This is a genomic window from Legionella londiniensis (genome assembly GCF_001467825.1).
GTDB classification, from domain to species: Bacteria; Pseudomonadota; Gammaproteobacteria; order Legionellales; family Legionellaceae; genus Legionella_A; species Legionella_A londiniensis.
Genome location: NZ_LNYK01000019.1, coordinates 1 through 53010 on the forward strand (window position 1 = coordinate 1; position 53010 = coordinate 53010).

Below are 53010 nucleotides of genomic sequence, written 5' to 3' on the forward strand. Positions count from 1 at the left end.
CGGCGGGATTCATGCCGCTCCGAGCCGATAATCCGCAATCCTCCCGCCGCAACAACAGCATCATGACGTTTTTGCCAGTCTTCTCTTATTGCCTGCCGCTCTTTTTCACCAGCCTCTTTGGGCAATTCGGCAAGTTCTGCGGCAAGATTTCCGCCAAGCACAATATCTGTGCCCCGACCCGCCATATTAGTGGCTATGGTCACAGCTCCCGGACGTCCCGCCTCGGCTATGATCTGGGCCTCTTTCTCGTGGAACTTGGCGTTTAGTACCTGATGTTTGATTCCGCTTTTTTTCAATAAGCGACTTAATAATTCCGAAGCTTCGATAGAAGCCGTACCGACCAGTACCGGCTGCTTGCGCTCCACGCAAGCACGCACGTCTTCAATAACCGCCTGGTACTTGTCGTCCTGGGATAAATAAACCAAATCCGGCTCATCAATCCTTTGCATGGGTTTATTGGTGGGAATAACCACCACCTCAAGATTATAGATTTGCTGAAATTCATATGCTTCCGTATCTGCAGTCCCCGTCATGCCGGAAAGCTTGGAATATAAACGGAAAAAATTCTGAAAGGTGATGGATGCAAGAGTCTGGTTTTCATGATGAATCGCCACACCCTCCTTTGCTTCTACCGCCTGATGCAGCCCCTCGGACCAACGTCTGCCGGGCATGGTTCGCCCGGTATGCTCGTCCACAATCACAACCTGGTTATTTTGAACAATATAATCCACATCCCGGTGAAACATGGCATGGGCTTTTAATGCGGCATTGACATGATGCATGAGGATGATATTGCTGGCATGATACAGGCTCTCGCCGGATTTTAATAATCCAGCCTCGTTCAACAATTCTTCAATGTGTTGATGGCCTGCCTCTGTCAAATGGGCCTGTTTTTGCTTTTCATCAATAGTATAGTCGCCCCCATCTCCTTCACTTTCCTGCTTTCGCAAATGAGGGATTAACTGGTTAACTTTAATATACAGCTCCGAGCTGTCCTCTGCGGCTCCTGAAATAATTAATGGCGTACGCGCTTCATCGATTAGAATTGAATCCACCTCGTCAACAATGGCAAAGTTCAATTCGCGCTGAACCTTGTCTTCCAGGCTGAAAGCCATGTTATCGCGAAGATAGTCGAATCCGAATTCATTATTGGTGCCATACAGAATGTCACAGCGATATGCCTTTTGTTTTTCCTCATGGGGCATATCCGGGTAGATAACGCCAACACTCAGATTCAAAAACTCAAAAATGGGTTTCATCCACTGGCTGTCGCGCTTGGCCAGATAATCATTGACCGTTACCACATGCACGCCACGGCCGCTTAACGCATTTAAATAAGCAGGCAAAGTAGCTACCAGGGTTTTACCTTCGCCGGTGCGCATTTCTGCGATATTGCCTTCGTGTAATACCATGCCCCCTATCAATTGCACATCAAAGTGACGCAGTCCCAAAGTTCTAACCGATACCTCACGCACCACCGCGAAAGCCTCGGCAAGCAACTCATCCAGGGTTTCGCCATTTTCGATACGAGATTTGAATTCAGAGGTCTTGGCGGCCAGTTGCTCATCAGTTAGCGCATGCATTTCTGCTTCCAGTGTGTTAATCGCCAGCACAGTTTTTTCCATGCGCCGCAAGGTACGCTCATTGCGGCTACCAAACATTTTTTTAATCAACGTATTCAGCATGGCCTGGATAATCCTCTCATCAAAACAATCAATATAAAAGCGGTTAATTTACTAGAATTTGCGGGCAAATACCATTATATGCAGGGCAAAAACATATTTTGATTAATTATGGCATTATTTTAGGCATAGACAAAAAGCTATTTCAGGATGGCTTCGCGATGATGAGGATATTTTGCAGGGTGTGATTCCTTCATGAAAAACAACACTAAAATTAAACTTAAACAATAGCAACTCGGCATCACCAGCAATGCTTTTTGATAACTGGCAATCGAATATACCGGAATGTCTCCTGCCATATGCCATTCCGTACTGCGGTGTAGAATAACACCAACCAGCGGCTGGAAAATTGCCCCGCCTATTAGCACTGACAAGTTATTAAATCCAGAAGCTGTTCCCACAAGATGCGGGGGATTATTATCCTTGACCACCGCAAAACTCACTGTCTGGCCGCCAGCCCCAAGCCCAAGTACAAACAAAACAAAATACATTGAGGAAATGGAAACGCCAGGAACGTAAAGCAATATCAAAGTCGCACTTAATCCCAAAAACGAACTGATGCCCAAGGCAAGGCGCCTGCTTTCAAACCGATCGCTCACCCAGCCGAGCAGCGGGCTACCAATGCCAATACCCAACCAAATCATTGAGCACAGCCCGGATGCAACGACAACACTGACTTGATATTTTTCTTCGAGATAAGGCACCCCCCATAATGCGGCAAATACCGCAATAGGCGTCCATATTGAAAATGCGTAAAGGCCTGTTATCCAGGTATATTGCTTGCTGCAAACCATCAGCAAACGCTGCCATTCATCCCGTAATCGCCGCGAAGGCAAGGCCTGTGTCTGTCGGTTGGGAAAATCGCGGATAAACGACCAAAGTAACAATGCCAGCAATACGCCAATGACAGCAAGAATAAAACTGGCCTGCCTCCAGCCAACTAGCCCTATCAGGGCGGCGAGCGGCATTTCCCCAAACATTGCCCCCACAGAACTCATGAGTTGAGCGACGCCTGCAAGAATTGCGAAGTGCTGCGGCGGAAACCATCGCGAAATAAGCACCAATACGCCGATAAAAGAAAATGCAGAACCAATTCCAATCAGAAAGCGGCCCACGGAAGCTGTAATCACACTGTCAGTAGATGCGAAAAAAAAGGAACCAAAAGCACAAAGCATTAAAGCCAGTGTCATCAACTTGCGCGGCCCATAGCGGTCAAAGAGCAGTCCAGCCGGAAGTTGCATTGGCGCGTAAGCGTAAAAATAAAAAGCTGAGATAACCCCAAACCCTTCAGCGCTGATTTGAAACGTTTTCATCATCGGATCGGCCATGACGCTTGGCGCGACCTGAAGTACAAACTCATAAAGGTAGAAGGAAGCAGCCAGAAAAAAAATGCAATAAGCCTGAAACTTGCTGTGTTTTTCTTCGTATAGATGATAAGTGCTCAAGTTAATATCATAGTTAGTTAAATAAAAACACATTACACCGCAAGCGAATTTATTTTGTCAATGCCCGGCGGATAGATAACGCCTAATATTGCAGATTTTGCAGCCCCTGTGATTTGCGACAGGTCAAGCGGCGTGCGGGTTATCGTTTTATGGGCAAGCCAGGCCATCATCATTGCTTCCACATGATCGGGATTGACTCCAATGACATCAGTCGTTGCAATTTGCCGTTTCGGCAATAAATTGCAAAGTTCCTCCCGCAATGCCTGGTTGTGCGCCCCGCCGCCACAAAGAATAACCGTTTGCGGATTAAGCGGATGCCTTCTTATTTCATCGCTGATGGTTTTTGCGGTCAAGGCAAGCAGTGTTGCTTGCACATCCTCATGCTTATGCGGTTCTGTGAGATATGTTTCAAGCCACAGATCTGAAAAATATTCTTTACCCAAACTTTTGGGAGGTTTGCGCTCAAAATAAGGATCACCTAACATCGCTTCAAGCAACCTCGATATACTGCTGCCCGTTTTCGCCCATTCACCATTCTTATCGTAATCATTTCCCAAGTGTTTCTTGACCCATTTGTCCATCAGACAGTTCCCGGGGCCTGTGTCGTAGCCAGAGGTTGCAAAACCTTGATCATTGATAAAAGAAACGTTGGCAATGCCGCCAATATTGACCACAGCCAAAGGATGGTTGAACGTTTTAAACAGTTCCTGATGATAAATGGGGGCAAGGGGCGCACCTTGTCCGCCGTTAATTAAATCACGGGTTCTGAAATCAGCAACCACGGTTAAACCGGTTAATTCGGCAATGGTGTGCCCGCAACCAAGTTGAACAGTATAGGCAAAGTTTGATTTCGGCTCGTGCCGTACTGTCTGACCGTGGCTGCCAATGGCAATAATCTGATTTTTATCAACATCGGCTGATACTCTGAGCTGGTTGGCAGCCGCCGCAAATTCTCTGCCTATCATCGCATTCAATTCATACAATGCAGAAAGAGAGGGATTTTTTTGATCAGACAATTCATGGAGAAATTGCAACACATTTTCAGAGTAGGCATGCGTCATGCCCAAAATTAACTGGTTATTGTCAATATTGACCAAGGCGGCGTCTATACCGTCCATGCTGGTGCCGGACATGAGGCCGATATAAAGATTCATCATGGCATTCCCATTGAATAAGCTTGAAGGATCATTTCAAATTTCGCGCATAAATTCAATTTTTCAAAGCACTCACCCCAGAACCTACGCATGAAAAAACCCTTGACTTCTACGTTCTGCGGTTTATCCAGAATCCAGTGATTTTGAACTAATTTCAATCTATTCAAATCAATCTATTCATAATTAATTGACCATTTTGTTCTATACTAATACATAATACTTTTTTTTGGATCATCCTATGCCTTCCGCTGAAAAAGTAGTCACTTTCACATTATTCAGTAAAGAAACTCAAAGCGGCTACCATCCAGGCATGTTTGGCGAACGAGACAATATCATTGCCATTATGAAAGGATTAACCGAAGAAGCCAGGAAGCGTAATGAAACTCCGCCGAAGTTTGTGCTGTATGTTAATCTGATACCCAATTGGGAAAGAAAAGACAATAGTTATGATAATGAAGATTATTTAAAAGTTAAAACTCAGTTCATGGAAAGAGTGAATAAAGAATTTGCGATTGATAATCTTGAAGTCGTAGATTTTTATTCTTTAAAAGATGTAAGCGAAGATGAAAAAAAATACCTCGATAAATTAAAGTCTGGAGGAAGCAACCCGGATCTGATGAAGACCCACGCTATTGTTACAAACAAAAAAAACAAGCACTTACAGATTGATACGAATACCAAAATAGCGTCATTCAGGGATTTGTATGATCTCACATTTGGACAAGAGGATAACAAGCAATATGATCGCCTGAACGCCTGTGTATACAGCGATCAATTTATTTCAGCCCATAATAAAATAGTATATACCTATCCTGACAGCCCTCTGGCAACAGCCTTATCAAAAAACTATCCGGATTTTTGCAAAAAGCATGGTGAAAATCCAGAGCATAAGCAAGAAAAAGCCAATCGGATTTATGGTCAATTATTTAATACTTCTCTTCAGGAATGCGGCCTAACAATAACTGGAAGCCTGTCCAATCGAAGCAAAGTCTACTACCCGGCAAATTTGGAAAAAAAAGAAGAATACCGATTGACTAAAGCCATTGCTACCGCAGTCAACCGCTCATGGGATACTTCATACAAGGACGAAGAACTGAAAAAATTAAAACAAATTGAGCCTGTGAAAGTCGGTGATGCCAAAATCGACTTTATGACTTACGCCTATCTTATAAAAAAACACACAAACATTTTTTCTGAGCATGCTTCTTCTGCTTCAGAAGGCAATACATATAAATCAATTAATAATACCCTGCGGCTATTGACTGGATTTTCGCTTTCCAGCATGTTGTCAGGGTCGATTCCAGAAGATGGAGAGATTAGAAGTGCTTTTCATGCTCTTTCTAATTCTGAATATGAATATAAAGCAATGGCTGAATTTTACAATCATGTTTTGAATAAGCACCCTGAACTTATTGAGGATGTTGCCCGGGTAATCCCTCAAACCGCGCGGGGAAATGAGTTGTCTCAAGCCTTATTTGGATGTACTGTGAGAGCGTTGCTCCAAAACCCGAAACAACAAGCTAATGCTGAGGCTAAAAAAGTTTCCCCAATCGTTGACAAACAAAGCAAGGAGCAATCAAGCAAATTGCCGCTCAACCAAGACGAAGAACATCGTAAGGACAGTCATCGCGCAACTAAAGATCAATCTGATGAAAAGATTGACTATAAAAAAGAAATATACGCAATAAAAAGAGATTCAGAGGATAATTTGGACGATAAAAAATCTATGACCTTAAAAAAATAAAACCTGATCCTTTGACTTGTCGCTGCAAAGAACCTGTTTGTAATTGGCTTAAAATTTGTCATTTTGAAATTATTTTGATTATGTTATACTTTACAGATTATTCATAGAAAATTAAATGAGGTTAACAAAATGTTCAGTTGGCTAAAATCACTGGGTAGCAAAGACAATAACGAAAAGGGCAAACAAACCAGGGAAGCAATAGAGGAGACGGCTCAATCTCCGGCGATTACTGTTTATGCCGCACTGGGTCAAATTGAAGCCGTAAGAAAAGCAATCAAGAATGGCGCCGATGTGGATGCACGAAATGAAACAGGGGCGACTGCTTTAATCATCGCTGCGTCGCGCAATGATTTCGAAATGGTTAAGCTCCTTATTGAAGAAGGGGAATCCGATCCTGATGTTCAAGATCATTTTGGCAAAACTCCTGCTTATTGGTCCGAGTTTCACGGCAACCAGGAAATGCTAAACTACCTTAAGGCTCAAGTTCAAAGCAACCATCGCCCTTTTTGTTGAACCGCCTAAAGCCGCTGAATAAAGCGCAGGTTTTTGCAGGCCTTTATGAAAGGCTTGCTACAGTGACCCTTCTCTCCCAATTAGATGATTGTCTAATCGAGGCTCCGAAGCGCTTATTTCAGCCTAAAGCAACGGAAAAAATTTTCTGTAGTCATCTCAGCCAGCCTGTCATAAGATGTTGCGCGCAATTCACTCAACTTTTGGGCCACATACTTCACTAATGCAGGGTGATTTTGCTTGCCTCGGTAAGGGACGGGGGCTAAATAAGGCGCATCTGTTTCGACTAAAATACGATCAATTGGCACCTTTTTAGCAACTTCCTGCAATTTTTCAGCGTTTCTAAAAGTCACAATTCCTGAAAAAGAAATATAAAAACCCAAATCCAAAGCACGTTTGGCAAACTCCCAGTCCTCAGCAAAGCAATGCATGACCCCGCCAATTATCGATGCGTTTTCTTCTTTCATTAAGCGAAGTGTGTCATCACTTGCGGTACGGGTATGGATGATCAGAGGTTTTTTTGAAATAATGGATGCCCTGATGTGATTGCGAAACCGCAGCCGCTGTAGCTCCTTTGCTGATTCACCTTCTGTACGGTAATAGTCAAGCCCAGTCTCGCCGATGGCAATACAGGCTGGATGACTGGCAAGGGCGGCAAGTTTTTCAGCTGAAGGCTCCTCTTGTGATTCTATATTGGGATGGATGCCGGCTGAAATATAAAGATTGGAATAGCGGTTTGCCAATTGATGAAGCATTGGCAATTCATCCAATTCAATGCAAACACATAAAAATCCCTGCACCCCATTGTCGTGGGCTTTTTTGATCACCTCATCCATATCATGGTTAAAGTCAGCCAGCTCAAGGCTATGCAAGTGACAGTGGGAATCTATTAGAGCGGCGGTTTGATTGGCTTGCTGCATGTTAAAAACTCATATGACATAATCCAGGTTTTTTTATAATGTATCTGTAAACTTGGTGGACTTTAAAGAACCTGCAAGATATGATTCTATTTTATTGCCAAGATAGCGTCCATCATCGTCTACAAACTGCACGCCAACTCCTGACGGCTTATTACCCTGCGCGCCTTTAGGCGTAACCCAAACCACCTTTCCCGCAACCATATGAATGTCCGGCTCATTAAACAGCCTCACAGACAACTTAACTTGAGCGCCCAGGGGATAATCCTGTTTTGTACGTACAAAGAGCCCTCCATTGGCAACAAATGACATATATGCCCGATAGAGCGATTCTTCATCGGAATATGAGCACACCAATACAGGGAGTTGTTCATTCATGCAGCTTTCTCAAATAACCCAGCAATAACGTTTCTAATGCTAATGTTTGATTAATATTTACATTATGGTTTATTTTTCGAACAAGCGCATTAATGTGATCAATTTGAGCAAACAAGTCAATCGGCTTTATCAAAATTGATAAACGTTGTAATTGCCCAAGCCACGGCATGGCCTCAGAATCCTGAGCGCCGACCAATTGATGGTAGAGCAATTGTGCAGAAATTAAATATAACATCCATAGCACTGCCTCCATACTGTATTTTAACCAGGATTCAGCGAATTTGCAGGGAGAAATTCTTTCCTCCATTAAATCCTCAAGATCATTCAGGAAAGAAGAAAGTTCTTTAAAGATAACTGATTCTTTGCTGGCTTCTGGATAGAGTTTACCCAACTGAAGACAGTTATCAAAAATGGCACTGTTTAGGCAGGTTTCAATTGGAAACAGATATTTATGACAACGGCTGATGATGGTAGGTAAAAGCAGGTTTACTTGTTCAGCAATTAAAATAAAGCGCGCATGAGCGGGAGGCTCTTCCAGTATTTTTAATAAGGCATTAGCAGCAAAAACATTCATTTTATCAGCCGCTTCCATGACTATAAATGAGAACGTCCCCCACTTCGGCGTTTGATAAATTTCCTGTTGCAAAGCCCGAATCTGGTCGATTTTAATGTTTTTATCGTGCTCATCCAGCTTGATAACATGAACGTCTGGATGCGAACCCTCTATAATTGCCCGGCAGGAATTGCACGCACCACAAGCACGGAAATCATGGCAAAGCAATTTGGCAATAAGCCGGTAAGCAAACTGGGGAATATTCGCCAGTTTTGAGCCGGCAAACAAAACTGCCTCAGGAAATTGTTTTTTTTGCAGCAAAGGCTCTATCAGGCTCCAAAACTTTGCGTGCATGCCCAACGGCTCAATAGGATGCATTGGCTGCATGATGTTTCATATAGTCTTCCAGTGCGATTTGAATATCGCTTTGCACTTGCGCCAAAGGCTTGCTGGCGTCAATCACGACCACATGTTCCATCGTTCGGATATGATCATGGTAACTCTTATAAACGTCGTTAAAAAAAGCCAGGGATTCCCGCTCAATCCGGTCAATACGACCCCGCTTTTTCGCCCGCCGCAAGCCTTTTTCCGGTGAAATATCAAGAAACAAAGTCAAGTTTGGCCTGAAACCTTTGAGACAATGGGTTGACAAACACTCAATAAACTCATGATCAAGCTTCCTGCCTCCACCCTGATAAGCAAAAGTAGACAATTCAAACCGATCGGCTAACACCCAAGAACCGCAGGCAAGTGCGGGAAGAATGACTTGTTCAAGCAGCTGCACACGCGATGCATAAAGCAACAAAAGCTCGGCACGGGCATCCAGCATCTCTTCAGCATGAGCATTAGTAATGATATGCCGTAATAATTCGCCAGTAGGAGTGCCTCCGGGCTCGCGTACGGTGATACATTCAGCGGTACGGCTTGCTAAAAATCCCTTAATCGTATTCAAGGCTGTCGATTTCCCGGCTCCCTCGAGTCCTTCGACCACAATAAAATGTCCCTTAGAAGTTAATGTCATAATTTTTCCTGTATCGCGCTATTGCTTTTTTTTGCTCGTCATAGGTTGCGGAAAAATGGTGGCTGCCATCGCCTTTGGCCACAAAGTATAAATAATTGGTTGTATCTGGATGCGCTGCGGCAAAAATGGCTTCTTTACCCACCATGGCAATCGGTGCAGGAGGCAATCCTCGATTGCGGTAAGTATTATAGGGAGAATCCACCTGCAAATGCTCGCGCGTCAGTTTGCCATGAAAATTCGACCCCATTGCGTAGATGACAGTAGGGTCCATTTGCAGCGGCATATTTTTGCGCAGGCGATTCACAATCACTCCTGCAATTAATTTTTTTTCATGAGGCAAAGCGGTTTCCTTTTCCAAGATGGAAGCCGTAATCAGCAATTCATAGGGCGACTTGTATGGCAATCCTGGGCTTCGATTTTCCCAGGCGTCATTTAGAAATCGCTTAAGGTTTGCATGAGCCTGCAAAATCAAATCAATGCTTTGACTTCCTGCCTGATAGTGATAGGTATCCGCGAGCAACAATCCCTCAGAACTTGGATAATCTTTGGCAATAATGTCCCAGTCCTGTTCTGCATACGTCAGATATTCCGCGGCCTTAAGATTTTTTTCTACCTGGAATTGGGTTGTTCCTTCAATGATGGTAAAGCTTTCTATCAATACATCGCCGGCAGCTACCCGCGCCAAAAATTGCATGGCTGATTCTTTGGGCATAATTTGATAGATACCTGCCTTGAGGCTCTGGGAGAGGCCCTGGAGACGAATCAGCGACAGATACAGAAATTCAGATTGGATCAAGCCATGGTTTTTTAAGCGGTGAACAAAAGAGGCAGCGGAAGTGTTTTTATCAACCGAAAACACAATTGGGGCGGCTCTTTCAGCTAACATAGGCTGATAAAGCCAGGCGATTGCATGTATTCCCAACGCCATGAGAATGATAAGCAAGGTGACGCTGGAAATAATAAAATACTTCAGCCAGCAACGCTTCATGATTTCTCCATGCTGCAGATAAGGGCAAAAATCATAATTTGCAGCTGCCAGCAACTAACCTGCAATCAATCAGCTGATGCGTTTGAATAACAGACTGCCATTTGTGCCGCCAAAGCCCAGAGAGTTGCTCAGGGCATACTCGATGGTTCTTTCCTGAGGCTTATGAGCCACATAATTCAGATCGCATCCCTCATCAGGATTGTCAAGATTAATTGTTGGAGGCGCAATTTGGTCACGAATAGCCAATACACTGAAAATCGCCTCAACAGCCCCAGCAGCTCCCAGCAAGTGACCGGTCATAGATTTGGTAGAACTCACTGCAAGATCATAGGCATGCTCTTTAAACACGCGCTTGATAGCCAGTGTTTCATTCAAATCATTTAAATAGGTAGAAGTACCGTGCGCGTTAATATAGTCCACCACAACAGGTGAAACACCGGCATCTGCAACAGCAATTGCCATAGCGCGCGCCGCACCGTCTGCGTCTTCATCGGGAGCAGTGATGTGAAAAGCATCCGCAGACATACCAAATCCGCATAATTCCGCATAAATTTTGGCACCGCGAGCCTTGGCACGCTCATATTCCTCAAGAACAAGAATGCCTGCACCCTCTCCCATGACAAACCCGTCACGATCTTTGTCCCAGGGACGGGAAGCTTTTTCTGGTTCATCATTGCGCTTGGATAAAGAACGAACAGCAGAAAAACCAGCAAGACAAAGCGGCGTTGTGGTCATTTCCGCTCCGCCGCAAATCATGACATCTGCATCGCCATATGCAATCATCCGCCCGGCAAGCCCAATATTGTGAGTACCTGTTGTGCAGGCGGTAACGACTGAGATATTGGGCCCTTTTAAATGATGCTTAATGGAAATTTGGCCTGCGACCATATTAATGATGCCCGCTGGAATAAAAAAGGGAGAAACCTTTCTTGGTCCGCCCTGCATTAATTTTTCCTGGTTATTGGTGATGGTTTGAATACCGCCAATGCCTGCTCCGACAGCCACACCAGCACGATAGGATAACTCATCGTCAATCGTTAGATTGGCATCTTTAATTGCCTCATCAGCAGCCACCATTCCGTATTGCGTAAATAAATCCATTTTACGCGCTTCTCTAAGCGGCATATGCTCTTCAACGTTAAAGTTTTTGACTTTAGCCCATATTTTGGTTGTATAGTCGCTGGTATCAAACTCGTCTACCAGGCCAACGCCACTTACACCTGCCAAAATATTACGCCAGGTTTCCTCAACATTTAAACCCACGGGGGTCAACATACCTATACCGGTGACTACAACACGCCGCTTATTCAATGAATAACTCCTCAAAATCAGGATTAGGCTTCTTCTTTATTTAGATTGGCCTCAATATAATCAATGGCTTCTTGAATCGTTGTGATTTTTTCAGCTTTCTCATCAGGAATCTCGGTCTCAAACTCTTCCTCAAGAGCCATAACCAGTTCAACTGTGTCCAGGGAATCTGCACCCAAATCGTCTACAAAGGAAGCATCGTTTTTTAATTCTTCTTCTTTTACTCCCAATTGTTCAACGACAATTTTGCGAACTCTCTCTTCTACAGTACTCATAACTTGTATTTCCTCTTTCAATTATAAAAAAATAATGTTGGCTAGTTTATTCGATTCTTCAGATAACGCAAGTTTAAAATCCAATAATTTTATGGTTAAATTTTAGCCAACCCAGGGTAACAGGTCAATCCATCCGGTTTTTAAATCAATTCATATACATGCCGCCATTGACGTGGATGGTTTCCCCTGTGATATACCTTGCGCTGTCGGAAGCCAGAAATGCAACCGCTTCGGCAATATCTTCAACTGCACCAAAACGACGTAAGGGAATCCGCTTCAGCATTTCTTCCTTAACCATATCCGGCAAGGCTGCTGTCATATCCGTATCAATAAAACCAGGCGCTACCACATTCACGGTAATTCCCCTGCTTCCTATTTCCTGGGCAAGCGACTTGGAAAATCCAATTAGCCCGGCTTTGGCAGCCGTGTAGTTAGTTTGCCCCGAATTACCGCTGGCTCCTACTACCGAACCAATGCTGATGATCCTGCCCCAGCGGGCACGAAACATGGATTTAAGACAGGCTTTAGTCAGCCGGTATACAGCGTTTAAATTAGTTTCAATAACCCGATACCACTCTTCATCATCCATGCGCAGCAATAAATTATCACAGGTGATGCCTGCGTTATTTACGAGAATTTCAGGCTGTTTTTCTTCATCAGCCAATCTGGTCATTAGATTTTCAACACTTTCTTTTTGAGTCACATCAAGCACCATGCCTGCGCCTGATAAATTCTCCTGTTGCAGATACTCCTGAATGGCATCTGCACCCTTCTCGGATGTTGCAGTACCGACTACAAAAGCGCCGCCCTTTGCCAGAGTTAACGCAATCGCCTTGCCTATGCCGCGGCTGGCGCCAGTAACCAATACTTTCTTATCCTTTAAACTCATTCACTCATCCCCTAACTTACAGTTTCTAATTTGGTTAATGCTGTCTCCAGAGAAAGAGGATCATGGACACTAACAGGAGTCAAAGTTTTATCAATACGCCTGATAAGCCCGCTTAACACATTCCCGGGACCACACTCAAAGATGGTTTCAACGCCCTGCTGCTTCATCAGTTGAATGGTTTCAACCCAGCGCACCGGCCGATATAATTGTTCCTTCAGAAGTTTTTTTATCTGATCTGCCGCTTGATACAGGCTCACGTCAACATTGCTGATCACAGGAACCACAGGCGGTTTGAATTCTGCCTGTTCTAAAAATTCAGCAAAAAGCTCAGCCGCACGCGTGAGCAATGGACAGTGGCATGGAACGCTCACCGGAATAATTTTAGCCATACGCGCCCCTTGCTTTTCCGCAAGCGCTATGGCCTCGGTAACCGCAGGCGTGTGTCCTGCAATCACTACTTGCCCAATCGCATTATAGTTAGCCGGGATTACAATTTGATTGTGACTGCTTGCTTCCTGACATAGCATGTCAACCGTATCATCGGGCAAGCCGATGATCGCTGCCATTGCGCCCTCACCAAGAGGGATAGTTTCCTGCATTAACTGCCCCCGCTTGGATACCAGAAAAGCAGCGTCAGATAAGCTTATGGCTTCAGCACAAACCAAAGCCGCGTATTCGCCAAGGCTATGGCCGGCCATCATCGCAGGCCGGATGGCCTTTTGGCTCTGCAGCGTTTTATAAACCGCAACATCAGCGGCAAGCATCGCAACCTGGGTGTATTCTGTTTGGTTGAGCTTCCCGTCTGGATCTTCCTGTACCATCTTCCAGACGTCATATCCTATTCGTTCCGAGACCTCGCCAAACAGCTCAGTCACTATGGAATACTGGCTGGCAAGCGTTTTAAGCATTCCAACAGATTGCGAACCCTGTCCGGGAAAAACAAAAGCCATATTCAACATCAGTTAACGATCCTCTCAGTTATTGTTCATATTGCCATGCAGAATCTGTAACCCAAAGATTTCAATAGCGTATTACCATGGCGCCCCAAGTCATGCCGCCACCAAACGATTCCAGAAGCAATAAATCGCCGCGTTTGATGCGCTTTTCCCGGATTGAATAATCCAACGCCAGGGGAATCGATGCTGCAGAAGTGTTGCCCTGATGTTTGATCGTCACAATCACCTGCGACATCGGGAGCGACAATTTTTTGGCAATTGCCTGAATGATACGGATATTTGCCTGATGCGGAACCAGCCATTTAATATCAGACTTTTGCAGGTTACTTTGCTCTAACACTTCATCAACAATTTCACCCATGATATTAACTGCGATTTTAAAAACCTCATTGCCGCGCATCCCTATCAATGGTCTTGAACCATCTGAATTATGGGTAGCATAGGTAAGAAGGCTTCCCTCATCATAGGATGAATGCAAGACACTGCCGATTATCCCCTGCTCTTCTTTAGCGCTGAGTACCAAAGCGCCTGCCCCGTCACCGAACAAAACGCAGGTTGACCTGTCATTCCAATCTACGGCACGGGACATGCTTTCGCTGCCAACAACCAGAACATGCCTTGCATTGCCGGCGCTGATGTATTGCCTGGCCAGATCCATTGCGTATACAAAACCGCTACAGGCAGCACCGATATCAAATGCAGGGATTGGTCGGGTAATCTGCAATGCATGTTGCACGTGACAGGCCATGCTTGGAAAAAAATGGTCAGGAGTACAGGTTGCAACGACAATTAAATCAATTTCATCGGCAGCAAGTCCTGATGACTCAAGGGCTTGCTTAGCAGCCTTGCCTGCCATGAAAGAAGTGGTTTCATGCGCTGCTGCAATATGCCTGCTGCTGATTCCTGTACGCGTCAATATCCATTCATCGCTGGTATCCAACATGGTTTCCAATTCTTTGTTGGTGAGCTCTCGTTCCGGTAAATAACTTCCGGTACCGCTGATTACCGCATTCTTCATAACAACAAACCTTGATTGATGAAGTTCGTGATTTGGACGCGCACCAAATCAACCACATTATTCTTAACCTGCAACACCGCTTCTTCGATTGCATGCTGAAATGCCAACTCGTTAGCGCCGCCGTGACTTTTAACGACGATCCCATTTAAGCCAAGCATGCTCGCGCCATTATATCGGGCAGGATCCATGCGTTTTTTAAGGTGTGATAAAGCTGGAAATGCAACAAAACCGGCTAATTTAGCCATCCAGTTTCGTGTGAAGGATTCTTTAAGAAGAGAAAGCATTAATTTTGCAAGGCCCTCGCTGGCTTTCAAAGCGGCATTACCGACAAAACCATCACAAACGACCAAATCCACATCACCGGTATAAAATTGATCTCCTTCAACATAACCGATGTAATTCATCACGCTGCATTCAGCAAGCATATGAGCGGTGCGCTTGACCTGATCGTTTCCTTTGATTTCTTCAACCCCGATATTTAACAAACCAATTTTTGGCTTTGGTTTATTATCCAACGCCTGAATCAAGGCAGACCCCATAATGGCAAACTGGAAGAGATGCTCAGCGCATGAATCGACATTGGCGCCAAGATCGATAACCCGGGTCTTGCCTTTTACAGTGGGAAGTTCCGTAATAATTGCGGGCCTGTCAATTCCTGGCAGTGTTTTTAACACAAATCTGGCCGTAGCCATTAATGCCCCGGTATTTCCAGCACTGACGCAAGCTTGAGCTTTGCCGTCTTTGATCAGATTAAGAGCCACGCGCATGGAAGAATCTTTCTTGTTACGCAAGGCATGCGAAGGTAATTCGTCCATAGAGACAACTTCTGAAGCATGGACAATAGAAAATTGCCGGCTGGATGCCATGTTCTCTTTCTTTAAATATTTGTCAATCTTATCGTGATCGCCGACTAATATTAACTTGAGATCAGGGTTGTTTTTAATAGCGCGGATGCAAGCCGGGATCACGACATTCAAGCCATGATCCCCCCCCATCGCATCAACAGCAATGGTAATGGTGTTCAAAGGCATTACTCTTCATCTAGTTCGTAGGCATTTTCAGTATCAAGAACTTTACGGCCGCGGTAATAACCGTCCGGAGTGATATGGTGGCGAAGATGAGTCTCACCGGTTGTTGGGTCCACAGAAAGGGTAGGTTTTTTTAGTGCATCATGTGAACGGCGCATATCTCGGCGAGAGCGCGATTTTTTATTTTGTTGAACAGCCATTGTATTACTCCTAAACAATTTGTTTTCATAAGGTCGAAATATTACCCATTTTTTTTTTGCAATCCAAGTATTGCAGAATAAATTCTTCGTAAAGTATTTAAAATTGGTAGATTTTAAATCATAAATCAGGCAGAGTCCATGTTGCAGCTTAAAACCCCGGATATCAAGCCTTAAGATATTCCCTGATTTCTGTGTGGCAGTGCTGAATATCCTCGTGCTTTTCAGGTAAGAACAAATGCAGATCGTCTGTTAGAATATCCAGTAAATTAATCTGCGTATTTTCGATCACCATGCAATCGAATTGTTCCATCAGCCTTTCAGCCGTGGAATCAGAATCACAGACCGCAAGTTCAGTCTTATGATGATATTCATACTCAAATGGATGAGCGCAGCGTTGGCACGTGATGCTTAGCGTGCCTTTGGTATCCATGAACAACAAATAATAGCTGTCCTGTTTATGGACCTCAAAAGAGCAGCTTAAGCGACACGGGGCACATACGTGCACAGGCATCCGTTCCATGATATCAGCAGTAACATTCACTGTTTCCCGGCTTAAGGCCTGAGTTTTCAAACAAATTTTCATAATAAACAAAATAATAAAAAAGACCTGTTTTCAAGTTGCAAAAAACTCTCTGAATTGCGAAACAAAATTCGCAATAACAGCTTTAAAAAGTTGTCTTGCAAAAGAAAACCGTATTTGTATCCATGTTAAGTATAGCGTAAAATAACTAAATTTTATACATTTTAATATTATACTTAATTCATATGAGTCAAAAAGTCATAGTCGGCATGTCAGGAGGAGTTGACTCTTCCATTGCAGCCTGGTTGCTTCTCGAGCAAGGCTACCAGGTAGAAGGTTTATTCATGAAGAACTGGGAAATGGATGACAAGGATGGTTATTGTGCTGCCGCCCAGGATTTGAACGATGCGCGCGCGGTGTGCGAACAATTGCAGATCCCGCTCCATAGCGTGAATTTTTCAAACGAATACTATCAACGCGTCTTTAATCATTTTCTCAATGAATACGAAAAAGGCCGAACACCCAATCCTGATGTGCTTTGCAATAAAGAAATTAAATTTAATGCCTTTTTAAACCACGCCATGTCATTAGGCGCGGATCTGATTGCGACAGGACATTATGCGCGCGTACAGGTTAAAAACGGGCATGGCCAGTTGTTCAAGGCAAAAGATCGGGAAAAAGATCAAACCTATTTTCTCCATGCTGTTGATACTGAAGCATTGGGTAAAACCCTCTTTCCTGTCGGGGATTATCTAAAATCAGAAGTTCGTGATTTTGCAAAAAAATTAAATTTGATCAACCATGATAAAAAAGACTCCACAGGAATTTGTTTTATCGGCGAAAAACGATTCAAGTCTTTTTTAAATGAATACATGCTTGCCAAACCCGGGCCAATAAAAACTACCCTGGGAGAAACCATTGGCAAGCATGATGGTTTGATGTTTTTTACCTTAGGACAACGCCAGGGGTTAGGTATAGGCGGCCTCCGAGAAGGCAATGATGAACCCTGGTATGTGGTGGACAAGGATATCAGCAGCAATAGCTTGATAGTAGCCCAGGGCAGCCAGCACCCGATGTTGTATGCGCAAGGCCTCATCTGTGGGCCTGTGCATTGGCTAACTCAATCTGACTGCCAGATGCCTTTAACCTGTTATGCGAAAACGCGTTATCGCCAATCTGAACAGGCCTGCGTGGTGTCGCCTGCTGATGGCGATGAGCATTACGTCATGTTTTCAACGCCGCAGAGAGCCATTACTCCCGGACAATACATTGTTTTCTATGATAAAAACCAGTGTTTAGGCGGTGCTACAATTGAACAAATCATACGGTAATCATGTATAATATACTTATGTATCGCAAGTTTTGAACCATTCATCTTTTTTATATATGGAGTCGACATGACCCAGGTCAATTTTTCATCCAATTCAGAAACCGGTGTTTATTTTTCAGTCAGCGCCGCAGATAAGGTTGCCGCGCTTATTGCAGAGGAAGAAAATCCTAATTTGCATTTGCGCGTGTACATCACAGGTGGCGGATGCTCTGGTTTTCAATACGGATTCACCTTTGACGAAACGATTCAGGATGACGACACAGTTATTGAACAACACTGTTCTAACGGCCAAAACTCAGTAAAATTACTGATAGATTCGATGAGCTATCAATATCTGCAAAACGCTGAAATTGATTACATCCAAAATATTCAGGGTGAACAATTTGTCATCCGCAACCCCAATGCTAAAACCACCTGCGGGTGCGGCTCTTCTTTCAGCATAGGTGATGAGGATGATGAATCCCTCGCATAGAATCGCTGTTCGAAAGCAAATCAGCTTCTTCTCAATAGGGTTGGACCACTACTTTTGAACCGATGTGTAAAAAATTCTGATGAAGCCAGCGGGCATCATGGGGTTTGACCCGGATGCACCCGTGGCTTGCGTTGTAGTTTGGCACATCAGGAGAACCGTGGATGGCATAGTATTTGCTGAAAAACATGCAATAAGGCATGGGCGCGCCACCTCTTCCTACCGGATAGCGGCTGGAACGGCAGCTTGGCCCACGTTTGCTGATAATTCGGTAAGTGCCGGTAGGCGTTCTGCATGAGCGCTTGACATCCGGACAGTAACTTCTACCCCCTGAACCTCTTCCCGTTCTGATTACTCGCCCGTTTTTAACAGCTTTCCAGCGCAACGTTTTTGGATTATAAATAAAAGTATTGACTGCCAATAGACCAATTGGTTTAGCAAGGAAAATATCCTTGCCTTGGATTGTATTTGCCTGCAACAAATTTGAATGAAGAAATAAACCTGCGCCGATAATGAAAGGGACAATCAATGGATGGCTGGATAGACGCTTTTCTTCCATGACTTATCCTGTATCTTGTACTATTGTCTTAAAATAATAGTACAATAATTTTACATATTAAAGTTATTTAAACTTGTTTGTTTAATTATTAATATCAAATACTGTATTTAAGGGCGGAGAGTTTTTCAAACGTGAACAGCTTGGATAGAGGGTAAATCAAGCGACATGGAGATCAATTTCCTGCATTTTGGCGCCAAATTCGATGAAATAACCTGCTATGTCGATTTTTCTTCCCATAGGTTAATCCCTGAGTCTTGAATCATGAATTCAATGAATTCATGATGTCTTGCAAGCTCTTCTTCATTTGCAAAAATGACCGGGGTTGCGCTGTTTAAAGCAACAAAGTCTTGTTTTTGATTTTTTTCTACGATGATGGCTGTTGACTGTTCCTCTACAAATAAACTGGCCTGGCCGCCTGTCATGGCTAAATAAACCCAGGCTAAAATTTCAGCATCAAGCAAAGCGCCATGCAATTGGCGGTTGGAATTATCTATGTCGTACCGTTTGCATAAAGCGTCAAGACTATTTCTCTGACCAGGATGCTTTTTTCTTGCATATTCCAGCGTGTCGAAAATGCGGCAGTGTTTTTGTATGGGTTTAGGCCAATTTGCAAGACGCAGTTCGGCATTTAAAAAGCCAACATCAAAAGGTGCATTATGAATAATCAATTCCGCATCATCGACAAATTCAAGAAAATCAGACAGTATATCTTTGAAGAAGGGCTTATCTTGTAAAAATTCGGTACTGATTCCATGAACCCTGAACGCGCCCTCATCGACTGCCCTTTCAGGATTGAGGTAGACATGAAAATGACGGTTCGTTATTTTCCTGTCTATCATCTCTACGCAGCCAATTTCAATTACCCGATGGCCATTTTCAAAACCAATGCCGGTCGTTTCAGTATCTAATACAATTTGTCGCATCTTGGATATGTCCTCATTCTTAGGAAATAACTTAATCAAAAATGGATAAATCCCAGCATCATTCATTTGCCAGGGCTGCTATGGCCTGGTTTGCAAGCGCATCGACCAGTTCATTTTCCGGATGGCCACTGTGACCTTTTATCCAGTGCCAGTGAATTTGATGCTTTTGGGCCAATTCATCCAACTGGCGCCATAGATCAGCATTTTTTACCGGTTCTTTTCTTGAATTAAGCCAGCCTTTTTTTTTCCATTGCGCAAGCCAACTCGTCATCCCTTGACGCAAATATTGGGAATCAGTATATAAATTCACAAGACATGGGCGCTTTAATGCAGAGAGCGCTTGTATGGCTGCAGTTAATTCCATGCGATTGTTCGTGGTCAGCCGCTCCGCCCCATGCAAGAGTTTTTCATGTCCATTGTAGCGCAGCAATGCTCCCCATCCGCCTGGACCAGGATTGCCTTTGCATGCGCCGTCAGTAAATATATCTACAGTCATAAATCAATTATCATCAATTTGTTCATTCTTTCATGATTAAAGGCAAGAAAACGGCTAATCTGCAAGGTTATCAACAGCAAAACCCCCCATTAATATCTGCTGTTTAATCATGGCAATATCCGGGGCAAAATAACGATCCGTGATATAAGGCTCAACAAAAGTGCGCACTTTCTCATATACTTTTTGCAGTTTTGGGGATGTGGTGTCTGGTGCGCGAAATTCAAGCCCCTGGCAAGCAGCCAAAAGCTCAATGGCAAGAATGGTTGCCGTATTATCAATCATATCGTGCAAGCGCAAGGCAGCATTGGTGGCCATGGAAACAATATCCTCCTGATTGGCTGAAGTGGGCAAACTGTCTACTGAGTGAGGATGGGCCTTGGCCTTGTTATCGCTGGCACAGGATGCAGCAGTAACATGGGCAATCATAAAGCCTGAATTCAAACCACTGTCTTTGACAAGAAAAGGAGGTAATCCGCTATAGTGTTTATCAATCAGTAAAGCCGTACGCCGCTCTGAATTAGCTCCCATTTCAGCGATTGCTAAAGCTAAATTATCTGCAGCCATGGCAATGATTTCGCCATGGAAATTTCCGCCGGACAAAACATCATTTGTTTCAGCAAAAACCAAAGGATTATCAGAAACCGCATTTACCTCCACCTGCAAAGTTTGGCCAACAAATTCCATCTGATGGAGCACAGCGCCCATTATTTGCGGCTGACACCTCAGGGAATAAGGATCTTGGACGCGCGAGCAATCGCGATGCGACTCCCGAATAGCACTTCCTGCCAAAAGTTCCTTATACATAGCAGCCACCCGCCGCTGAGCCTCATGGCCGCGTACCTTATGTATGCGATCATCAAAAGGGACATCGCTTGCGCATGCCGCATCCACAGTAAGACTTCCTGCCAGCACCGCAGCTTCAAATAACCATTCGCAGAGGAAAAAGGCCTTAAGACAAAGGGCTGTTGAAACCTGCAACCCATTAAGCAAAGCCAATCCTTCTTTCGGCGCCAGATCAAAGGGTTTAATGCCTGCTATTTCCAATCCCTTCTTAGCAGACAGTATCTTTCCCTCATAACGAACCTCGCCTTCACCAAGCAAAGGCAGGGACAGATGGGCAAGCGGCGCCAGATCCCCGGAAGCGCCTACTGATCCTTTTTCGGGTATACAGGGATAGACAGACGCATTATAAAGCGCGATAAAGGCATCAATTAATTCGCGACGAACTCCGGAATAACCTTGGGCAAGATTATTGATCTTCAATAAGAGGATCATGGCCACAACATCATCATCAAGCAATTTCCCGCTGCCGCAAGCATGAGAAAGCACGATGTTACGCTGCAGTTTTTTTAAATTATCAGTGGAAATTCTTTCACTGGCCAGCGAGCCAAACCCCGTATTGATGCCATAAACTGTTATTTCTTTATCAATAATATGTTGAATAGTTGCAACTGAGGCAGAAATATTGGAAAAACAGGTCTCATTAAGACGGCAGGGCAAACCAGTCCATACGGCATCTTTTAACTCTTTAAGCGTTACACTGCCCGGAGTCAATACAAATTGCTTTGACATATCAAAATCCTTTCATAACTGCTGCGGCTTAAAAAAACTGTTATATAGTGCCCTATTCAGAGTTCCTTATGCAATTCACCCAGGAGGTGATTTACATGCCGGTTAACATTTTTTTGTCATATCTTGGGGGCAGCAGGAAAGCCGCTTTGAGACAGTACTTGGAGTATGTAAAAATAATCTTCGCTATGTTAAACTGCAGGCAGTGTTAACCAGCCTGATAACCAAGTGCAAAAACATGCCCCCCATCCCCCTTCATTAAAAATTTTTTTTGCAACGGAAATGTGGGAACGATATGGTTTTTACGTCGTTCAAACATTGCTCGCCCTATATCTTGTAATGCATTTCAAATGGGATGACAGCCGGGTATATCCTTTAGTCGGTTCATTTACCGCGCTTACATACCTCTCTCCTGTATTTGGCGGCTGGATTGCTGATCATCTTTTAGGGCAAAAGCGAACTATTCTACTTGGGGCTTTTTTTCTTTTTTTTAGTTATCTCTCACTCGGGCTTTTAGATTCTAAAACAGGACTGACTTTCTCCCTGGCCTGCATTGCCGTTGGAACAGGTTTGTTAAAGCCAAATATCTCCTCGCTTTTAGGGAATGAATACTTAGTGGAATCTCCCAATCGCGAGCGCGGCTTTACAATTTTCTACATGGGCATCACAACAGGCATCATTTTGGGAACAACTTTCCCAAGCTACATCCAGTCCACATTCGGATGGTCAGTTTCTTTTTTAAGCGCTGCCTTTGGGATGATACTGGCCGTTTTTGTTTTTTGCTATGGCGTTTATCGTTACCATATTAAAGACTATACACCGTTTCAATTTCAATTTAAGAATATAGTATTGGCTTTACTTTTGATTGTGCTTGTGTGTTACGGCTCATACTGGACGCTTAATCAGCCGGGTATTGCTGATGCCCTCTTTAGTGTAATTGGCTTACTCTCATTAGCCTATTTGATATTGACCGTAAAAGAAGAACGCGGGATGCAGTCCCGCCAGACGTTGGTTATTGGAATTTTATGCCTGATATCCATTATGTTTTGGGCATTTTATTTTCAAATGTTTTTATCGCTTACTCTTTTTTTAAAGCGGGTCGTGCAGCCAACTTTATTTGGGATGCCATTTCCCCCTCCCTATTATGTGGCCGTCCAGAGCTTTGGCATGATCCTCTTTGGCCTTTTTTTGGGGCGCAAAATCAAGAAAATATCCCTTGCCCAACATAGCATTCGGGTAGGCAATAAATTTTTAGCTTCTATGATATGCATGATAGCGGCTTATGCCGTTATTACTCTTGTTAGCCATCTTAATGACAACCTGTCTTTATTGTCTCCCCTATTTTTTATTCCCGCCTATCTCATGATTTCTTTAGCCGAATTACTCCTCTCCCCTGTTGGATTGTCTGCTATCACAATACTTTCAAGCAACAAAAAAGTGAGCACCATGATGGGTATTTTCTTTGTATCCCTTGGGCTTGGAGGGTTTTTATCCGGTAAATTGGCCGCAATAACCGCAATTTCAAAAAAAGAATTAAGCAGCATCAGCGTAATCGCTCTAAAAAGCCATTATGCCGAGACTTTTACCGTCCTGCTTTATATATTAATTGCCGCAACCGCATTGTGTGTTTTCTTGAATTTTACTATTCGCCGGCTCATGACAAATCAGTCTGATCCGACGAAAACAAAACCAGCCTCAGTCACAAAATTCAGGCTTGATAAATCCAACTCTCATGAATTTCTTGCGTAAAAAGCATTTGCGCTGAATTATCGCCTTTTCATTTAACCTATGATCAAGTCACTTCTCCATGAGAATTGGCAATATAATCTTGGCCTGGTTATTTTTCAGGGTAACGCATCTAAATGCACATTGTCGATTCAAGATGTCTACTTTCCGCGTTTTATGCGCGGAATCCAGTTTCGACAATTATTCAAGATCGTCTGGATGCCGTGCATAAAGCACGGCACGTGGGCAAAAGAAACCTTAATAATGTTCAAAAATTAGATGCGTTTACCCTGGGTTATTTTTCAATTTTTTTGTGCTAAAAAAAAAATACTGCTATCATCCACCGCTTTTAAACCATTGTTTCTGACTTATGACCGAAAATCACCCTATCCTTAATCAAGTTATTTCATGTTTAGAAGACATACAGGCTATTGACACCATCACCCTGGATGTCAGAAAACAAACAACTATCACCGACTATATGATTATCTGTTCCGGCCGTTCTTCAAGGCACGTTAAATCCATTGCCGAACACTTATTGGAAAATATGAAGGCTCAGGGAGTACCGGCGCTTAGTTCTACAGGATTGGATAGCGGCGATTGGGCGTTAATTGATTTTGGCGATATTGTTGTTCATGTGTTACAACCTGAAATCCGCGCTTTTTATAATTTGGAAGGATTGTGGCAGGACTAATGCTGCACTGCTTTAATAGACCTGGCTTGAGACAAAAAAAACTAACAATCAGCGGAATACAGCGAGTTGATGTCGGTAACATATATTTTTGTCCTGTGAGCCAGATAAATTTTCTGGGACTCATATTAACTTTACCTGAATTATGTTGAAAATCTCATTAATTGCGCTTGGCCATAAGATGCCTTCCTGGGTTGAGGATGCGGTTTTTGAATTTTCCAAAAGGCTGCGTGACAGCATAACTCTCTCCATCATCGAAATTCCACTTTTGCGCCGCAGCAAGTCAGCCGATCTTGCACGAATCATGGAAAAAGAAAGCGCATTAATTGAACAGGCTATCCCCGCTGGTTCATACCTGATTGCCCTTGATCTGAAGGGAGAAGCATTTACCAGCGAGGAGCTGGCAAAAAAGCTTGAACGCTTGCAACAGATCAACAGTCATTTATGTTTTCTGATTGGCGGGCCTGAGGGCTTATCAAGCAAGCTTCTAAAACATTGCCAAGAACGTTGGTCCTTATCCAGGCTTACTCTGCCTCACCCCTTAGTCAGAATAGTTTTTCTCGAAGCAATTTATCGGGCCTTATGCATCATAAATAACCATCCTTATCATAAATAATCATTTAACCTCGGTTCTGTCCAGACGGTCTCGCACCCTGTATAATGATTATTTTCAAATAAAAAACCTGAAATTCTCCATAAAAGCAGGTTATACGCGACAAGATTTGATAATTTAGTCTGTGATGTATTTAAATAATTCCTTCAAAAATAAGCAGCTACAAACCCGCTTGCAAAGCTTTAGACTCAGTTTGCTGGTTGCTCTGCTTATCATGCTGTCCATGATTTTAATTTTACGGCTGGGTTATTTACAATTTTCCCAATATAAAAGGTTTGCAACCTTATCCTTAAAAAATCAGATGAGTATCATCCCTATTGCTCCGCCAAGAGGAATTATACTCGACAGGAATGGCGTGATATTGGCTGATAATATACCGGTCTATGCATTGGAGATTGTTCCCGAGCATGTAAAAAATATGAAAAAGACCCTCCAGAGATTAAAAGAATTACTCCCGTCTATTACAAATGATGATATTGACAGTTTCAATCACGCACTTAAACAGAACCGCTCTTACCTCCCTATCCCCTTTAAATTAAGATTAACCCAGGAAGAAGTAGCGATTTTTGCGAGCAACCAGCATCTTTTCCCCGGAGTCAGCATTAAGGCAAGACTGATGCGGCATTACCCGTTGGGGGAAGCCACGGCACATTTTCTGGGTTATGTTGGCCGCATTAACGCACAGGAATTGAAAACTGTGAGCGGCATTAATTACCGGGCCACGAATTTTATAGGCAAGACAGGCATAGAAAAATTCTATGAACCGATTTTGCATGGTCAGGTAGGCTATCAACAGGTTGAAACTGACGTAAGCGGCCGGATTCTCCGTACAATCAGCAAGCAGGCTCCAATATCCGGCGCCAAATTGCACCTTACCATTGACTCCAGACTGCAGCAGGCCGCATTTCAGGCCATGCAAAATAAACGAGGCGCTGTTGTTGTCATGAGCGCGGAGCAGGGCGAGGTGTTAGCAATGGTAAGCACGCCCAGTTATGATCCAAATCATTTTGTGACTGGCATCAGCAGCAATGAGTATCAACAATTAACCAACGCGCAGGATAGGCCCTTATACAATCGCGCAGTCAGAGGCCTATATCCGCCCGCTTCCACGGTAAAACCATTTATTACTTTGGCGGGTTTAAATAAGGGAGTTATTACTCCCTTTACTAAAATATATGATCCAGGCTGGTTTCGCCTGCCGGGAGTGAGCCACAAGTATCGGGACTGGAAACGTATCGGGCATGGTGCGATAAACCTCAAAAAAGCGATTACGGTATCTTGCGATACTTATTTTTACCATCTTGGCAATCAGCTTGGCATATCTGCCATTGAAGACATGCTTGTTCAGTTTGGCTTTGGGCAGCTGACACACATAGATCTTCATGAAGAAGCCTCTGGAATTGTGCCAAGCCCTGCCTGGAAAAAGAGGAGTAAAGGCGTTTCCTGGTATCCCGGGGACACCTTGATTACAGCTATCGGGCAAGGTTTTATGCTGGCTTCCCCGCTTCAGCTTGCAAATGCGGCTGCTGGACTGAGCCTGCATGGCCGCAGGTTTCGACCTCATTTACTGGATCGAATCACTTTTGACGGTGGGAAAACTGACAAATACGCACCACTTGAAGAGTACCCGGTTCGTTTAAAGGATGAAAATTATTGGGATATAGTGATTGATGCCATGCAAAACGTGGTCTCCAGTAACGAAGGCACAGGTCATCGTTTTGGCCGAAATACCAATTACACCGTTGCCGCTAAAACAGGAACAGCGCAAGTATTCAGCGGCAGCCAATACGAAAAAAAGAAATATCATGAAATACCTGAAGCATTACGTGATCACTCTTTATTTATCGCGTTTGCGCCGGTAGAAAAACCTGAAATTGCCATTGCGGTCCTGGTAGAAAATGACTTTATCGCGCCTAATATTGCCAGAAAAGTAATGGATGCTTATTTTAACCTGACAAAAAAAACCAAAACTCATGAACATGCATAACTCCCGACCTATTTATCGTTTTACACCAAAATCACTCCATATTGATTTTGTTCTAGCCGGGTTGCTAATTCTTCTGATTATCGTCGGCCTTGTCATTCTTTATAGCGCCTCCAATCAGAATGCCGGTATGCTGGTTCGTCAAGGCATGCGCCTTGGTTTGGCTTTTGCGGTTATGTTCGTTTTTGCGATGATTCCTCCCCACAAATATAAGCTTTGGGCTCCATGGATATTTGGGATTGGGCTCACGCTACTCATTGCCGTCATGATCATAGGCAAAATCGGCAAGGGTGCCCAACGATGGCTAGAGCTTGGCTTTTTTCGTTTTCAGCCTTCAGAGATCATGAAACTTGCCGTGCCCATGATGGCAGCCTGGTATTTTGATCGCAAACCCTGGCCTGTGGACATAAAAACATTGCTGGTCAGTGCAGTCATTATTTTCTCACCCGCCCTGCTCATTGCCAAACAGCCAGATTTGGGTACGGCATTAATGGTTATAGCTGCAGGCATCAGCGTTATTTTTTTAGCAGGCATTCAAACACGAATTATTTTATTCCTTATACTTGCTCTCGGCTTTACTGCTCCATTGCTTTGGCATATGCTGCACGATTATCAAAAACAGCGAATCATCACTTTTTTAAATCCTGAAAGTGATCCTCTTGGTGCGGGTTATCATATTATTCAGTCAAAAATTGCAATCGGTTCAGGCGGCGCTTTTGGGAAAGGTTGGTTAGAAGGCAGCCAATCCCATCTTAACTTTTTACCCGAGCATGCGACCGATTTTATATTTGCTGTCAGCGGCGAAGAATTTGGATTTGTGGGCTCTGTGATTATTATTATATTAATTGCCTTAATTTCCCTGCAAGGATTACGCATTGCAAGACAGGCACAAACGGGATTTACGCGGTTGCTTGCTGCAAGCCTTTCCATGACTTTTTTTATTTCTGCATTTGTCAACATGGGGATGGTCATGGGAATATTGCCGGTAGTAGGCATACCCTTGCCTTTAATCAGCTATGGAGGTACTGCGATGGTTACCTTTCTTGCTTCTTTTGGAATACTGATGTCCATCAGCACACACAGAATACTCTTTGATAACCTGCGCGAGCCTTGAATTTTTCACAAAGCAGCCTTTCAGAACAAAGCTTCATACAGGAAATTGACTATCACGCCAGTCGGCATATGGTTTGCAAATCCTTTGGATTAAAACTTCGTCTAATCCTGGTTACGCCTTAAGATATCAAGCGCTCCGCAAGCTCGGAAACCAGATTAAATTTTTTACGGTGAATAGCACAAGGCCCAAGCTTGCAGAGCGCTTCCTGATGCGCAACCGTCGCATAGCCTTTGTGGTCTTTAAAACCATAGCCAGGATAAAGACTATCCATTCTTATCATTTCTTCGTCACGCTCCACTTTGGCTAAAATTGAGGCAGCGCTGATCTCGGCGATGAAGGAATCACCCTTGACAATGGCATAGCAAGGTATAGACACCTTGGGTCGGAAGGCCCCATCGATTAAAATTTTATCGGGAACTACAGACAATGCTTCAATTGCTCTTTGCATGGCCAGCAATGTGGCATAATGAATGTTTAAGCGATCGATTTCCTCGACTTCCGCGCGACCGAAGGCAAAACATATGGCCTTTTTCTTAATCTCCAGAGCTAATTCCTGGCGTTTGACGGCCGTTAGCAACTTTGAATCCTTAATTCCATCAATCGGTTCGTCCAGTATAACTGCAGCTGTAATGACAGGGCCAGCCAGGGGCCCCCGGCCAACTTCATCTACCCCTGCAATAACCATAGACACTCCTAAACAACTCAATCATATGACCTCTATCAGCCTTTGATCATACGGATTTTAGTTTTATTTGCCAGTATTTTTGCTTACCAATTGAGCAAAAAATTCAATTCATTGAAAGAGGCGCGCTTTAAGCGGGATAAACCATATGAGACTATAATTTAACTATAGATAAAAATACGGAGGGTGTCATGAAAAGCTGCAGAATCAGCCCCCTGGCTTTTGGATTGGCTCTTGGAATTTTTTGGGGCATATCCATTTTATTGATGGGGTTATTTGCTTATTTTTTCGCTTATGGAGAAGTATTTGTAAGCTCCATGGGAACATTATACATCGGTTATGATGCTTCTATTTTAGGCAGTATCATTGGCGGAATTATCGGCTTTGTTGATGCGTTTATTTGCGGGCTTATTCTTGCGTGGCTGTATAATTTATTTGCCGGCACAAATAAATAAAATCACGCCAAAACGAAGCCGACAATGCGGAGAATAGCATGCTGTTATTGAAACAGTTAGGGTGTTTGTTGTCCAAATAAAACCTTAAGAGACTTACCTGAACCAGGCCTTATGACAGTTAAAAAAGCGATTCCCAAGAGCATAAGGTAAACTAAAGCCAATAACCCACAGCAGAGGCCAAAAAGAGTATATTGGCGAGAAGTATATAATACGTTCATTCCCTCTATGCCGAGTGCCTGGATGAACATGGCAATAAGCGTCATCAGCGCCGATGCTGTTCCCTTTGCTATTGGGGTAGAAAAAAGAATAATTCGATCCAGCGGCGCATTTGTAATCCCCAAACCAAAAAAATAAAAAATCAACCCGGGCATGAGCCATAAGAAATGGTTTGCGAGAAGCAGGGGCAAAAGAAGCGCTAACAATAAACTGACAGCCACAATCATTGACCCAAGGAATAAAATCATTCGGGATGAGTAATGTTTGGTTAATTTTTGCAAAAACCAGTTGCCAAGGATGGCAGCCCCAAATACCGGAATTTGCCATAGGCCGTATTCAATAACTGACAATTTTGCATCCGCAATCAGCATGACTGGAGCCAGCGCTATCCAGGCAACACAAGGCAATCCCAGAACACCAAGTGCTATGGAACCGAACAAAAAGGCCCGATTTAACAATAAATTCTTATAGTTTGCTGCAATGACTTTTGGCGATAATGGGACACGCTTGATTTCTTCCCCGTCTGTTTTCATTTGCCCCACAGGCTCCGGCATATGCCGGTAGAGCCCCCATAACGCAATCAATGCGCCAAGACCTATAAATACAAAAATCAAGCGCCAGCTGAAATAATGGATGAATACCGCTCCAAGCAGCGGACCCAGGAGCGGCGCTAAAATCGACACATTGGCCATGATTGCAATCAATCGAATAGCGTCCATTTCTGCAAAAATTTCTTGCAGCGTCGCATAACCCACAACACCAATAAAACAAAGCCCCATTCCTTGAAAGAAACGGGCCATGAGAAATTGTTCCATGGATTGCGAAGAAGCGATAAAAACAGTACAGATGAGAAATAAAGCTGCGCCGGAAAGCATGACCGGCCTTCGTCCGTAATAATCTGAGAGCGGGCCTAAAAACAGCTGAAGGCTCGCTCCGCCAAGAATGTAGAACGTCAGGGATGACGCAACGGCAGATTCAGGACCATTCAGCGTCTTCACCACCTGGATCATGCCAGGCATAATCATGTCGTTAGCGATATAGGTCAGAAATTCATAGAAAACTAAAAAAGCAGCAAAAATAAATGCCTGTTTACGTGTTATATTGATTAAGGGCTGCGACATGAAAGGCTCAAATTCTATTTCTATTTTTTTACGTTTTGATTATACACAAAACATATTATCTGATGAAATTTGTATCTAAAATTGTAAAAAACATCCGTTTGATGGATGTTGAGCGATATTCCGGGTTAACCTCATACTTTCAAGAATTATGAGTCAGTTTTACTTCAAAAGCTTCATGTTTACCGTAGAAATGATCGCTTATTGCGTAACCAACCACTGCCGCCAGCTCATTATTGACGTAAAGCAGAGGAATTGTTTGGCGAAACCACGGCGGCACCTGCCATTGTTGCAATAATTTTTTGAGACTTTTTGTTTGCCCCCGCCAAAAAATATGTTCTCCACCCTGACGGTAACGGACGGATAAGCGGGCATTTTCGGGAATGTTTAACCCTTGTTTCGCCGGAAACACCTGCAAAACTCTGCCTTCTCCCAAACTTAAAGGTTCTGGAAAATTTTTCCAGGCAAGCTCCGGCAAGTGCGTTCCGGGCATCTCTGACAGGATATAAAGACAGCCCTGGTAGCGCTTGATGACTGTACCTTCCCACGCTACTGCCGGAGAAGCATCCACTTTTGCGGCAATGACCTCATCCACGATGCGATTCAAACTCATCGTGGTTGGCATTTGAACCTGGTTTAATTTAAGCCAGGTACGTAGCACGTTATTTAAGCGGCGCCTTGGCAAATTGCGTAACGGCAAAAGAGGCAAGCAGTTGTTTGCTCTTGCTAATTCGCTGCAATCAAGAATTGCCAAATCCGCGAGATTTTCTTTGGCTTCCTGACAATGCTTGGCTGCCCGGACTAAATTGGCATCCACTCCTGGCCATTTATTTCTGAGCAGGGGAAAAATGCAATGGCGCAGATAATTGCGGGAATAGGCAAGACTTAAATTGCTTTCATCATCTATCCAGTCCAGCTGATGCTCGATTGCATATTGATGAAGCTTCTCTCTTGGATAATTCAAAAAAGGTCTAGCCATCATCCCTGAGTGAAACGCCTTAAATGAAACCATGGCAGAAAGCCCATCGATACCCGCGCCGCGAAACAGCTGCAACAGCAGCGTTTCTGCCTGATCATTGGCATGATGACCAAGCAGCAGGCAGTCATCTTTCTGGATGATCTGACCGAAAGCGCGATAACGCTCAATCCGTGCATGCTCTTCAACATTGGCTGTTAAATCAACCTGAACTCTTCTGGCAACAAAAGAAACACCATGCTCTTTTGTGAAATTCCGACAATGGGACTGCCATTTATCTGCATTGGGGCTTAGCCCATGATTGATATGGACAGCAATCAGTTTTTTATGCAGCAGAGGCTCAATAAGAAGACTGTGCAGCAGCACTGTAGAGTCAAGACCCCCGCTGAAAGCGACGATTAGCCGTCGAAATTGCGCCAGCAGTCCAAGCCAGTGCTCAGTCAGCAAGGATTCAATCACAAGCCCCCATTGCCATGAATTTTTTATAACGTTCGGCCAGCAAAACATCAACAGGCATTGATTTTAATTCCCGTAACTCATCGCTTAACACAGCATTTAACCGTATCATCATTTCCTCTAAATTACGGTGAGCGCCGCCCAGAGGTTCCTCAACTACCCTGTCAATCAAACCATTTTCCAAAATTTTGTCTGCTGTAATCCCCATTGCCCGCGCCGCCTCACTTGCTTTTGCGGGATCTTTCCAGAGAATAGAGGCGCAACCTTCAGGTGAAATCACTGAATAAATAGCGTATTGCAGCATGATGATGCGATCTCCAACTCCGATGGCCAAAGCGCCGCCTGATCCCGCCTCGCCAGTCACCACACATATAACAGGAGTTTTGAGGATAGACATTTCCATTAAGTTGCGCGCAATGGCTTCGGATTGATTCCGCTCTTCAGCGCCAATTCCTGGATAGGCGCCAGCGGTATCAATAAATGTAAATACCGGCAACTTGAACTTCTCAGCAAGCTTCATCAAACGTAAAGCTTTGCGGTATTCTTCAGGGCGCGCCATGCCGAAATTACGGTAAACCTTTTCTTTCGTTCGCTTGCCCTTCTGGTGACCCAAAACAACGACAGGCTCATTATGAAAACGAGCAAGGCCTCCGATAATCGCTGGTGCTGATGAATAATGCCTGTCACCATGAAGCTCCTGAAAATCAGTAAAAAGATGTTCAATATAATCTGTGGTTTGCGGGCGCAAGGGGTGCCTTGCCATTTGCGCAATCTGCCAGGGCTCAAGGTGAGCAAAGATGTGCTTCATCAGCTCTTCGCATTTTGCTTCAAGCCGCGTAATTTCTTCGCTTAAATTGACTTCCGTATCACTGCCCACCATGCGCAGCGCTTCAATTTTTTGGTTCAATTCTTCAATTGGCTGTTCAAAATCTAAAAATTGTCGGCTCATTGATTACTCGTTTAGGTTCATAGGTTACAATGGTAGCTCTGCGAAGTATAACTGTAACCATGCAACGTTGCCAGAAGTGTACTCATTTAATAGACATGAATATATCCGCTTTCCAACCTTTTACTAAACAGGAACTATCCCTGTCCAGGCAATGCATCGATATTTGGCGTTTCTCCCTGCGCCAAGTCTTTAACGAAGCGCCAAGCATACTGAATCAAGAAGAAATGGGGCGCGCCGGGCGTTTTTATTTTCCAAAGCATCGACGCCGCTTCATTGCAGCCCGAGTTATGCTGAGGCTGATACTTGCGCGCTATGTAAAACTTGATGCAGCACAGCTTGAATTTGTTTTTAATGAACATGGCAAACCAGATTTAGCACATATTCCTTTTATCCAGTTTAATTTGAGCCATTCTGCCGATTTAGCCCTGCTGGCAGTTGGCAAGGAATTTCCTTTAGGGATTGATTTGGAATTTTTTTCTGCCCGCCCTTATGAAGGGATTGGCAGCCATCTTTTTTCGGAACAGGAAAACCAAACACTAAAGAGCTTACAACCTGCTTTAAAACCGCTTTGTTTTTTTCATATTTGGACACAGAAAGAAGCCTTTATTAAAGCCTGCGGTCTGGGGCTAAGTTACCCAACGCGAAAGATAACTGTTCCTGCCTTGCCGCCTGCGGACAATTTAATTATTGACCCTTTGACGAAGACAACATGGAAAATCACCTCTTTTGTACCCCAAATCAGCTGTTGCGCCGCACTTTGCTATAATCCCGAAATAAACTCTTTTCGCCATTTCGAGATTAAAGATGTTACCAATCTGCTCACAGAATGATGTATGAAACAATTTAACGATAAACAAATCAAAATCCTAAACGAGCTTGCCAGGGGCGAATGTAAAAGCGGCGAAGAAATAGGCCAGGCCCTGGGCATTACGCGGACGGCTGTTTGGAAACAAATCAGGCAACTTTCAGACATGGGCGTGCCAATTGAGTCTCGGCCCCAAAAAGGGTATCAGTTAAGAGCTCCCGTGATGCTGCTTGACGAGCAACATATCCTTGCAAATTTAAAGTCAACTTCTATTGCCAAGGATTTATGTTTCCATCTTTTTGCATCCATTGACTCCACCAACCGTTTTTTAAAAAATCTTCCCAAAGACCGCTTTATCCATGTCTGCTGCGCGGAAATGCAGACTGACGGCCGAGGCCGCTTTGGCAGGCAATGGCTCTCCCCATTTGGCGACAATATATATTGTTCCAGCCGCTGGCACTTTTCCTGCGACCCGCTGCAGCTCTCAGGCTTAAGCCTGGTTGTCAGCCTTGCTGTCCATTCGGCCCTCAAATCCTTAAATTTCCATACAGATATTCAAATTAAGTGGCCCAATGATTTATTATGGCAGAATCGGAAATTAAGCGGTTGCCTGATTGAAATCAGTGCGGAAAGTCATGGCGAAACCGATGTCGTGATTGGGATTGGCCTGAATGTCAATTCAACCGGGATTCTGGATAAAATGCTCGATAAACCCTGGTGCTCTTTGTATGATATCACTTCTATTCGCCAGAATCGAAATGTCATTATCGCTAAACTCATATTGAGCTTGCAAGAATATCTGCAACGCTTTTCCTTGCTTGGTTTTAAAGCTTTTCTTGAAGAATGGAATGATCTGGATTATCTGAAAAATCAATCAGTTATGGTTCATCACCACTCTGATTCAGTTTCAGGCATAGCCATGGGTGTAAATGAATTGGGGCAACTGATGCTCATGAGTGACAAAGGAGAAATGCTTTACTTAACGAGCGGAGATACGACAATGAGCTTTTAAGGCTGCGTTCCTGACATCTATTTTGCCAGGAACGGAAAGACTGTGATTAAAATTCGGAGTTAAACTACTTCTTCTGTATCACTGCCTTGTTTTTCCTGCTGAATACGAAGATAAATTTCTTCACGGTGAACAGAAACATCTTTCGGCGCATTGATGCCTAAACGTACCTGATTGCCTTTTACACCCAAAACAGTGATGTTTACATCATCACCGATGATTAATGTTTCACCGATGCGGCGAGTTAAAATCAACATAATAAAAATCTCCCTAACAAATTGCCGCCGTATTTCCATAGAACGCTTCCATGGGTGCTCTTGGCAGCATCATAATGACTAAATAACAATCAACTCAATTGATCGACTCCCATTGTACAGAATATTTCTTAACGCAATATTAAGAGTTCATCAATGTTAGCCTAATTTTTAAACATAAAATCAATTTTGCAGATTGCTGAAAATGGCTGTCGCCGCAAAGTTATTTTATATTTTTTTAACTAGATTGATTAAAATTTAATCTATATTTTAATTATATGTATTAAAAATTCATTTTTCTAATAATAAAGCAATTTTCTTGCCAGCCTTAAATTTAAAAAGCAAGCAAAACAACGGTAAATAGGCAATTGCGATTCCTATCAAGCCATCGATATACCCTTGCCCAACAAGCAGGGCAATAGGAAGCAACCAAATAAGGTTAATAAGTAAGACAGCGAAAGAAACCCGAAAATGGCCATAACATCTGGACGCTTTTTGATAAGCATGAGTGCAATGGGCATCGGTCAGTTTATATCCTTGCATGAGCCTTAGCAATAATGTTCCGGTTGCATCGACTATGAATACTCCAAGCAGGATAATCCAGGCCCAAAATAAGGAAGCATTGACCAAAGCTGCCTGCAGGGAAAAAAATCCAATCACCAACCCCAAAAATCCGCTTCCGCAGTCTCCCATAAAAATACGGGCGGGCGGAAAATTCCACCATAAAAAACCGCATACAGAAGCTGCGAGAAATAAAGGAAGAATAGCCAAAGTATGATTTCCGCTTAAGACATATAATAAAGCTCCTCCCAAACAAACGCTTAGCGCCTCAACCGCCGCAAGGGCATCTACCCCATCCATGAAGTTGTATAGATTAATCATCCAGACCAGATAGAAAGCAGCAAGGAAATTAGCCGTCAATCCCATAGGCATTATCCAGGAATAAAAACCAACAGCTGCCATACCGCCCAGACCATATAGGACAATGACGCTTGCTATAAAATGGACGATAAGCCGGGATGCTGCGGATACATGTCCCAAATCATCAGCAAACCCAATAGCTGCAATGAATAGGCTGGCAATCAATATACTGGCGTTTTGTGTCAAAGACAGTTCTGAATAATAAAATAAAAAAGGAATTATCAGCAAAAAAGAAAAAACAAAAGCCAAACCGCCTCCACGTGGAGTTGGTACCTGATGGGAACTGCGGTGATTAGGGATATCAATGATGCTTCGCGCTAAAGAAAAACTGCGTATACGCCAGGTCAAAATCCAGGACAAGGCAGCAAGGAATAAAGCAATCAATACGTATAGCATCTAAAAATCCCAAATAAACTGTCAACGCCATTGAGGGGGCAGAGTTCGATGAAATCCCGAAGTGAATTTCTTTATTACTTTGTGCTTTAATGCTATCTTAAGTCACAAAAAGCAAGCATTATCAAATATGAATCAACTTGTCAGGCAGCAAATCTGGAGTGCCTTAAAAACACATGCTGCAGATTTTTTTTATCAACAAAGCGAAAGCGCGCTTAAGGACGATACAGCCTATCTTTCTGCATGCCAAATTCACCTGGATTACACAAAACAACGTATTACGCCCGCCACATTAAAACTGTTATTTGATCTGGCTGAAAGCTGCCAGTTAGCTGATAAAATCCATGCACTGATGCGGGGTGATAAAGTCAATCACAGCGAGAACAGGCCTGCGTTGCATACCGCATTGCGCTCGCCTGGCTCCACTCATATCCAGCTCGATAACCGTAATGTGACAGAAGATGTTATGGCAGCTCAGGCAAAAATGCAAACCATAGCATCAATGATCCGCAATAAGCAATGGCTGGGCTACTCTGGTAAAGCGATTACTGATATAGTCAACATCGGCATCGGCGGCTCTGATCTTGGTCCCAGGTTCTGTATTGAAGCCTTGCATCAATATGCATCGCAAGAATTGGGCTACCATTTCATTTCTGATGCAGAACCCATGGCATTTGCCTCTGTTGCCAAAAGACTGCAACCGGATACCACCCTGTTTATCGTCTCATCCAAATCTTTTACTACCCGGGAAACCCTGTACAATGCCCGTAAGGCAATCGCCTGGGTTGGCAACCAACATCTTGATACCCATTTTATCGCTGTTACTGCCAAAATTGAAAAAGCGCTTGAGTTTGGCTTTAAAAACATATTGCCAATTTGGGACTGGGTAGGAGGCCGTTATTCTTTTTGCTCAGCTATTAATTTAATTTCTGCCATTGCCATAGGCTTTGAACATTTCCAGCAAATATTACAAGGCGCTCATCAAATGGATTTACATTTTAAAGAAAGCGAATTGAAAAAAAATTTGCCGGTGATGCTCGCGCTTCTTGGGGTATGGAACAATAATTTTTTATCTATCCATAATCATCTTATCCTGACTTACGCCAAACCACTTGACAAATTTGTTCCCTACATCCAGCAGCTCGATATGGAAAGCAACGGCAAATCAATCGATAATCAGGGCAATGCCGTGAATTACGCCACAGGTCCTATCATCTGGGGCGGCCCAGGAAACCAGGCGCAACACAGTTATTATCAATTACTGTGCCAGGGAACCCATAAGATCACCGCAGACTTTATAACGCTCGATAGTTATGCTGATGAACTGATCAATCAACTGGCAAAAGCTAAGATGAACATTTTAACAGCAGGAGTCAGAGAGCCCTTGCATCCAAATGGCTTTATTCCAGGCAATGTCCCCTTAAACCATATTCGCCTGGAACAAATGACCCCCTTCACCCTCGGCGCCCTGGTAGCCATGTATGAACACAAAATTTTTACTCAAAGCATCATCTGGAATATTAATGCTTTTGATCAACCAGGCGTAGAAAGTGCAAAACATCATGCCGGCCTTTCAACCCGGTCAATTCAAAATGCATAGATTTCAGCATCTCTTGCTATGCAATTCAAGCCAGTATCGAAGACACCTCAAAGCCTACGCATGAAAAAACTCTTGACTTCGGTTTACCTGGAATCCAGTGATTCTGAATCAAATACTGGATCCCGCGAACGAGTCGCGGGACGTAGGAATAGGAGCCAAGTTGACCTCATCTAATCCAAGTTTGATTTTCATGCGTAGGCCCTGGAAGATACCCGTGATAGTTTGCGCTAATTGACCAAATATACAAAGCAGTGTTTAAAAGATTTCAAGTAGAACGTTTATTACAAAAAAATAAAAGTACTGCTTGATGGCTTAATTTCCAAAGCGACTATCCAGACAGATTTATTCTTTGGATACAACGAAATAATTGCCCTTTCCATGAATAGAAATTATTTTTTATCCTGCAAAGAGACAGCTAATTTTTAAATTTTTTCTTAAGATTTTCTTAATAATTTCCCAGTAAAATTCCTGAAATTTAAGCCATTCAAAATGCAAACAGAAAACATGTCCATATCTCTCAAACTAAGACAAGCAGCCGCTGCCGGCAATCTGCAGGAAGTTCAAAAAATATTACAATCCAATCAATCTTTCGATATCGATGAGCCCAGCAGTAATGGTAATACCGCTCTGCTCTGGGCTGCTGTTAACCTGAGTAAAATACTGAAAGAAAATCCAAATAAACATGAAGAAATTAGTCGTTATGAAGCAATCATCAAGCTGTTGCTGAGCCATCATGCTAAAGATACGTGCATTAATAAAATAAATCAGTCCTTTTATAGTCTTATTTTTGAAAGTAAAAACAAGATTTTTCATAGGCTTTGTCATTTTGCAATTGAAATTGAACTTAAAAAAATTTATGGCCAATCAGCAAGCATTGAATCCTTAAAAGAGAGTTATTATGCATTCCTGAATTCATTATTCTTTTTAAAAATCAATGAGTTTATCCATAAAGAGGACTCAATAGGCATCATCAATCCCCGCTGCGGAGACTGTGTTGATGCATTAGCATTCATGAAGATTGCAAAAATCTATAAAAAAAATATGAACTATTATGGATTTGATGAGAAAAAAACAGTTTCTCAATATAAAAAAATATTGGCGCAGTATTCAGAAATTCATCTTAAGGAAGAAAAAGAAAATAACCGCAGGGAGTTATTAACAAAAAAGAAAAAATTCAACATAGCCGTTTTGTGCAAAGAACATATGTCTTCCGAGGAAGATTATCAATCGCAGCTTACTCAACATGTACCTCTCTTGCTGCAAAACGACGGCATAATGCTTTTAACATTTAGGCAAGAAAAAGACATTACAGCATATACGAAACTGAATTTGGCCACTTATTACAAACCCTGGTCTGGTAACTATTTAAATCTTTCGCCGGCTATTCCTTCACATTCTACTGATACCCAATTTATTGTCATGGGTTTTGATGAAAAAACTCACTTAAATCTGGTCTTACATGAAAAGCAAATCGATGTGATTACAGCCATACAGAATTTTAATGATCAGGTTATTCGATTTTCAAAGCTATTAGGGATAGGAAATATCAAAAAATCGCTGCAGGATAACATGCCTAAAGTTTTTTCAGCATGTCACGAGTTTATGAGCGCTTATGAAAGTGCCCCGCGCTGTTTAAACATGACTGCCTTTGATAACATGCTGTCTCACCTGATTGCAAATTTGAATAACTGGCAATTAATCCGAAGCCAGCAAATAAATCTTGGTAGAGAATATAATTTTTTAAATCTGGCAAGGCTCATCAAATTGATGATCAAAAATGTTATTTCAAATCAGCAGGATTCAGAAACAATTAAACATTTATATCATCAAATCAATGCAGTGAATAACCATATTGCGCAACATCATCTGGAGAAAGGAAATCTGCAAAGTTCAGAAGCCTTTTTAATGCGCTCTATTTCAGAAGATATGCCTGATAGCTCGCGTCTAATCGCACATGGATTCCTGGCACATCTAAAAACCATTGAACTCACCAAATCATCTGATGATAAAAAGGAAGAACTATTTACCATAATTCAACACAATTTAAATATCATCAGCCAGGCAATTATTACAGACAATCTGGATGACACTTGCCATTGCAGCTTATTCGTTATTAATATTGCCCATGCCTTAAAACATATTTATAAGAATTTAGACAAGCAAATATTCAATCAATCCAATAATGATGAGCAGAAAGAAGCAACGCTTAAACTGGTATATAAGATATATCTCTACTTGGAAAATTTTATTGAGAGCAAATCTTTTGATCCGATAAGAAATTCACAAGATGAACTCATAAAAACTGCGCTCAAAAACGTTAAACTTGAATTACATTTAAGTAAGTCAGAATTATTGAATATATTGCAAAAAAAACCCAAGTCATCTAAAAAAGAAGAGCTTTTGGAGCTCAAACTTCCCGAAGAGCCAAAGCAACAAAAGAAATCAACACAAAAACTAAACAAACTAAAAAAAGCTTCTAAACAAAATAGCCACGATCTTGTAAGCCCTTTAATTCAACCCGTTTCTTTACCACCCACACCCATGACCCTGAGCACCGCTCCTGATGTGGTAATCAACGCCCAAAATCTTTCTTCCCCTGCCATAGAGAGCCCGAAACTCACAACGACCAGTACTCAAATCGATCTTAAAAAAGCGCCTGTTTTTTTTAATCAAAAAAAATGCAACACGGAAAAAAAATCCATGGATGACCATAAAGAAGAAGCCAAGCCATCCTCTAAAATCCAAACGCATCCAGAACAGGCCATGTTGCACTCCATCAGCAGTGCTTATTTGCCGGCCAATGCGCTGGCAGGAGTCATTCCCACCCAAATGAATAAAATACTTGACAAAAAACTTGCGGAAACTTTTACTGCTATTCTATCCCGCGGGAAAATAGTCGGTTTACGTGGTAAAGGGATCAAACTTGTATCCCAGGAAGAATGCAAGAGCCGGGAAATTCATACAGCCTATATCTATAAACTCAAAGATCCAGAGCTCGATGAGCGGCTTTATGGCAGAGAAGCAACGACTGAAGACCTGCGGATATTGGGAATTAAAAACATTCATCCGTATAAAAAAATTATTATTTTTGATCTCTTGGTTGAAGGTCATAAACAGCAGGCTAAAAAACTGTGTATTACAAACAGCAGGTAATTCAATTGATTATGCCAAACTGAGCGAGCAGTCATGTCTATCCAAAAAATGAAAGAAATGTTTAGAGAAATGGTCATTTCCAAAAATGCGGCCTTAATACCCTATTATTACCATCAGGAATTTCTCCTGTATACCAATGAACAAGTCACAAATTACGATGAATTTTTAAGGTCGCATCAAAAATATTACGCGACTGATATTCAATATAACGTGGCTTATGATGAGGAAGCGTGGGTAGAGCAGGGAAACAAATTAGCAGGCCGGGTCTTTATTACCACAAGCACAAAAGATACTCCGCCGCAAAAAATTGAAGTGATTTTAATTGCTCATTACAGGGAAGATAAGCTCTACCGTTTATGGGAGCTGACTTACCCGGACTGGTCAAAGCTGCCTGCTTTCAAAGAGTAGCCCATTAAGCCTGATGACTATTGACATAGATCTCTTCTATCAGCCTTAGCCGTTTTACCGCATCCTGATACTGATAACTCTTTTTTTCGGGCAAAAGCCTTAAATCCTTGCCTCCTTTCTCATGATGCAATTTGAATAGAGCGGATAAAGGCAAAGACTGGCCATTTTTAAAAATATCGTAAAGAAGTACGAAGGCGGTAGTGCGTCCTGAACCTCCGCGACAATGAAAATAAATCCAGGTATCTTCAGGAACTGTACTGATAAATTCCTGTAGTTCATGAACCTGAGACTTGGTTGGGGGCCTGTGGTCTGTAACATAAAACCGTTTGTAGCCAAAGCCAAGACGGGCGGCCAATGCCTGTTCAGATTCAATTCGTTCAGGTTTCAGCGTGAATAAAGGGCGGGTTTGAATCTCTCCGCTTTTTGATTTCGCTTTGATTTCTTCGATCAGCAGGCTTTTTTTGTCTGCAAGACTGGATAATAACCTCTGTTCTTCAGCCTGAATGGTTTCTTGTGGCTTGTGCAGGTTAGCCTGGTTTTTGGCGGCATACCAACTGACAGGGTAACCGTTAACAAATCCATGAGATTCCTGGCGCAAATCAATAATCACGACAGGCTCATTGAGTTGATTTTTGATATAGACCAGCTGCCTTTCTGAAAACTGGCCGCTGGCGATGGCTTTTAAGCCGCGGCTGTCTATCACGCGAAAACGCTTCGGCAACAAGTCATTAGGCTTGCCATCAAGAACCAAAAACGGAGCGCTTGGTTTTGCATAACCTAGCGCGGCAGCCATGAATAAAAAACCGAATTTCAGCAGTCGAAGCATTATCTACCTCCAAGGAATGCTTTTGAAATTCCCGCAGTAAGTCAATATGCAACGCTGCAGGCGGAGAAACCCAAAGAAAGTTCATGGACGCGCATTCAATAAACATTGTTCTAGCCTTGCTTCTTTCAGGGCCTATGCATGAAAAAACTCTTGACTTCTACGTTCTGCGAACAAGTCGCAGAACGTAGAAGTCAAGTTGATCTCATCTAATTCAAATTTGATTTTCATGCATAGGCCCTGTCGCTTCCAATTTTATTTAATTTATACAAAGCTTAGGTTATAATCGCACCCAATCCCAGCAGCAACGATTTTTGAACCGATAAGCATAACTAAGGGAAAGCGTTCCAGTGGCGGTGTTGCGCTATACCACATTTATGGAGGGAAGCCTGATCCGGCACGAACCATTCCCACCTGAACCCCAGGGTTCAATTCTGCGCTGTTGGGATATTTTCCCGCCTCTTTTTGAGAATCTGCTCGCCATCCACCGTGCTGCCAATCAGCCTTATCTTGCCGGCAGACATGTTATAAATTAATAGCCCTCCATGGCACATAGCGAGTGAATTAAGAATTGACTGCAATATTATAATTGTGCCGCATGCATTCAAATTGTAGGTTGGAGCTCATCAACAACTAATTCTTCACGCTCTTCTGAACTGCTGCTGGCAAACAATGATTTGATCCCTGCAACCACTGAAGCGCCAGAACGGGTGAATATAGCGGCAGTTTGGGTAAATGGAGTAACAAGGGTTGCAATGGCAAAAACAGGAACAAAAACAGCGGCTATCAAACCAACAACAGCGCTTGCAACAGCAATCCCAAGGCTTAGGCTCATCAGATTCTCCGATTTGGCTAAAGCAGCAATCCCGGCTACCGCAAGGCTTCCGAGGCAAACAGCGGGTGCTGCAAGAGCGACTACCCCAGCCAGTGCGGTAAGGGCTCCGAATGCCAATGGGGCTGCGACAGGCGACACAAGAGTTTTTGCAAAATCCGCAACTCCCCGGTACGGTGTAAAAAATCCCGGCACCTGATTCGCAAGTTCGATACACCTGCTGGTAATATTTCTACCTATTTCATAACCCGATTCATGACCATCTCTGGAATTTTGATTTTGATTTTGATTAAACATGGTATGTCCTCACAATTATTGTCACACTCATTGCAAAAAATTTTGGCCGCAATAAAGTCCATAATTTACTCTATTTGATCACAAAATACAACAATAAATAACAAGACGTTTTTGAGCATTTCACGCAATGTCTGACATAAAGGCTTGATTCCGGGCATGATAGCTGTGCTGAAACCGCTTATTCAAAATCTACGGCTTACGTGATATGCTCACCAGCAAAAAAATCATGAGACGGGAAATCCATGAAGCTTGGTCATTTAAATCACCTGGAAGCTGAGAGCATATATATCATGCGCGAAGTCGTGGCTGAAACTGAAAATCCTGTCATGCTTTACTCCATAGGGAAAGACAGCTCAGTAATGCTTCATTTGGCTCTGAAAGCTTTTTATCCTGCCAAACCGCCTTTCCCCCTCCTACACATCGATACCACATGGAAATTTCGCGATATGATCCGATTTCGCGATCAAACTGCAAGAAAATATGGCTTGGAATTGATAGTGCATACCAATGAGGAAGGCTTAAAAGAAGGCATTAATCCCTTTGATCACGGCTCTTCCACTTATACTGATGTGATGAAAACGGCCGCTTTAAGGCAAGCCCTCGATAAATATGGTTTTGATGCAGCTTTCGGCGGTGCTCGGCGTGATGAAGAAAAATCACGCGCAAAAGAGCGAATTTTTTCTATTCGCAGTAAAAACCACCGTTGGGATCCTAAAAACCAGCGGCCAGAACTCTGGAATTTATATAATGCGCGAACCCTTCAAGGAGAAAGCATAAGAGTTTTTCCGCTCTCAAATTGGACCGAACTTGATATCTGGCTATACATTCATCAGGAGAAAATTGACATTGTACCGCTGTATTATGCGGCAGCCCGCCCTACTGTGGTGCGTGATGGAGCCTTGATCATGGTGGATGATGAACGTTTACCTCTAAAACCCGGAGAAAAACCGCAACTTAGGCAAATCCGGTTTAGAACGCTTGGTTGTTACCCTTTAACTGGGGCTATTGAATCTTCGGCCGATACTTTGCCGGCAATTATTCAAGAAATGCTTTTGAGCACCACATCAGAGCGGCAGGGACGGATAATTGATCATGATTGCAGTGCATCAATGGAAAAGAAAAAGCAGGAAGGATATTTCTAATGAAAATGAAGCAGAGCTCAATCGCCCACACTGACTTTACCTCATATCTGAACGCTCATGATCAAAAAGATATTCTCCGCTTCATCACCTGTGGTTCTGTAGATGACGGCAAATCCACTTTAATCGGCCGCCTGTTATATGAATCGCAGCTCATCTATGATGATCAACTCAAAGCGTTGGCGAGCGACAGTAAAAAATATGGCACGACAGGCGAAGAGCTTGATTTCGCCTTGCTGGTTGATGGCCTTGCCTCCGAGCGGGAACAAGGCATTACCATTGACGTAGCCTACCGTTTTTTTTCAACAGATAAACGAAAATTCATCGTCGCGGATACCCCAGGCCATGAACAATATACAAGAAACATGGCAACCGGCGCTTCCACTGCAAGCCTCGCTGTTCTTATGATTGATGCCAGGAAAGGTATTTTAACGCAAACCCGCCGGCACAGTTTCATCGTTGCCATGCTTGGGGTAAAAAACATCGTCCTTGCCATTAATAAAATGGACTTGGTTGATTATGACAAGGCTTTGTTTGAACAAATCAAAACTGACTATTGTGTCTTTGCCGAGACTCTGGGCATCAAAGAAATCCAGGCAATTCCCATTTCGGCCCTCAAAGGCGACAATATTATCGCCCTATCGCCTAACATGCCCTGGTATCAAGAGTCATCGTTGTTAAACTACCTTGAAAATGTACAAATTGAAAACAACTTTGATGACGACTCCTTCCGCATGCCAGTTCAATGGGTGAACCGCCCCAATCCTGATTTCCGGGGCTTTAGCGGACGCATCAGCTCTGGCCAAATCAGGCCTGGCGATACTGTCCGAATTTTACCCGGCAATCAGAAAACAACAATAGACCGTTTAATCACCTATGAGGGCGAGCTTACCAAAGCCATTGCAGGTCAATCCATTACTTGCACACTCCATGATGAATTAGATATCTCGCGCGGAAATGTATTAGTCAGCGCACAAGACCCCTGTGAAGTCGCCGATCAATTTGCTGCGAGAATCCTCTGGATGGCTGAAAAACCGATGATTTCAGGCCGTCAATATGTTTTCAAAAGCCATACCGTGACTGCATTATGTACACCAGGCAAACCCAAACACCGCATCAATGTGAATACGCTTGAAAAAATTGCTGCCAGGGAATTGACGCTTAACGAAATTGGCGATTGCGACCTGGCGCTTGATCGGGCCATCGCTTTTGAACCTTATAGCAAAAACCGGGAATTGGGCAGCTTTATCATGATTGACAGGTTTACCAATGAAACCGTTGCCGCAGGACTCATTCATTTTGCGTTAAGGCGCTCAACCAATGTGCACCAGCAACCATTACTGGTTGATAAAAACCAACGGGCATTGATCAAAAATCAAAAACCTGCCGTTTTGTGGTTTACCGGCTTATCCGGCGCAGGAAAATCGACGATCGCAAACCTTGTTGAAGCAAAATTAAACGCAGCCGGAAAACACACCATGCTGCTGGACGGAGACAATATCCGTCATGGATTAAATAGAGATCTTGACTTCACAGAAGCCGGCCGTGCCGAAAATATACGCCGAATTGCTGAAGTCGCTAAATTAATGACAGAGGCAGGGCTTATTACTCTCGTATCCTTCATTTCACCTTTTAAGGCTGAACGGGAAATGGCGCGTCGTTTGATTGGTGACAAACATTTCCTGGAAATCTTTGTCCATACGCCGCTCGCGATTGCCGAAGGCCGTGATGTCAAAGGCTTATACAAAAAAGCGAGAGCAGGCATAATCAAAAACTTTACCGGCATTGGCAGCCCTTATGAAGAGCCTGTTTCTCCTGCTTTAAAACTAACTACCACGGAAATGACACCGGAAGAAGCTGCCACCAAGGTTATGCATTTATTAACTGAATTTAAATTTATTTGAATTTAAGCTCACCCGTGCAAGCATCGCTATGCCTGTTGCGCCTGCAATTCCCAAAAACCGCCGAGCCAATGACCCGGCTTGTTTGCTATTAAGGCATCTTGCTTTTTGAGAGCCAGGATTATTTTTAAAAATGGATATTTTTTGTCAGTTAATCTTCGCTTAAGCTTAAATTTGATAAAATTATAAGCAATTAACCTTTTTAAGAATACCCATGTCTAATCAACTGATTTCAGAAAGTGTCGATATTTATCAACTGCCCAAAGCCGACAACGATGCTCTCGGAGGTAAAAATACCAATCTTACCATTGGCGACCTGCACGGTAACGCCATGAAGTTACTATTTATGCTGCTCAAACATGGGATTGCACGTAATATCAGCGAAGAAGACTATCAAGCACTGGTCGCTATTTATCAAAAACAAACAGATGAAATCACTCAGGAAGACTTAAGTCAATTTAATGAATTAATAGCCAAGATCGAGATTCAAGCAGATGCTTCAATCATCCTCATTGGCGATGTACTCTGTGACCGGGGGAGCAATGATTACTTTACCCTGAAGCTTTTGGAAAAATTGCATGAGAGTGGCGCGCATGTAGAAACGCTGCTTTCCAACCATGATATTGAATTTATTGAGTCTTATGAAACAAATGAAGACAGGTTTCAAGCTAAAAATATTGACCACTCGGGTCAGGCCGACTCTACCAACGCGCTGCAGGCTTTGATTGATAAAAAATTAATCTCCAGGGATTCCGTCATGCTCATGGTTAAATCCGCCTATAAGCCTACCCTGAAAGCGCTTGCCTACACGTTAAATGATGATCAAAATGAAATCACAATTTACAGCCATGCTGGCATAGGCTTAACGAATATTCAAGCGATTGCAAAAAAACTGGGTGTTACGTATTGGGATAGCAGCGTAAAATCACTGGCAGCAACGATTGAGAACATCAATACCAAGTTCCAAGAATATGTTCAAAATCATACAGTCCACACACTCTATGATCAAGATAACATCACGGGAGAATTTCAAGAACCAGAAAGCGCGCCTTTCGAGCATTTGATGTGGAACAGAAGCTATTCCACGCTGGATCGACCAGCACAAAAAAATAACTACCAGATTCAATTTGCTCATGGACATGATTCAACCGAATTGACCCACGAGCATATTTTTAATCTGGATAATGTGCTCGGCAAAAAAAACCCCTTTAACGGCGATACAAATAATTGCGGCAATTATACCGTTCTTTATACAACCGGCCAGAAACTACGTCTTGCACAACTGGATCAAGATTTCTTGCATTCCAAAGCATCCCACGCTTTTCTTACCCATCTTCAGGCACTGTTTGATAAAGCTGCGGCTTTTCAACAAAAAGGCAATAGCAAAGCAGCAGATGCTGCAACGGGTATTGCCGTTGCGCTAGGGATGGCATTTGATAACTATACCAAAAATCCCAATGACAAAAACAATAAACAGGCTTTTAAAATAATTTGTGACGCACAGTTCAAGAGCGATGACCGTAGAGAACTTGAAAAACACCGCGGGACGAAAAAAATATTGATCAATCTGGCACTTGCCATAGTCGGTTTGGGTATTGGATTTATACCTTTAGGGCTCATAAATCTTGCGGCAACTCATGGCAAGCATTTCTTTTTTCATCCCAAAACAGATTCAGCCGCGAAGCTTGATGCATTGGAACAATCTGCTGAGGAATGTTGTAAACCTGACAAATCATAATTTTCCGTTGGGAGTTCATTCTGGAGTCAAACTTTCTTCGTACTCAATGACTTGCTCAAGCTTATTGACTTTATCCTCACCTGGATAGGAAAAATAGCGGCAAGTCCACGCACCACTTTCAATTTTATTTTTAATCATGTCGGCAATCAGAACAGTACCAAGAGTTGCGATGGCCAGCAACCACTTGGCTGCCAGCAAAAGTAAACTTTGCTTATGAGCCAAATACTCTCGAACCAAATCGATGGACTGCTCTGATCGGGCTTTAAACTGCTCGTAACTGATTGTTTTCGCTGAAAAATAGTTATCACTCAGCGTTTTCAGGCTTTCGCACAGGGCAAACCCCTCATCACCATACTGGTTCAACCGGGTTAAAAGAGAGTTAAAGTAGCATTGGTGAACATATTGTCTATCCGCCCTCTGGGTAAATATTGCGGAAAACCTGGGTAGATCGGCTTCCACGTTATCAAGCAACCTCTCCAAAACAGGGATACTAAAGGTCATAATATTTTTTTTAAGACTGCTGTCGGTACAATCGGATAGCAAACGATAGAAACCTTCTTTATCCCCTATTATTTTGAGCAAATCGTGCCTAAGAATATCCGCCAGTCCAAGGCATTGGGAAGCATTTAAATTCATAAGCGCTTTTTTTAAGTCCTCATGACTTTTTATTAATCCTCTTGCATCCATATCGCTAAAAAAAATAGTATATTGAGATGAATTTGCACATATCAAAATCTGATTCAATGCTTCAGGGCTGTTGATTAAGGATGGCAAATCATCTTTTAACTCCCTATAAAGAATCTGACAGTGCTCGAGTTCAATATATTTTGCAATTGATGCAAAATCCAAAGCATTCTCAATAAGTCCCGGCAATTGATTTTGATACAGGTTAAAAATCCGATTGCGATGCATGGGGGGTAAGTCTGAAATCAATTCGCTAAAATCAGAGGCCTGATGGATGTATGATTCCAATAACCCTTTGTTATCTGATAACAAAACGGCTAATTGCTCCTGGCGCAATTGTTCAAAAAATATCCTCAACTGGAAAATATCTTCAATGAATAAGGGCAAATGATTCTTAATTGTCGCAAGAAAAATTCCACCCCGCTCTTCACCAAGAGCTGAGAGTAATTCATCCAAATCCAGTTGGGCATTGATAACACCCTGTTGAATTAACATAGAAATACAAATTGGCAAGAGCGTTGCAAACACTGCGGGCTTTAACTCTATTGCAAACATCAAAAAATCTTCTATGTCAGTTATTTGCTCGGCTATTTGTTCTGCCAAATGCTCTTTATCTTCATAAATGCTTTCAATTTCTTCTGGTCTTAGCTCGTTAAAAAGCGATAAATCAGCAGAGGATTGGATTGAACAATCCAATTTAAGCCATCGAACGAGATCACCTGTGAGCGGCAAATTGTCTCTTCCCTGCGCTAATTTTCCATTGTGAAAAGCCTCATAAAAAAGGGATTTTGCATGTTCATACTCTCTTTTGACGGCAACAAACAAAGTATTTTTTACTTCTTGACCAGGTAAAATTTGACTGAGCTTACTTTCAAAACCACGCATTGCTTCCAGTATGCTCCGCCGTCGCAACGCAATACAGGTTTCGATGGTTTCAGTTGCATTTTTATTTTGCCCAACATCGGACGACAAGGCGATTAAAAGGTCAATTTCTTTCTTGACCGGGTGGGGAATAAGCGCTTTTCTTTCACCCAAACTTTCATAATAATCTTTAAATTCAATAATGGCCGCATAAACACCAATACCTGCATTTTCCTCCTCCCCGAGATCATTCACGCTGTAAGCATATAAAGCGCTGCACAACTGGTTGAGTTTTCCCAAAAGATGGCTTTCATCATGGATATAAAAAGCATAGCGGGCATAGGATTTATGGAGAGCTTCGGTAATATTGGAATGACTGATTAACCGTTTTAGTTCAGCATCGTTCACAAAAGCGTTTTGAGGGGCATGGCGCTGGTAGTGAAAATAATAATTATAGCGAAGATTTTTTGTCTCAGCTTCAAGCAATTCGGGCAATACCTGAACGGGAATTAAATACTGACCATTTTGGCTTAGTATATGCGTTTTAAGAATAAATCGTTCGTCTACATTATGCGCAACACATTTCGTGCCATCAATTTCTTCATACGCACCCAAATGGGGATACCTGTTTTCATCCGCCGACTCTGTATTCACTGCAGGCATTAGAAGATTAAGCGCGCCAATGGGGTTTTCTTTCAATTTCCCGTTATTGAGCTGGCAAGCCGCAAACTTCGCCAAATCAGATAAGAGTATGGTGATCTCATCTTCGGGTAACGAGGTATAACAGACACAAGTGCCTTTAATATGATGCCAGTTGGTTTCCAGAAAATGCTGAAGCTTGACCGCCAAGTCAGCATTATTTGGGTAGGATTCAACAAAAATCTGCTTCAATACTGTTAAAGTTCTTCGTTTGTAAGCTAAGAGTACTTTTTTATGAATCGAGAAAATATCGGCTTCTTGCTGTGATAACGAAAACAGCTTTTTAATGCGGTTATAAAGATCATCCAAATTAAATCGATTCAAATCCTGCATTGTATTGACGCTCAAGGGATAACCGAACCAGGGGCAGAATTCAAGCCTAAAATAAATCCAAGCCTTAAGCTGTAACCCTAAACTTTAGCGAGAGTGCAATATAACCGGTTAAATTACAACGATCATCTGACTAATAATGTGACTGAACTTCAGCAGTTTTTGAACTGGCTATCAGGCAGCAACCCCGAATTATACGGTTTTAGAGCAACACTTAAACAGTTATATCGAGCTCACATCAAACTTTAATTTTTTGCAGCCCGTTTTTGTTCTTCCTGTACCTGTTTAATCTGCTCGAATAAGTTATTTTGCACTTCTTTTATCTGGGCCTGTGTTTTTTGGTTTAACTGCTGTATTTGCTCTTGCAGTTCCTGCTGCATTTGTTTCATTTGCGTCTGAATCTGCTGGTTCAATTCCTTGATTTGATTTTGCTGAACTTCCTGAATTTTCTGCAGTTGCGCCTGGATCTGGCTGTTTAACAACTGTATTTGTTGGCTCACATTATCGCCGGCAGCATATCCGTTGCTCATGCAAAAAAATATGGAAAAAACAAGCCAAGGTCTTAAGCGCATGCTGAAACTCCTTTTCTGTTATAAGTGCACATTTGATGTTTGTTATCTGAATATACATAAACTCTTTAAAAAATACCAGGCAGAGGCTACACTGGACTATTCATGCTAACTATTTTTTTGTTCAGCACAAATGAACAACTCAGATTCTTTTTACAGTCTTGAAACCATTGGCGGTATTTTATTATTCGCTGCCGCCCTGTTGGCGATGCTCATTGCCAACTCTCCCTTGCAAATGGTTTATGAGCATCTGTTTCAAGTGATAGTTAATATCAGCATTGGCGATTTTGTTATTGAAAAGCCGCTTAGAATCTGGGTTAATGACGGGTTAATGGCTGTTTATTTCATGCTGGTAGGGCTTGAAATCAAACGGGAAATTAAGCGAGGCATTTTAAGCAGCAAAACCAGCATTATTGTGCCTGCCATAACTGCCTGCTCAGGATTAATCGCTCCCGCTTTTATATACTTTCTCTTTAATTACGATGACCCTTATTATTTACGGGGCTGGGCTATTCCTACGGCAACCGATATTGCCTTTACTTTAGGCATTATTTCCCTGCTTAAAAGCAGGGTTCCTTTTGCGCTCAAAATTCTTTTAACAGCGATTGCGATTTTTGACGACATTGGCGCCATTGTCATTATCGCCATTTTTTTTACGCACAAATTATCTTATCTTTCGCTTGGCATGGCGCTGGCTTTTACAGGCATTCTCATTGCCTTTAATTACTTTAAGGTGAGTCGAATTTCTTTATACATTATTGTTGGCATTTGCCTTTGGGCTGCCGTTTTAAAATCCGGCGTTCATGCAACCCTTGCGGGCATTGTAATTGCCATGACGATTCCTGATGAACCCTCAAACTCAACCTTATCCAGGCTGGAATATGGCTTACATCCGTGGGTGGCTTTTTTTATTCTACCTGCCTTTGCCTTTGCAAATGCCGGCGTTACTTTTTTAGGCACTGAGCTTGGCACTGTTTTTACTCATCCGCTTGTTTTAGGCATTATGCTTGGGCTTTTCCTAGGTAAGCAGGTTGGCGTTTTTCTCCCGCTCTGGTACTTTGTAAAACAAAAAAAATATCTTGCCCACCCATCTTATAAAGTTACCTTGACACAAATATATGGAATCTCTCTTATTTGCGGCGTAGGCTTCACCATGAGTCTTTTTATCGGAACACTTGCTTTCCAAAGCGGTACAGAAACAATGAATCTGGTTAAAATAGGCGTGGTAACCGGATCATTTCTGTCGGCATTAATGGGAAGCATTGTATTTCTCAATTCCTCGAAACATCGATGATTTACCGCTTTCCCGGGAAAAATGAATAACCTGTCAGAACCCAATGGAGACAGTACCGCCTGGTGAATGCCAAGGCTAAACCTGTTTCAGTATTGAGGATGTGAAACGGCTTCTTAAGTAAAATCCTCTGGGTAAGGTTAGAGTTTTGTTGCCTTCTTCATCAAAGGTATAACCCAGCGACTGGCTGTTTGCCGCTTTTGGCCTGACCTGCAAGTATTGCCCTATGCCGGCATTAATTTCAGCGATCTTTCCCATAACTATCATAGTCGTTAACTCATGCCAATCCTGTTCGAGGATAGACTCATCTCTCGCAGAGGGCGACCATAAAACCGCCCTGCCAATACGGCGGTGCGGAAAAGGAATTTTTTTATCGGCTTCTATGGGAACCC

At 42.9% G+C, this 53010-nt stretch carries 49 protein-coding genes and 1 pseudogene; 19 read left to right on the plus strand and 31 right to left on the minus strand.

Annotated elements, in window-relative coordinates; genetic code table 11:
* From secA to Llon_RS07785, 3 genes are all read right to left on the minus strand, one after another.
* Positions 1-1685: preprotein translocase subunit SecA (secA, locus tag Llon_RS07775; protein WP_065238303.1), on the minus strand; the 1685-nt coding region annotated here is incomplete at its 3' end.
* Between the two features lie 137 nt (positions 1686-1822).
* A complete protein-coding gene (locus Llon_RS07780; protein ID WP_058529623.1) occupies positions 1823-3127 on the minus strand; it encodes an MFS transporter in 1305 nt (434 codons plus the stop codon).
* 32 nt (positions 3128-3159) lie between these two features.
* Entirely contained in the window at positions 3160-4281 is a 1122-nt protein-coding gene (locus Llon_RS07785; RefSeq protein ID WP_058529624.1) for an anhydro-N-acetylmuramic acid kinase, read from the minus strand.
* Between the two features lie 238 nt (positions 4282-4519).
* On the opposite strand from Llon_RS07785, the gene Llon_RS07790 reads away from it, so the two are divergent.
* The gene (locus tag Llon_RS07790; RefSeq protein WP_058529515.1) at positions 4520-6025 is read left to right on the plus strand and encodes a hypothetical protein; all 1506 of its coding nucleotides are present in this window, start codon (positions 4520-4522) and stop codon (positions 6023-6025) included.
* A 129-nt stretch (positions 6026-6154) separates the two neighbouring features.
* Positions 6155-6538, plus strand: coding sequence for an ankyrin repeat domain-containing protein (locus Llon_RS07795; RefSeq protein WP_058529516.1), 384 nt, complete (start codon positions 6155-6157; stop codon positions 6536-6538).
* Positions 6539-6651: 113 nt separating this feature from the next.
* Here the strand turns inward: Llon_RS07795 and Llon_RS07800 are convergent, their stop codons facing one another.
* From Llon_RS07800 to Llon_RS07860, 13 genes are all read right to left on the minus strand, one after another.
* The gene (locus tag Llon_RS07800; RefSeq protein ID WP_058529517.1) at positions 6652-7455 is read right to left on the minus strand and encodes a TatD family hydrolase; all 804 of its coding nucleotides are present in this window, start codon (positions 7453-7455) and stop codon (positions 6652-6654) included.
* Between the two features lie 33 nt (positions 7456-7488).
* Positions 7489-7830 (minus strand): PilZ domain-containing protein, encoded by a 342-nt coding sequence (locus Llon_RS07805; RefSeq protein WP_058529518.1) that lies wholly within the window; start codon positions 7828-7830, stop codon positions 7489-7491.
* Positions 7823-8770: a hypothetical protein gene (locus Llon_RS07810; protein ID WP_083503295.1), complete on the minus strand. Its 948-nt coding sequence runs from the start codon at positions 8768-8770 to the stop codon at positions 7823-7825. Before Llon_RS07810 ends, Llon_RS07805 begins: the two co-directional genes overlap by 8 nt.
* Entirely contained in the window at positions 8748-9407 is a 660-nt protein-coding gene (gene tmk, locus Llon_RS07815) for a dTMP kinase (protein ID WP_202813349.1), read from the minus strand. Before tmk ends, Llon_RS07810 begins: the two co-directional genes overlap by 23 nt.
* Positions 9388-10392, minus strand: a complete 1005-nt coding sequence (gene mltG / locus Llon_RS07820; RefSeq protein ID WP_058529625.1) for an endolytic transglycosylase MltG — start codon at positions 10390-10392, stop codon at positions 9388-9390. Before mltG ends, tmk begins: the two co-directional genes overlap by 20 nt.
* A gap of 69 nt (positions 10393-10461) precedes the next feature.
* Positions 10462-11703: a beta-ketoacyl-ACP synthase II gene (fabF, locus tag Llon_RS07825; RefSeq protein ID WP_058529521.1), complete on the minus strand. Its 1242-nt coding sequence runs from the start codon at positions 11701-11703 to the stop codon at positions 10462-10464.
* A 23-nt stretch (positions 11704-11726) separates the two neighbouring features.
* The gene (gene acpP / locus Llon_RS07830; protein ID WP_058502356.1) at positions 11727-11975 is read right to left on the minus strand and encodes an acyl carrier protein; all 249 of its coding nucleotides are present in this window, start codon (positions 11973-11975) and stop codon (positions 11727-11729) included.
* Between the two features lie 145 nt (positions 11976-12120).
* Positions 12121-12864, minus strand: a complete 744-nt coding sequence (gene fabG, locus Llon_RS07835) for a 3-oxoacyl-ACP reductase FabG (protein WP_058529522.1) — start codon at positions 12862-12864, stop codon at positions 12121-12123.
* Positions 12865-12875: 11 nt separating this feature from the next.
* The gene (gene fabD, locus Llon_RS07840; RefSeq protein ID WP_058529523.1) at positions 12876-13823 is read right to left on the minus strand and encodes an ACP S-malonyltransferase; all 948 of its coding nucleotides are present in this window, start codon (positions 13821-13823) and stop codon (positions 12876-12878) included.
* A gap of 61 nt (positions 13824-13884) precedes the next feature.
* The gene (locus Llon_RS07845; RefSeq protein ID WP_058529524.1) at positions 13885-14838 is read right to left on the minus strand and encodes a beta-ketoacyl-ACP synthase III; all 954 of its coding nucleotides are present in this window, start codon (positions 14836-14838) and stop codon (positions 13885-13887) included.
* Positions 14835-15863 (minus strand): phosphate acyltransferase PlsX, encoded by a 1029-nt coding sequence (gene plsX / locus Llon_RS07850; RefSeq protein ID WP_115336914.1) that lies wholly within the window; start codon positions 15861-15863, stop codon positions 14835-14837. Before plsX ends, Llon_RS07845 begins: the two co-directional genes overlap by 4 nt.
* Before the next feature lie 5 nt (positions 15864-15868).
* Entirely contained in the window at positions 15869-16066 is a 198-nt protein-coding gene (rpmF, locus tag Llon_RS07855; protein ID WP_058529526.1) for a 50S ribosomal protein L32, read from the minus strand.
* Positions 16067-16229: 163 nt separating this feature from the next.
* Entirely contained in the window at positions 16230-16637 is a 408-nt protein-coding gene (locus tag Llon_RS07860; protein ID WP_162261950.1) for a YceD family protein, read from the minus strand.
* A 194-nt stretch (positions 16638-16831) separates the two neighbouring features.
* On the opposite strand from Llon_RS07860, the gene mnmA reads away from it, so the two are divergent.
* Entirely contained in the window at positions 16832-17917 is a 1086-nt protein-coding gene (mnmA, locus tag Llon_RS07865) for a tRNA 2-thiouridine(34) synthase MnmA (protein ID WP_058529528.1), read from the plus strand.
* Positions 17918-17983: 66 nt separating this feature from the next.
* The gene (gene erpA / locus Llon_RS07870; RefSeq protein WP_058529529.1) at positions 17984-18388 is read left to right on the plus strand and encodes an iron-sulfur cluster insertion protein ErpA; all 405 of its coding nucleotides are present in this window, start codon (positions 17984-17986) and stop codon (positions 18386-18388) included.
* Between the two features lie 31 nt (positions 18389-18419).
* Here erpA and Llon_RS07875 read toward each other — a convergent pair whose 3' ends face one another.
* From Llon_RS07875 to hutH, 4 genes are all read right to left on the minus strand, one after another.
* Positions 18420-18944 (minus strand): L,D-transpeptidase, encoded by a 525-nt coding sequence (locus tag Llon_RS07875; RefSeq protein WP_083503296.1) that lies wholly within the window; start codon positions 18942-18944, stop codon positions 18420-18422.
* A 215-nt stretch (positions 18945-19159) separates the two neighbouring features.
* The gene (gene dnaQ, locus Llon_RS07880; RefSeq protein WP_058529627.1) at positions 19160-19867 is read right to left on the minus strand and encodes a DNA polymerase III subunit epsilon; all 708 of its coding nucleotides are present in this window, start codon (positions 19865-19867) and stop codon (positions 19160-19162) included.
* 58 nt (positions 19868-19925) lie between these two features.
* Positions 19926-20363: a ribonuclease HI gene (rnhA, locus tag Llon_RS07885; RefSeq protein ID WP_058529530.1), complete on the minus strand. Its 438-nt coding sequence runs from the start codon at positions 20361-20363 to the stop codon at positions 19926-19928.
* 54 nt (positions 20364-20417) lie between these two features.
* Positions 20418-21935: a histidine ammonia-lyase gene (gene hutH / locus Llon_RS07890; RefSeq protein WP_058529531.1), complete on the minus strand. Its 1518-nt coding sequence runs from the start codon at positions 21933-21935 to the stop codon at positions 20418-20420.
* Positions 21936-22160: 225 nt separating this feature from the next.
* Between hutH and Llon_RS07895 the strand changes: the two genes are divergently transcribed.
* From Llon_RS07895 to rodA, 5 genes are all read left to right on the plus strand, one after another.
* Complete coding sequence (locus Llon_RS07895; RefSeq protein ID WP_065238300.1) at positions 22161-23681, plus strand: peptide MFS transporter; 1521 nt, start codon at positions 22161-22163, stop codon at positions 23679-23681.
* A gap of 346 nt (positions 23682-24027) precedes the next feature.
* Complete coding sequence (gene rsfS / locus Llon_RS07905; RefSeq protein ID WP_058529533.1) at positions 24028-24351, plus strand: ribosome silencing factor; 324 nt, start codon at positions 24028-24030, stop codon at positions 24349-24351.
* Between the two features lie 142 nt (positions 24352-24493).
* Positions 24494-24964 carry a 23S rRNA (pseudouridine(1915)-N(3))-methyltransferase RlmH gene (gene rlmH, locus Llon_RS07910; protein ID WP_058529534.1) on the plus strand — a complete coding sequence of 157 codons (471 nt, stop codon included), beginning with the start codon at positions 24494-24496 and terminating at the stop codon, positions 24962-24964.
* 124 nt (positions 24965-25088) lie between these two features.
* Positions 25089-26948 (plus strand): penicillin-binding protein 2, encoded by a 1860-nt coding sequence (mrdA, locus tag Llon_RS07915; RefSeq protein WP_058529535.1) that lies wholly within the window; start codon positions 25089-25091, stop codon positions 26946-26948.
* Complete coding sequence (gene rodA / locus Llon_RS07920) at positions 26935-28059, plus strand: rod shape-determining protein RodA (protein WP_058529536.1); 1125 nt, start codon at positions 26935-26937, stop codon at positions 28057-28059. Before mrdA ends, rodA begins: the two co-directional genes overlap by 14 nt.
* A gap of 118 nt (positions 28060-28177) precedes the next feature.
* Here the strand turns inward: rodA and rnhB are convergent, their stop codons facing one another.
* A complete protein-coding gene (gene rnhB / locus Llon_RS07925) occupies positions 28178-28744 on the minus strand; it encodes a ribonuclease HII (protein ID WP_058529537.1) in 567 nt (188 codons plus the stop codon).
* 188 nt (positions 28745-28932) lie between these two features.
* On the opposite strand from rnhB, the gene Llon_RS07930 reads away from it, so the two are divergent.
* The gene (locus tag Llon_RS07930) at positions 28933-29196 is read left to right on the plus strand and encodes a bacteriophage holin (RefSeq protein ID WP_058529538.1); all 264 of its coding nucleotides are present in this window, start codon (positions 28933-28935) and stop codon (positions 29194-29196) included.
* 56 nt (positions 29197-29252) lie between these two features.
* Here the strand turns inward: Llon_RS07930 and Llon_RS07935 are convergent, their stop codons facing one another.
* From Llon_RS07935 to Llon_RS07945, 3 genes are all read right to left on the minus strand, one after another.
* Entirely contained in the window at positions 29253-30533 is a 1281-nt protein-coding gene (locus tag Llon_RS07935) for an MdfA family multidrug efflux MFS transporter (RefSeq protein WP_065238301.1), read from the minus strand.
* A gap of 139 nt (positions 30534-30672) precedes the next feature.
* Complete coding sequence (gene tilS / locus Llon_RS07940) at positions 30673-32013, minus strand: tRNA lysidine(34) synthetase TilS (protein WP_058529539.1); 1341 nt, start codon at positions 32011-32013, stop codon at positions 30673-30675.
* On the minus strand, positions 31958-32911 hold the full coding sequence (locus Llon_RS07945) for an acetyl-CoA carboxylase carboxyltransferase subunit alpha (protein ID WP_058529540.1): 954 nt from the start codon (positions 32909-32911) through the stop codon (positions 31958-31960). Before Llon_RS07945 ends, tilS begins: the two co-directional genes overlap by 56 nt.
* A gap of 95 nt (positions 32912-33006) precedes the next feature.
* Between Llon_RS07945 and Llon_RS07950 the strand changes: the two genes are divergently transcribed.
* Together Llon_RS07950 and Llon_RS07955 are read left to right on the plus strand one after the other, a co-directional pair.
* Positions 33007-33741, plus strand: a complete 735-nt coding sequence (locus tag Llon_RS07950; protein WP_058529541.1) for a 4'-phosphopantetheinyl transferase family protein — start codon at positions 33007-33009, stop codon at positions 33739-33741.
* Between the two features lie 3 nt (positions 33742-33744).
* Positions 33745-34728: a biotin--[acetyl-CoA-carboxylase] ligase gene (locus Llon_RS07955; RefSeq protein ID WP_058529542.1), complete on the plus strand. Its 984-nt coding sequence runs from the start codon at positions 33745-33747 to the stop codon at positions 34726-34728.
* A gap of 59 nt (positions 34729-34787) precedes the next feature.
* Here Llon_RS07955 and csrA read toward each other — a convergent pair whose 3' ends face one another.
* Positions 34788-34982, minus strand: a complete 195-nt coding sequence (gene csrA / locus Llon_RS07960; RefSeq protein ID WP_058529628.1) for a carbon storage regulator CsrA — start codon at positions 34980-34982, stop codon at positions 34788-34790.
* A 288-nt stretch (positions 34983-35270) separates the two neighbouring features.
* Entirely contained in the window at positions 35271-36296 is a 1026-nt protein-coding gene (locus Llon_RS07965) for an MraY family glycosyltransferase (RefSeq protein WP_058529543.1), read from the minus strand.
* Between the two features lie 127 nt (positions 36297-36423).
* Between Llon_RS07965 and pgi the strand changes: the two genes are divergently transcribed.
* The 3 genes from pgi (at position 36424) to Llon_RS07980 (ending at position 41454) form a co-directional block, all read left to right on the plus strand.
* Positions 36424-37893 carry a glucose-6-phosphate isomerase gene (gene pgi, locus Llon_RS07970; RefSeq protein ID WP_058529544.1) on the plus strand — a complete coding sequence of 490 codons (1470 nt, stop codon included), beginning with the start codon at positions 36424-36426 and terminating at the stop codon, positions 37891-37893.
* A gap of 504 nt (positions 37894-38397) precedes the next feature.
* Positions 38398-41046: a hypothetical protein gene (locus Llon_RS07975; protein WP_157079316.1), complete on the plus strand. Its 2649-nt coding sequence runs from the start codon at positions 38398-38400 to the stop codon at positions 41044-41046.
* A 33-nt stretch (positions 41047-41079) separates the two neighbouring features.
* Positions 41080-41454: a hypothetical protein gene (locus tag Llon_RS07980; protein WP_058529546.1), complete on the plus strand. Its 375-nt coding sequence runs from the start codon at positions 41080-41082 to the stop codon at positions 41452-41454.
* A gap of 4 nt (positions 41455-41458) precedes the next feature.
* On the opposite strand, the gene Llon_RS07985 is transcribed toward Llon_RS07980, so the two are convergent.
* Positions 41459-42280, minus strand: coding sequence for a phosphatase domain-containing putative toxin (locus Llon_RS07985; protein WP_058529547.1), 822 nt, complete (start codon positions 42278-42280; stop codon positions 41459-41461).
* Positions 42281-42881: 601 nt separating this feature from the next.
* On the minus strand, positions 42882-43406 hold the full coding sequence (locus Llon_RS07995; RefSeq protein ID WP_058529549.1) for a hypothetical protein: 525 nt from the start codon (positions 43404-43406) through the stop codon (positions 42882-42884).
* A gap of 242 nt (positions 43407-43648) precedes the next feature.
* Between Llon_RS07995 and cysD the strand changes: the two genes are divergently transcribed.
* The 3 genes from cysD (at position 43649) to wip (ending at position 48184) form a co-directional block, all read left to right on the plus strand.
* Positions 43649-44548, plus strand: coding sequence for a sulfate adenylyltransferase subunit CysD (cysD, locus tag Llon_RS08000; RefSeq protein ID WP_058529550.1), 900 nt, complete (start codon positions 43649-43651; stop codon positions 44546-44548).
* Positions 44548-46449, plus strand: a complete 1902-nt coding sequence (gene cysN / locus Llon_RS08005; protein WP_202813345.1) for a sulfate adenylyltransferase subunit CysN — start codon at positions 44548-44550, stop codon at positions 46447-46449. Before cysD ends, cysN begins: the two co-directional genes overlap by 1 nt.
* A gap of 211 nt (positions 46450-46660) precedes the next feature.
* A complete protein-coding gene (wip, locus tag Llon_RS08010) occupies positions 46661-48184 on the plus strand; it encodes a Dot/Icm T4SS effector Wip (protein WP_058529551.1) in 1524 nt (507 codons plus the stop codon).
* A gap of 15 nt (positions 48185-48199) precedes the next feature.
* Here the strand turns inward: wip and Llon_RS08015 are convergent, their stop codons facing one another.
* Entirely contained in the window at positions 48200-50776 is a 2577-nt protein-coding gene (locus tag Llon_RS08015; RefSeq protein WP_131754645.1) for a hypothetical protein, read from the minus strand.
* A gap of 227 nt (positions 50777-51003) precedes the next feature.
* Positions 51004-51330, minus strand: coding sequence for a hypothetical protein (locus Llon_RS08020; protein WP_058529553.1), 327 nt, complete (start codon positions 51328-51330; stop codon positions 51004-51006).
* A gap of 130 nt (positions 51331-51460) precedes the next feature.
* Here Llon_RS08020 and nhaA point away from each other — a divergent pair, with 130 nt between their 5' ends.
* Entirely contained in the window at positions 51461-52621 is a 1161-nt protein-coding gene (gene nhaA / locus Llon_RS08025; protein ID WP_058529554.1) for a Na+/H+ antiporter NhaA, read from the plus strand.
* A 75-nt stretch (positions 52622-52696) separates the two neighbouring features.
* Here nhaA and Llon_RS11760 read toward each other — a convergent pair.
* Positions 52697-53010, minus strand: a pseudogene (locus Llon_RS11760) (DNA mismatch repair protein MutH); the annotation flags it as partial.

Bases quoted from the DNA above. Each gene is read 5' to 3' on its own strand.
- Llon_RS07785 (WP_058529624.1), bottom strand. From the start codon at position 4,281: ATGAATCTTTATATCGGCCTCATGTCCGGCACCAGCATGGACGGTATA.
- Llon_RS07790 (WP_058529515.1), top strand. From the start codon at position 4,520: ATGCCTTCCGCTGAAAAAGTAGTCACTTTCACATTATTCAGTAAAGAA.
- Llon_RS07795 (WP_058529516.1), top strand. From the start codon at position 6,155: ATGTTCAGTTGGCTAAAATCACTGGGTAGCAAAGACAATAACGAAAAG.
- Llon_RS07800 (WP_058529517.1), bottom strand. From the start codon at position 7,455: ATGCAGCAAGCCAATCAAACCGCCGCTCTAATAGATTCCCACTGTCAC.
- Llon_RS07805 (WP_058529518.1), bottom strand. From the start codon at position 7,830: ATGAATGAACAACTCCCTGTATTGGTGTGCTCATATTCCGATGAAGAA.
- Llon_RS07810 (WP_083503295.1), bottom strand. From the start codon at position 8,770: ATGCAGCCAATGCATCCTATTGAGCCGTTGGGCATGCACGCAAAGTTT.
- mltG (WP_058529625.1), bottom strand. From the start codon at position 10,392: ATGAAGCGTTGCTGGCTGAAGTATTTTATTATTTCCAGCGTCACCTTG.
- acpP (WP_058502356.1), bottom strand. From the start codon at position 11,975: ATGAGTACTGTAGAAGAGAGAGTTCGCAAAATTGTCGTTGAACAATTG.
- fabG (WP_058529522.1), bottom strand. From the start codon at position 12,864: ATGAGTTTAAAGGATAAGAAAGTATTGGTTACTGGCGCCAGCCGCGGC.
- fabD (WP_058529523.1), bottom strand. From the start codon at position 13,823: ATGTTGAATATGGCTTTTGTTTTTCCCGGACAGGGTTCGCAATCTGTT.
- Llon_RS07845 (WP_058529524.1), bottom strand. From the start codon at position 14,838: ATGAAGAATGCGGTAATCAGCGGTACCGGAAGTTATTTACCGGAACGA.
- rpmF (WP_058529526.1), bottom strand. From the start codon at position 16,066: ATGGCTGTTCAACAAAATAAAAAATCGCGCTCTCGCCGAGATATGCGC.
- mnmA (WP_058529528.1), top strand. From the start codon at position 16,832: ATGAGTCAAAAAGTCATAGTCGGCATGTCAGGAGGAGTTGACTCTTCC.
- erpA (WP_058529529.1), top strand. From the start codon at position 17,984: ATGACCCAGGTCAATTTTTCATCCAATTCAGAAACCGGTGTTTATTTT.
- Llon_RS07875 (WP_083503296.1), bottom strand. From the start codon at position 18,944: ATGGAAGAAAAGCGTCTATCCAGCCATCCATTGATTGTCCCTTTCATT.
- dnaQ (WP_058529627.1), bottom strand. From the start codon at position 19,867: ATGCGACAAATTGTATTAGATACTGAAACGACCGGCATTGGTTTTGAA.
- rnhA (WP_058529530.1), bottom strand. From the start codon at position 20,363: ATGACTGTAGATATATTTACTGACGGCGCATGCAAAGGCAATCCTGGT.
- hutH (WP_058529531.1), bottom strand. From the start codon at position 21,935: ATGTCAAAGCAATTTGTATTGACTCCGGGCAGTGTAACGCTTAAAGAG.
- rsfS (WP_058529533.1), top strand. From the start codon at position 24,028: ATGACCGAAAATCACCCTATCCTTAATCAAGTTATTTCATGTTTAGAA.
- rlmH (WP_058529534.1), top strand. From the start codon at position 24,494: ATGTTGAAAATCTCATTAATTGCGCTTGGCCATAAGATGCCTTCCTGG.
- mrdA (WP_058529535.1), top strand. From the start codon at position 25,089: ATGTATTTAAATAATTCCTTCAAAAATAAGCAGCTACAAACCCGCTTG.
- rodA (WP_058529536.1), top strand. From the start codon at position 26,935: ATGAACATGCATAACTCCCGACCTATTTATCGTTTTACACCAAAATCA.
- rnhB (WP_058529537.1), bottom strand. From the start codon at position 28,744: ATGGTTATTGCAGGGGTAGATGAAGTTGGCCGGGGGCCCCTGGCTGGC.
- Llon_RS07930 (WP_058529538.1), top strand. From the start codon at position 28,933: ATGAAAAGCTGCAGAATCAGCCCCCTGGCTTTTGGATTGGCTCTTGGA.
- Llon_RS07935 (WP_065238301.1), bottom strand. From the start codon at position 30,533: ATGTCGCAGCCCTTAATCAATATAACACGTAAACAGGCATTTATTTTT.
- tilS (WP_058529539.1), bottom strand. From the start codon at position 32,013: ATGTTTTGCTGGCCGAACGTTATAAAAAATTCATGGCAATGGGGGCTT.
- Llon_RS07945 (WP_058529540.1), bottom strand. From the start codon at position 32,911: ATGAGCCGACAATTTTTAGATTTTGAACAGCCAATTGAAGAATTGAAC.
- Llon_RS07950 (WP_058529541.1), top strand. From the start codon at position 33,007: ATGAATATATCCGCTTTCCAACCTTTTACTAAACAGGAACTATCCCTG.
- Llon_RS07955 (WP_058529542.1), top strand. From the start codon at position 33,745: ATGAAACAATTTAACGATAAACAAATCAAAATCCTAAACGAGCTTGCC.
- csrA (WP_058529628.1), bottom strand. From the start codon at position 34,982: ATGTTGATTTTAACTCGCCGCATCGGTGAAACATTAATCATCGGTGAT.
- Llon_RS07965 (WP_058529543.1), bottom strand. From the start codon at position 36,296: ATGCTATACGTATTGATTGCTTTATTCCTTGCTGCCTTGTCCTGGATT.
- pgi (WP_058529544.1), top strand. From the start codon at position 36,424: ATGAATCAACTTGTCAGGCAGCAAATCTGGAGTGCCTTAAAAACACAT.
- Llon_RS07975 (WP_157079316.1), top strand. From the start codon at position 38,398: ATGTCCATATCTCTCAAACTAAGACAAGCAGCCGCTGCCGGCAATCTG.
- Llon_RS07980 (WP_058529546.1), top strand. From the start codon at position 41,080: ATGTCTATCCAAAAAATGAAAGAAATGTTTAGAGAAATGGTCATTTCC.
- Llon_RS07985 (WP_058529547.1), bottom strand. From the start codon at position 42,280: ATGCTTCGACTGCTGAAATTCGGTTTTTTATTCATGGCTGCCGCGCTA.
- Llon_RS07995 (WP_058529549.1), bottom strand. From the start codon at position 43,406: ATGTTTAATCAAAATCAAAATCAAAATTCCAGAGATGGTCATGAATCG.
- cysD (WP_058529550.1), top strand. From the start codon at position 43,649: ATGAAGCTTGGTCATTTAAATCACCTGGAAGCTGAGAGCATATATATC.
- cysN (WP_202813345.1), top strand. From the start codon at position 44,548: ATGAAAATGAAGCAGAGCTCAATCGCCCACACTGACTTTACCTCATAT.
- wip (WP_058529551.1), top strand. From the start codon at position 46,661: ATGTCTAATCAACTGATTTCAGAAAGTGTCGATATTTATCAACTGCCC.
- Llon_RS08020 (WP_058529553.1), bottom strand. From the start codon at position 51,330: ATGCGCTTAAGACCTTGGCTTGTTTTTTCCATATTTTTTTGCATGAGC.
- nhaA (WP_058529554.1), top strand. From the start codon at position 51,461: ATGAACAACTCAGATTCTTTTTACAGTCTTGAAACCATTGGCGGTATT.